The sequence below is a fragment of the Devosia sp. P1_H9 genome, assembly GCF_056405135.1.
The window spans coordinates 1-56,236 of record NZ_JBFUCQ010000013.1; the positions used below are offsets into that span (position 1 = coordinate 1).

Sequence of the window (56,236 nt, forward strand, 5' to 3'; positions counted from 1 at the left end):
CTACTATGCCACCAGTGCCGGGGCGCATCCCCTGCCGCATCGCGAGAACGATGGGAAACTCGGTCGGCGGCCGGAGTGCCAGCACCGCCTTCGTTGCTCCCGCCCAGCTCATGCGTGCCAGGCTTCGTCCCTTGGGCCACTCCGCATCGAGCTGCCCTCGCGTGATAGCGGCTTGACCGGCGAACCGGTCCTTGCCGTGATGGTTTCCGCCTGAACTGCAGCGACCCACAGCCCACCCGGTCTCCCCCGCACCAACCACTCGTCATGATCTCGCTTCGGTGCAGCGGACCAGCACAGAATCGCACGGGTGGGGAGGTGAGGGGATAGATCGGGGCAAGATTCTCGCAACGCCTTGCCCGGCCTCGCGATTGTGGCTCCACTCACCCCACCCATCCTCCCCCGCCAGAGGGGGAGGTGCCGCATCGAGTTTGGGGCACCATCGAGCCCACCCCCCGGGATGGCGGGGAGCTGCCAGTTGTTCGTCACACCGCCCGGCGGTTGCCCTCGTAGACCGCGACCAGCCGGTCGATGGTCATGTTCCAGCCGGCCACCATGCCGCAGTTCATCCACCAGTCCATCCGTTCCTCGGTGAAGTGGTCGGGGAACTGCACGTGGAAATCCATCACGGTTTGTGCGCCGTATGGGGTTAGTCGGATGGTAACCAGCGGGCTCTCGTCGAGGTTTTGGAGGTCGAGCTCCGGCCAGCCGCCGACGGCGCCCCAGTAGAACACCAGCTTTCGGCCTGGCACGATCTCGCGATAAACACCGCCGGTGAAGTAGCGCTTGTCGGCGCTCTCCACCATTTCCTGGCGCCACTGGCCGCCGACGCGGAGGTCGACCGTCACCGGGCGGTCGGTGGGGTTGCCAGGGTTGAAATACCAATCGAGATAGACCGGGTCGGTCCAGGCTTCAAACACGACGCTGGCCGGGGCCGCGAAGGTGCGCTGCAGCGTGAGGCCGCGGTCGAGGGTGTAGGTGGCGGGCATGTCACTGATCTCCCTTGGGGTTGTTTGCGGCATCGGCGCGGGCGCTCATCATGGCCTTGAGCTGTGTGTCGAGCCGGTCGAAGCGGGTGGTAAAGAACTCGCGGTACTGGGCCATCCACTCGTCGGCCGCGACGAGCGGAGCGATCTCCAGCGTACAGGGGCGGGACTGTGCTGAGCGCTGCTTGCTGATCAGCCCGGCCTGCTCGAGCACCTTCAGATGCCGCGAGACGGTAGGGAGGGTGAGCGCGAAGGGTTCGGCCAACTCGTTGACGGTCGCCGGGCCCTGGGTCAGCCGCGCCAGCATGGCGCGACGGGTGGGGTCGGCGAGAGCGGCGAAGGTGGCGGTGAGTGGATCTTGTGTTTGCATATGTATGTAATTACGTGAAGACGCAAATAATGTCAATGGCTGGACGCAAGGCACCTGTGACCCTGCGGCGCTTGTCTCGCCGTCACACAGATGCTTTAGGGACGCCCACTCGCACGCGGCCACGGATGGCCCGACATTTCCAGGGCCTCCACGCGCATGATCCGCCTCGAAAATATCAGCAAGCAGAACGGCAAGCAGATCGTCTTCATCGAGGCGTCGGCGGCGCTGCAGAAGGGCGAGAAGGTTGGGCTGGTGGGCCCTAATGGCGCGGGGAAGACCACCTTGTTCCGGATGATTACCGGCGAGGACCAGCCGGACGAGGGGCAGGTGGCGGTCGATCGCGGCATCACCATCGGCTATTTCAGCCAGGATGTCGGCGACATGGCCGGCCGCAGCGCCGTGGCCGAGGTGATGGAAGGCGCGGGCCCGGCCGGCGCGCTGATCGCCGAGATGAGCGAACTCGAGGCAGCGATGGGCGATCCCGATCGCGCCGACGAGATGGACGAGATCATCACCCGCTATGGCGAGGTTCAAGGGCAGTTCCAGGAGCTCGACGGCTACAGCCTCGATGCACGGGCGCGCGAAGTGCTCAACGGGCTCGGCTTCAGCCAGGAAATGATGGACGGCGACGTCGGAGCGCTCTCCGGCGGCTGGAAGATGCGCGTGGCGCTCGGCAAGATCCTCTTGATGCGGCCCGATGCGCTGCTGCTCGACGAGCCCTCCAACCACCTGGACATCGAGAGCCTGATCTGGCTCGAGGATTTCCTGAAGCGCTATGACGGCGGAGTGCTGATGACCTCGCACGATCGCGCGTTCATGAACCGGGTGGTCAACAAGATCGTCGAGATCGATGGCGGCTCGCTGACCGCATACTCGGGCGACTACGAGTTTTACCAGCAGCAGCGGGCACTTAGCGACAAGCAGATGCAGGCGCAGTTCGAGCGCCAGCAGGCGATGCTGGCCAAGGAGATCGCCTTCATCGAGCGGTTCAAGGCTCGCGCCAGCCATGCGGCACAGGTGCAGAGCCGGGTCAAAAAGCTGGACAAGATCGACAAGGTTGAGCCTCCCAAGCGTCGCCAGACCGTGAACTTCGAGTTCCGTCCGCCGTCCCGTTCCGGCGAGGACGTGGTGATGCTGAAGAGCGTCGACAAAGCGTATGGCAGCAGGACGATCTACGAGGGGCTGGATTTCCACGTCCGGCGCAAGGAACGCTGGTGCATCATGGGCATCAACGGCGCCGGCAAATCGACGCTCTTGAAGCTGGTGGCCGGCAGCACCGAGCCGGACAATGGCTCGATCAATGTCGGCCCGAGCGTAAAACTGGGCTACTTCGCGCAGCACGCCATGGACCTGCTCGATGGCGACCGGACGGTATTCCAGTCGCTCGAAGACAGCTTTCCGCAGGCGGGGCAGGCGGCGTTGCGGGCGCTGGCCGGGTGCTTCGGTTTCTCGGGTGACGAGATCGAGAAGAAGTGCCGGGTGCTGTCGGGCGGCGAGAAGGCACGGCTGGTGATGGCGAAGCTGCTGTTCGACTCGCCGAACTTCCTGGTGCTCGACGAGCCGACCAACCACCTGGACATCGCAACCAAGGAAATGCTGATCGAGGCGCTGTCGCAGTACGAGGGGACGATGCTGTTCGTCTCACACGACCGCCACTTCCTCGCAGCGCTCAGCAACCGGGTGCTGGAGCTGACGCCTGAGGGCGTGCACTCCTATGGCGGCGGCTACACCGAATACGTGGCGCGCACCGGGCAGGAGGCTCCGGGGCTCAGGGGGTAGGGCCAACCTCCGGCCTGCCTTCTCCCCTTGAGGGAGAAGGCCAAGGAGCCGTCGACCCGGCATACGGCTCAGGTCGCGATGCCGTGCACTGGCGCCAACGGGTGGGGCAGGTCGGTGTCGCCCAGGCGTCCCCGCAGTTCGATCTCCAACTCGCGGCAGATCTGTGAGATCGGCACGTCGTTGGCGTTGCCTTCGAACGGGTTGGAGGTGCTTTCGCCGACCAGGTCGAGCGCGAAGTACATCCAGCCGATGAGGACGCTGAACGGCACGCTCAGCCAGATCATCGCGCCGCCGGCACCGGCCACCGCGGCGAAGGCCGGCACCACGCCGAACGGGAGGAGGGTGCCGAAGATGACGACGAAGATGGTGCTGACCACGGCGTATTGGCGTGGGTAGGGCGTGTTCTTGATGCGGTCGCAGCGCGCCTGCTGGTCGTGGCAATCGCGCAGCAGCTTCATGAGCTCGGAATAGACCTGGGTGGGAATCGCATTCTGCTTGAGCAGGGCGTTGATCTCCTCCCCCTGGAGGTGAAGCAGCGCCAGCGCTGGCTGCGGCTGGGCGGCGATGGCGCTCGCCTCGGCTCCGAGCAGGGCCTGAAGCTCCTGCGGCAGCGAGGTGAGGTCTTCCTGGAGCTGATAGTAGCGGCGGCGGAAGGCGCGGTTCACTCCCTTGCCCGCGGTCTCCCAGGGCATCGGCCGGCGCAGCGAGAAGCGCAGCGCGGTGAGCCAGGCGAGATGGCGGCGGATCACGCGGCGGGCGGTGTCCTTGTCGAGGAAATCGCAGCTGAGGCTTGCCAGCAGCCGGCTGATCGCGGCGATCTGGGCGAAGGCCTGCAGCGCCTCTGAGCTCCGCTGCAGCACCTGGCCGTTCTTGAAGCCGGCGACGAGCGCGACGCTGGTTCCGAGCACCGCCACGATCGGCCAGGGGACCGAAAACCCGGCCAGTGGCGGCAGGCTGTACGCCGCCACCGCCACGAGGCTGACGACCAGCATGTAGAGCGCCCCGCGCCGCGACCAGACGGCAAAATCCAGCAACCGATATGAGCGTCCGACGTGCATTGAGGCGACTCCGAGATTCGACCTCGCCAGTATGGCACGCGCGGGGGAGAGTCACCGCCATTCGCGGCGACGGCGGTGTCTGCCAGAGGATCGAGGCTGGGTAGCCGGCCAAGGTCGCTAAATTGCGATCTTTCGCCAGAATGAGATGTTGATCGTCTTGATCTAGCGTTGCTTTCCGATGGCAGGGGGCCTGCCGCGGGGCGATTTTCAGATGTTTGGCTATTTCGACACGATGCTTCGGTATTTCGAATTCGCGGGTCGTTCGTCGCGTACCCAATATTGGGTGTTCACTTTGACGTCGTGGGTCCTGTTCGGCGTCGCGCTGTACGTGGATGTCTCGGTGCTAGGGTATTTTGGGCCGAGCGGGCGCGGTTTCGGGCCGCTGACGCTGTTCTGCATCTTCGTCCACATCATTCCAAACATCACGGCAACGGTGCGGCGGTTGCACGACAGCGGAAGATCGGGCTGGTGGTACTGGATCTCGTTGGTGCCGTTCGTGGGCGGCTTTTGGCTGCTGGTGCTGTTGTTCCTCGGGCCGGATACTTACGGCGCGAACGACTATGGCGACGATCCGCGCGAGGACGGGCCGGCCGTGGCGCCCCGAGGCAGGGCGCCAAAGCTCAGCCGGTCGCAGCTGTTCGTTGCCGAGATGGAGGCGCGCCGGCGGGCGCGGGGCTGACGGTCAGCCGATCACCTTCCACTGCTCGTCGCGCGGGCCGGTGGGGCGGAAATCGTAGCGGTCGACGCCAAGGCCGTGGAGCGTTGCCAGCTCGATCAGCGAGAAATCGGCCGGGTCGGGACGGTTGAAGTTCATCGGCTCCTTCAGCACCACCGGCGGGTTGGTCATGAAGCGCACGTTGGGCGAGTGGTTGTTCGACGAGGCGTGCAGCATGTAGGGGTGGAGGATGATGAAGTCGCCGACCTCGCCGGTGACCTCGACGAACTCCTCGCACTTGTCGATCAGGTGGCCGAAATCGAAGGAGGGATCGACGCCCTCCGGATGGTCGGCGAGGTAGCGCGCCACGTGCTTGATCGAGTCCGGCGCGATGAAGGTGCCGCCGCCCTTGTGCCCGACATTGGACCAGTAGACCACGGTCAGCAGGCCCTGCTCGCGGCTATCGAGGAAGTGGCGGAAGAAGCTGCCGTCCTTGTGCCAGCCGCCGGCCTCGGGCGAGGGCTTCATCCACGGCTTGTCGGCGCCGCGGCGGAAATTGACGATGAAGGCGTCCGACCATTCGGTTGAATCGATGGTGGTGAAGTGCTGCGACTCGATCTCCATGACCTTGTGATCGATGCGATCCTCGCCGCCGGTCACGTCGCAGAGGGCACCCCATGCCTTGGGCGAGATGTCCTTGATGGCGGCCACGTTGTTGCGGTCCATCCAGACGATGTCCTTGGTCCAGGTCGAGCGGTCGACGGGGTCGTAACCGAGCCGGGTGTAGGCCTCGGCGGTCCACTTCCGCGCCAGATCATGGTCGAGGCAGCCTTTGACGAGGACGTAGCCCTTTTCGACAAAGTGCTGCGCCTGCTCGGGAGTGAGCACCTGGAATTGCTGGGAAGTCATCGGGTGTTCCTACAGGTGGGATGGCTCTGACAGATCGATCCGCGGCGGCGGAGTGCTAGTATACAAGCACGGATTCTGTGGGGGTGGAACTCGACAAAGGGATGCCCGCGCGCGGCCGAGCACGGCAGGCAGACGGGCTAGGCGGCCTTGGCCGTGCGCGGCTGGAAGGTGGCGCGGGAGATCGAGATGCTCATCCCCGACGAGCTGTTCTCGGTTTCCATCTGGGCATCGAGCTGGCGCACCAGCGCCCGCACTATGGCGGTGCCGAGGCCACTGACAGGCTTGGCGTCGTCGGCCGATTTGCCCACGCCATTGTCGGCGACGGTGAGTTTCCAGTCGGTGCTGTTGATCTCGTAGATTACCCGGATGGCCGCGTCGTCCTTTGGCTCGGGGAAGGCGTACTTCACGGCATTGATCAGCAGTTCGGTGACGATGAGGCCGATGCTGACGGCGTGTGCCGAGGCGATCATGCCGCTGTCGGATCGGGTGACGATGGCGATGGGGCGGCCTTCGCCGGTCATCGAGGCGCCGAGGCTTTCGCAGAGCGTCGTCAGGTAGCCGCTGACTTCGATCTCGTCGATGCCCTCGGAGGCATGCAGATGCTGTTGCACCGCCGCGACCGACATCACCCGTTGATGGGCGTCCTGCAGATGGAGGCGAGTCTCCTCCGAGGTGACCGCCCGGGCTTTCAGCAGCAGGATGCTGGCGATGATCTGCAGGCTGTTGGCGACACGGTGCTGCATTTCCTGCAGAAGCACCTGCTTCTGGCGCAGCAGCTCCTCGGCCTGGGCGAGCAGCTCGGCCTTCTCCTGCTCGATGATGCGGCGCTCGGTGACATCGAGGAAGGCGAGCAGGATCGTCGAAGTATCGCTGTTGTCGTAGATCACCTTGCGGGCATTGAGCAGCATGGTGCGCCGGCCGACGAGCGGGAAATCGTGCTCGACCTCGAAGCCGTCCATGGCCACCTTTTCGGGGATGATGGTTTCGAGCAGGACGCGCAGCGCGGGGATATCCCACTGGCCGTCGCCTAGGTCGTAAAGCAGCCGCCCCTGCGTCTGCTCGGGGCTGACCTTGAACACGTCATAGAACGAGCGGCTGGCCGCCAGCACGCAAAACGCGTCGTCAAGCACGATGAACGGCTCGATGATGGTGTTGACGATGGCCTGGGCGAGTGTCTGGGCGTCGGCGATCTTGATGATCGGGGACATCATTGGGGCGACGGTCCGATCTGGATCAGCACTCCGGCGGCGGGGCAGCCGGCTGATATGCGGGGCAGTGTAGGGGGTATGGGGGTGGATGTCGCGGGGTATGTTGGGGTGGGGTAGGCGCGCTCTCAATTTCCGCGCCATCAAGGTTGATTGGAGCTCAAGAAACGGGAGGTAGCTGTGCGCGAACCACATCCGTTAGGTTGTCCCGCTCGGAGATTTCGAATGGGAACTTTGCAGACGCAAATAAGGGTGAGTTGATCGAAACGCGAAGTTGTCTGCGATCACTTGTAGACAGGTTCTCCAAGAGAAAAAGCGATGCGTCTGGACCTATGGCCGACGCGACCCGAGCATTGAGATCGTCGGTGGACATTGAACTGGTTGCCGTTTGAAACGCAGCACCGAGGGCCGCCGCCAGTCGTTCTCGCAGCAGCGCATTCTCGTCGACCTTATGAAGGGGGGGCGCGGCACGAACTGCTCTCAGAACGTCGTCGTAGTTCTCTGCCAATCCCGCTGAGCGGTCGAAGGTAGTGGCCTCTTCAGCGGCCGCCTCTGGCTTAGATTGCCCCGCGATTGGCCGGGTCAGAAAGTAATCCTCGATCGTACCCCTTCGGAGGACGAAACATCCCATCCGTTCGAGGGCACCCAGAATAGCTAACAGACGCGACCGAATATCACCAAGGTTGGCCGCCGCCGCAGACTTCATTAGCTCAGACGCGGAGGGGCCAAACAGGGAGGCTAGTGTGGCCCGGAAACGGGTATCGGCATTCCTCTCGTCAGCCGGAGTACCCGCCCAATATGGGTGAGCCGAGGCAACGGGTTCGATCTCATCCCAATGTCCTTCAACGGCCGCTCGAGCGTCGCTTCGAAACCTGGTATCCATAGCAGCGAGGCTATGGTGACCGAGTTCTGCGGCTATTTGGTTCGCATCCGGGTGAGTGTTGTAGAGGTTCACCAATTCGTTGCCGTCAGCGATGGCGTCAAGGTCGGCGAGTATGAACACCTTTTTCCCCATCAGGTGAAACAGGCCGTATACCGACGGGAACTCTCCCTTACCGGTAATTGGGATGACCTGTGTGTTGCTGACGAGCAATGGGTGACTCAATGCGCGCGCTAGTTGGTACACGATGGTTTCGTCACTTACCCCTTCAACGAGCAACACACTCTCAGCGAAGAATGCCAAGCGGTGGGTTGCTGTTAGTCTGGAGACCAGGCCGGCTAGTTTTCGACCTTTTAGCTCGGGAGCGGCTGGTTCGATTTGGACTGGCGGGGTCTTTTTGTCTCTAAAGAACACGACGTTTGGCAGGTCGGCAATCGAGTCTACGCCAAGCATGGTCGGTGAGTGCGTTGCGAACACGATGATCTTCTTGTGCTCAGGCGACGCAATCGGGTCTCCGGCAACACTCGCCAACTCCTGAAGTAAGAATGCTTGAAATTGCGGATGAAGGGATATCTCGGGCTCATCTATGATCAGCGCACCAACGCTGTCGTTGTAGAGAGCGGCCAGCAAAGGCACTAGCTGCAAGATGCCGCTTGCCTCATCATTCGCGCCGTACGCGTTGCCGCCCCCGATTGGCATAATTGAGATCTCGAGGCCATTCTGTGTCCATTGGAGACGGATGCTCCGAGAGAAGTAGCTTTGCAGGCGAGATTGTACTTTCAAGCGCAGATCCCCACGGTCGTGTAGGGCCAAGTAGTCGCCAGTAACGCTCTCGATCTCAGACCAATTTGGCGCATAACTAATATGCCCGACGGTGGCGCGCGCCATCTCGCGGCCTCCGGGGCTATCGATAGCCGCGCGGAATCGTTCCACAGGACTGCCACGGCCAGATGCGAGTAGCCTGACCTTCAGTGTACTGCCTCGACTGGCGAGAAGGGCCTGTAGCTGGCTCTTCAAGTTCCGGAGTACGGATGTCTTGCCAGCTCCATTGGGACCAACGAGTACCGTCGGGCGGGCGCTAAGCCGTATTGATACGGGCGTACCTTCGTACATGCCAGTAACTCCGCCTAGATTTAGGACATCTGGCAGCATCGGCGGTACCACATCATCGGACATTATCGTTCCCCCATGAGGAAACGTAGCGGCTCAGGTCTCAGGTTGCTACGCAGTCGAACTGGCTCGCCGTGCGTCCTCACCCCTTGACACCGCCGCCAACCTCCGCCCATAACTCCCCACCTAAATCTGGAGCACATCTCGTGCAGAAGCTTATCGTAGTAGCGGGGCGCATCGAGCACGTGGGGTAAATCCCTGCGAGGGTCGGTGCGCTTGTAAGGTCCCTAACGGGGCCTTTTTTGTTGCCGAATTTCCGCCGGTGACGGCGCGTTGCGAATAGAAGACCGGCTGAGCCCGGGTGGAGTGAGAGAAAAATGGCCGAGCAAATGACGGGCGCGGAGATGGTGATCCAGGCCCTGGTGGATAACGGGGTGGAGCACATCTTCGGCTATCCCGGCGGCGCCGCGTTGCCGATCTATGATGCGATGTTCCAGCAGGACAAGGTGCAGCACATCCTCGTCCGCCACGAGCAGGGCGCGACGCACATGGCCGAGGGCTATGCGCGCTCGACCGGCAAGGTCGGCGTGGTGCTGGTTACCTCGGGGCCGGGGGCGACCAATGCGGTCACCGGGCTGACCGACGCGCTGATGGACTCGATCCCGCTGGTCTGCATCACGGCGCAGGTGCCGACGACGCTGATCGGCTCGGACGCGTTCCAGGAATGCGACACGGTCGGCATCACCCGCTCGTGCACCAAGCACAATTACCTGGTGAAATCGGTGGCCGACCTGCCGCGGGTCATGCACGAGGCGTTCCACATCGCCAATTCGGGCCGTCCGGGTCCGGTGCTGGTCGATATTCCCAAGGACGTGCAGTTCGCGCTCGGCACGTATCTGGGCATCGACGAGATCGGGCCGAGCCGCCACAAGAGCTACCACCCGGCCGGCGCCGGCGACAGCAAGGCCATCGAGCAGGCCGTCGACATGATGCTGAAGGCCGAGCGGCCGATCTTCTATACCGGCGGCGGCATCATCAACTCGGGGCCGGAGGCCTCGGAGAAGCTGCGCGAGCTGGCGGAGCTGACCGGCTTCCCGGTGACCTCGACGCTGATGGGGCTGGGCGCCTTCCCGGGCTCCAACCCGCAGTGGATGGGGATGCTCGGCATGCACGGCACCTACGAAGCCAACATGGCGATGCACGACTGCGACCTGATGATCAACATCGGCGCGCGGTTCGATGACCGCATCACCGGCCGGATCGATGCGTTCTCGCCGGGCTCGACCCGCATCCATGTCGATATCGATCCGTCCTCGATCGGCAAGAACGTCCGCACCGATCTCGCCATTGTCGGCGACAGTGGGCTGGTGATGGAAGAGATGGTCCGCATCTGGCGCACCAAGACCAACCAGCCGCGCACTGAGGCGATCGCGCCGTGGTGGGAGCAGATCGAGGGCTGGCGCGCCAAGCACTCGCTGGGCTTCAAGAACTCGACCACGACGATCAAGCCGCAGCACGCGATCAAGCGGCTGTATGAGGCGACCAAGGGGCGGGATGTCTACATCACCACCGAGGTCGGCCAGCACCAGATGTGGGCGGCTCAGCATTTCCCGTTCGAGATGCCGAACCGCTGGATGACCTCGGGCGGGCTAGGCACGATGGGCTATGGCCTGCCGGCGGCGGTCGGCGTGCAGGTGGCGCATCCGGATGCACTGGTCATCGACATCGCCGGCGAGGCGAGCGTGCAGATGACGATGCAGGAGATGTCGACGGCGGTGCAGTACGGCCTGCCGATCAAGGTGTTCATCCTCAACAACGAGCGGATGGGCATGGTCCGGCAGTGGCAGGACCTGCTGCATGGCGGGCGCTACGCGCACAGCTATTCGGAGAGCCTGCCCGATTTCGTCAAGCTGGCGGAAGCCTATGGCGGCAAGGGCATCCGCTGCTCGGACCCGGCGCTGCTCGATGACGCCATCCAGGAGATGCTCGATTACGACGGCCCGGTGCTGTTCGACTGCATGGTCGAAAAGCACGAGAACTGCCTGCCGATGATCCCGTCGGGCAAGCCGCATAACGAGATGATCCTGCCCGATTTCGAGGACGATATCGGCGCGGTGATCGACGAAAAAGGCCGGCAGCTGGTTTGAGCCTGCGGCTCAACTTTTTTGATTGTCACATGTTCGAACCGGAAAAGCGCAAGCGACTTTTCCTGAACATGCTCCGAGGAGCTAGACCATGAACGCACATTTGCAGCCGAGCGGTTCGGCTTACTTCCTCGCCGCGGAAACGCAGAAGCCGGAGCGGCATACGCTGTCGGTGCTGGTCGACAACGAGCCGGGCATTCTCGCCCGGGTGGTCGGGCTGTTCTCGGCTCGCGGCTACAATATCGACAGTCTCACTGTCTCAGAGACCGAGCACGAGAAGGGGCTGAGCCGTATCACCGTGGTTACGGTTGCTACGCCCAAGGTGCTGACGCAGATCAAGCTGCAGCTCGAGCGGCTGATCCCGGTGCACCGGGTGCATGACCTGACCAGCGAGGGCAAGTCGCTGGAGCGCGAGCTGGCGCTGATCAAGGTCGGCGGCTCGGGCGAACCGCGGGCCGAGGCGCTGCGGCTGGCCGATGCGTTCCGCGCGCAGATCGTCGACGCGACGACCGAGAGCTTCGTGTTCGAGGTGACGGGGAAGCCGAGCAAGATCGACAGCTTCATCGCCCTGATGATGCCGCTCGGGCTGATCGAAGTGGTACGCACCGGGCTCGCGGCGATTTCGCGGGGTCCCGAAGGGATGTGATGTCGCGGGGGSGGGGACAACCCCCCCGGCTCTCCACGGCCCTTTGCAGCAGGCGCTGCATCGGCTCGACCAGGTCGGTCGAGAGGTTCCGGGCGCGCGTCGCGTCCAGCAGGTTGATGTAGGCGGCCGCCTGCATGGCAAGGTTGGAGCCGACCTCCCGGCCGTGATCGTCAGCATCGATCTGCCGTGCCATTTCGGGCAGGGCCGACTGCATCGCCGTGAGCCAGGGCTGGACCAGCTCGATGAAGCCCGCTGCCGGAACCCCGTCGGCGCGGAGCAGGGCGGTGCCGTGCAGGTAGCCGCCGAACATGCCGTACATCGCGGTCAGCAGCGCCAGGTCGTACAGCGCCGCGAGGCCGGGATCGCCGCCGAGGTAACGGCTCGAGCCGAAGCTTGCGACGGCGTCGGCTGCCTTTGCGCGGGCAGCTTCGGAGCCGCTCAGGAGGATCAGCGCCTCCGGCCGGCCGATCATCGGCGGGACGGCCATGATGCCCCCGTCGAGATAGGCGGCGCCTTCCGCTTCGGCCCAGGCTGCGAGGCCGCGGGCCTGCTCAGGGGTGCCGTTGGTGAGGTTGAGGATGGTCTTGCCGCGCAGCGGCATCGCCGTGTCGAGCACCGAGCGCACCGAGGGATAGTCGAGCAGGCAGATGACGACGAGGTCGGCGCCGGCGATGGCGGCGGTCGAACTTGTTGCCTTAGCGGCGCCGCGGGCCACGAGCGGGTCCGCCCGGCTGGCCGTGCGGTTCCATACGGTGACGTCGAGGCCGGCGTCGATGGCGGCGCCGGCGAGGGCCGTGCCCATGGCGCCGAGGCCGAGGAAGGTGATCTTGTGGGTCATCTGGTGCTCCGTTGTGGGTGGAGCAGAAGATGGGTCTCGCTTTCTTTCCCGCAAGAACCTACAATAAAGTCAGGTACTTACCGAAAAGTCAGTATGAGGATGCGCCATGCAACAGGTTCCCTACACGTGCGGGCTCGCGCCGGCGATCGACGTGATCAGCGGCAAGTGGAAGGCGCTGCTGCTGTGGGCAATCGCCGAGAAGCCGTGCCGGTTCGGCGAACTCAAGCGGGCGGTGCCGGGGATCACGGAGAAGATGCTGATCCAGCATCTGCGCGAACTCGAGGCCGACGGCATCGTGCATCGCGAGGCGTTCCACGAGGTGCCGCCCAAGGTGGTTTACTCGGTGACTGAACTCGGGGCGTCGCTGAACAAGGCGCTGGAGCCGCTTGGAGCGTGGGGTGATGCGCACATGACGGAGATCAGCGCGCGGCGGAACGCAAAGGTGGCGGTGCAGGAGGGGGTAGCGGGCGTGTGACGGTGCAGCTCGGGCTCGTCGAAGTGGTGCGAACCGGGCTTGCGGTGATATCGCGCGGGCCGGAAGGCATGTAAGGATAGCGGGCCGGGAGCGATCCCGGCTTTTCTTTGAGGGGACTTTCAGTGTCTTTCGCGTCGCACCCGTTCCGCGGGCCGTTGTTCATGGTCATCGCGACCTGCTCGTATGTGATCAACGACACGATGATGAAGCTCGCGACCGAGGGGCTGCCGCCTTACGAGGTGCTGATGCTGCGCGGCTGCGCGGGGCTCTTGTGGGGGCTGCCGCTGATGCTGCTGCTCGGCTATGGCAAGCAGTTGCCACTGGTGTTCGAGCGGCGGGTGCTGGCGCGTAACCTCGCCGAGATGGCGGCGATCCTCTGTTACGTGGTGGCGCTGGCCAACATGCCGATCGCCGACGCCTCGGCGCTGGGGCAGATCACGCCGCTGCTGGTGCTGCTGGGCGCCTCGATCCTGTTCCGGGAGCGGATCGGCGGCGTGCGGATGGCGCTGATCGGGGTTGGCTTCATCGGCGCGATTATGGTTGCTCAGCCAACCATGCAGGGGATCTCGATCTACGCCGCGCTGGCGCTGGCGAATGCGGTGCTCTGCGCGGTGCGCGATATCGCCGGGCGGCGGGTGGCTGCCGAGGTGCCGGGGATGATCGTTGCGATGTCGGCGATCATCGTGGTGTTGATCGGGGCGGGGGCGATGCATCTCGTCACGGAGCAATGGGTGACGCCGCAGACGCATCACCTGCTGCTGCTCGGCGGTGCCGGACTGTTCCTGATCTTCGGGCACTTCTTCATCTTCATGGCCTACCGCGTCGGGCCGACCGGCGTGGTGGCGCCGTTCTATTACTTCTTCACGTTCTGGGCGGTGCTCTCGGGGCTGGTGGTGTTCGGGCAGTTCCCGAACCTTCTGGCCATCAGCGGCATCGTGCTGGTGGTGGCGAGCGGGCTCGCTATCGTGCTTCTCGATGAGCGGAAGCGGCGGTTGGCGCCGGTGGCGTAGGACCATCTTCGGCGGTGATCGGGCTTATCAAAACGTTCGATTGGCTGGCCGGCGTCCGATGCGGTAAGCCTCGCGCCTGAACCTGCCGAGGCCCGCGATGACCCATCTCAGCGTCAATCTCAATGCCGTCGCCATGCTGCGCAACCGGCGATCGGTGCCGTGGCCGAGTGTCACCGGCATAGCGCGGATCGCGCTCGATGCCGGCGCGGACGGGATCACGGTGCATCCGCGGCCCGATGAACGGCATATTCGGCGGACCGATGTGTTCGAACTGGTGGCGCTGCTGCGGCAGGACTATGCGGGCCGCGAGTTCAACATCGAGGGCTATCCGACCGAGGATTTCCTGACGCTGGTCGAACGGGCGGCGCCGGAGCAGGTGACCTTCGTGCCGGACGATCCGCTGCAGGCGACGTCGGACCATGGCTGGCATATCGAGGCCAACCGGGCCGTGCTGGTGCCGGCGATCGAGCGGATGCGGAAGGCTGGTATTCGGGTATCGCTGTTCATCAATGCCGATCCGGCGGCGCCGGCGGCGGCGGCCAATGTCGGCGCGGACCGGGTGGAGCTCTATACGGGACCGTATGGCGGGTCGCTGAAGCCGGAGGTGCAGGCGGTGCATCTGGCGGCGCTGAAGGAGACAGCCGACGCTGCACGGGCCGCCGGCCACAACGCGCGGCCGGGGCAGGGTGGACTGATGGTCAACGCCGGGCACGACCTCAACCTCGTGAACCTGCCACCCCTGAAGCAGGCGATCCCCGATCTGGCGGAAGTGTCGATCGGCCATGCCATCACCGCTGACGCGCTGATCTACGGCATGGCTGAGACGGTTCGGCGCTACAAGGTGGCCTGCGCCTGACCGTTCAGGTGCGCCTGAGCTAAGTGCTTATGCTGGCTACGTGACCGCCATCGGTGCGCTTTCGCACATACGTTAACGGGCAACACGTGGTTGGCGGTCAAATCCGACTTAACTACCGCCGACGCCGCTCATTTCGCTTCAACCGTGGATGGACCAAGTTGGGGTCTTCCACGGATCGGGCGGGTTGCCATATGGCTTTGAGAGCAGTTGCGTACGAGCAGGCGATGAGCGACCCGATCAACGAAGCACTGGTGCTCTATACCGGGTTCGGCAGCTCGCCATTCCCGCGGGCCAAGACGCCGCATCTGGTGCAGCGCTTCGGCGAGGCCGAGGGCACGGAGCTGAAGCAGCGCATCCTCGGGCTGCTCGAAGAGCTGCAGCAGCCGGTCGATGGGCTCGAGAAGCGCTCGAAGAAGAGCCTGACCGAGCGGGCGATCGAGCAATTGCAGCCCAGGCACCCGGAGCTCGACGATTCCGGGTTGAAGGCGCTGGCCTGGACCTATTCCTTCGGGCTGCGCTGACACGCCTTCGTTACCAGTCGTTCGGTAATCGCGAACGGTGCATTTCGCATTCGGCGAGAATGATGCATCAGCTGGGCCGTTGCGCGATGGCGCGCTCGGTGAGGCCCGGAATAGCTTCACTCACAGTCCTGTAACCGCACGCACATGGCTGTGCCCGGGTTTGGATTCTGTGCCCCCGCTTCAAATTGGTGCCTGCTTGCACCGGGCCATGTGGGTCACTTATTTGCCGCTAGTCACATTTTGTTACTAGGAGTGCAGCAGCAAATGACCAAACCCAAGATCGCCGTCATCATCAGCTCGATCCGTCCGACCCGCTTCGGCGACAAGCCGGCGCAGTGGATCGCCGATCACACCGCCGCTCGCGGCGACGTCGATGTCGAAATCGTCGACCTGAAGGATTACCCGCTTCCGCTGTTCGACGCGGCCGCGTCCGACTTCTGGATGCCGACCCCGAACGAGGTTGCCGCCAAGTGGCAGGCCAAGCTCAACGAGTTCGACGGCTACATCATCGTCACCGCCGAGTATAACCGCTCGATCACCGGTGCGCTGAAGAACGCCATCGACTGGGCCTACAAGCCGTTCATCAAGAAGGCCGTGGCCTTTGTCGGCTACGGTTCGGTGGGCGGCGCCCGCGCCATCGAGCACCTGCGCAACATCATGGTCGAACTGCAGGCCGTGCCGGTCCGTCACGCCGTCCATATCGGTGGTTCGGACTTCATCCCGATCATGATGGGCCAGAAGAGCTGGGACGACACCAAGGGCAACTTCGACTTCTTCGTGCCCGAGATGCTCGACAACCTGGTGTGGTGGACCAATGCCACCCGCAACGCCCGCCAGGCCGACGCGGCTGCCGCGGCGACCAAGGCGGCCTAAACCCCGGCTAGCGTTTCCGGGGTCCTCCTCCTTTCGCACCCCGGTCGGGGACGGTGCTTCCCATGGCGCCGTCCCCTTTTTGTATTGTCACGTGGCCGATTGGGCGGCGGGTTGAGTGTGTAGGCCGTTGGGTGTAGACAACCGCCCTCGACAGGCGGAGCCCTTCATGGCACCCGAGAATACCGCTGCCCAGCCGGACAGCTCGACCACTCCCCTAAATGAAGAACTGAACCAGGGCCTCCCCGTGCTGATCATGGGGGCTATCGGTGTCGTCTACGGCGACATCGGAACGAGCCCGCTCTATGCGTTCCGAGAGGCGCTGCATGTCTCGACGGGGCATGGCGCGCGGATCGACCCGACGATCGTGCTGGGTCTGCTGTCGCTGATCGTCTGGACGCTGATCATTCTCGTCACGGGCAAGTACATCACCATCGTGCTCCGCGCCGACAACAAGGGCGAGGGCGGCACCCTGTCCCTCATGGCGCTTGCACAGGCGAGCTTCACCAATCGACCGGCCTGGGTGCTGGCGCTCGGCGTGCTCGGCGCCGCGCTGTTCTACGGCGACGCCATGATCACCCCGGCGATCTCCGTGCTATCGGCCATCGAGGGCATCCAGGTCGTGGCGCCCGCCTTCGACCGGTGGATCATCCCGATGACCATCGTCGTGATCATCGGCCTGTTCGCGGTGCAACGCTTCGGCACCAGCGGCGTCGCCGCGGTGTTCGGCCCGATCACGGTGGTCTGGTTCCTGGCGCTGGGCTATTTCGGGCTGACGCGCATCATCGAGGATCCTGCCGTCCTCTCCGCGCTGAACCCACTCTACGGGGTCAACTTCATCGCGACGCACACGGCGATCGCGGCGGCCACATTCGGCGCTGTGTTTCTCGCCGTCACCGGGGCCGAGGCGCTCTACGCCGATCTCGGTCATTTCGGCCGGAAGCCGATCATCATCGCCTGGATCGCGCTGGTGTTTCCCTGCCTCCTGCTCAACTATTTCGGGCAGGGCGCCTATGTGCTGGGCCACGGCGAGGCGGTCGCGAACCCGTTCTACCAGATGCTGCCGGACTGGTCGCAGGTGCCGATGGTCATCCTCGCGACAATGGCCACGGTCATTGCCAGCCAGGCTGTGATCACCGGCGCCTTCTCGCTCACCCGGCAGGCCGTGTCGCTGAATATCCTGCCGCGCATGACAGTGCTCCACACGTCCGCGACCCAGCACGGGCAGATCTACATGCCGCTGGTCAACGGCCTGCTGATGGTGGCCGTGGTGCTACTGGTGCTCGGCTTCGGCAGTTCGAGCCACCTGGGCGCCGCATACGGCATCGCTGTCACCGGCGAAATGATCGTGACGCTGGGATTGCTGGTGGTGGTCATGAGCCGCATCTGGCATTGGCAACCCTGGATGATCGCTGCGGTCGTCGTGCCCATCGGGATCATCGAGGTGATCTTCTTCTCCTCCAACGCCGCCAAGTTCTTCCAGGGCGGCTGGGTGCCGGTAATGGTGGCGCTGTCGATTGCGGCGACCATCGTGATCTGGATCTGGGGCCGCCGGCGGCTGACCGAGAAGACCCGCCGCGACGAGGTGCCGCTCGAGTTCCTGGTCGAGAACCTCGCCAAGAAGAAGCCGACCATTGTGCCCGGCACGGCGGTGTTCCTGACCTCCGACATCGAGGGCGCGCCGACGGCGCTGTTGCATAGCCTCAAGCACTACAAGGTGCTGCACGAGCACAATGTGATCCTCACGGTGATCACGTCCGACCGTCCGCGCGTGGCGGACGAGGACAAGATCAGGATCGATGCCTACAACGACCTGTTCTATCGGGTGGTGGTGACGTTCGGTTACATGGAGACGCCGAATATCCCGAAAGCACTGGCGCTGGCCCGCAAGCTCGGCTGGAAGTTCGACATCATGTCGACCTCGTTCTTCCTGTCGCGGCGGTCGCTGAAGCCATCGCCGAAAGGTGGGATGCCGCTGTTCCTCGACCGTATCTTCATCGCGCTGGCCCGTAACGCGACAGACGCAACGGAATACTTCCACATTCCTACCGGCCGCGTGGTTGAAATTGGCACGCAGGTGGTGATCTAGTCCGCTCGGGGAACCGAGGGACGCGAGCCTGCTGAAATCACTGGACATTGCGATCGCCGGGGCGGGACCCGGCGGGTTGGCGGCGGCGCTGATGCTCAGCCGTGCCGGCCATCGCGTGCGGCTGTTCGAGCGGTTCGAGACGCCGAGGCCGGTGGGCTCGGGGTTGATGCTGCAGCCGACCGGGCTGGCCGTGCTGGAGGCGCTCGGCCTTTACGACGAGATCGCAGCGCTCGGGGCGCGGATCGGACGGCTGATCGGCACGGATGCTCGCAGCGGCCGCGTGGTGCTCGACGTGGGCTACCAGCCGCTGGGGCCGGAGGCGCATGCGATCGGCGTCCATCGGGCGACGCTGTTCAACGTACTGCACGATGCTGTGGTGGCCGACGGGTTGTCGATCCGCACCGGGTTCGTGGTGGAACGGCTGGAGCGGTCGGGCGGCGGCCAATGGCTGCTGGGGCCCAATGGGCGCGAGGGCCCGTTCGACCTGGTGGTCGACGCGCTGGGCTCGGCTTCGCCGCTGAAGGTCGAGGCGCAGGTGCCGAGCCGGGCGCGACCGCTGAGCTTCGGCGCGATCTGGGGCACGGTCCCCTGGGTGGACGCGGGCTTTCGGCGCGACGCGCTGATGCAGCGCTATCGCCAGGCCAGCGTGATGATCGGGGTGTTGCCGGTCGGCCGGCCGAGGCGTGACGCGCCAGAGCAGGCGGCGCTGTTCTGGAGCCTGAAGCCCGAGGCCTACGAGGCGGTGCGCTCTGCCGGGATCGATGGGTGGCGCGAACAGGTGATTGGCCATTGGCCCGAGACCGCGCCGCATCTCGAGGCGATCGCCGATTTCGACCAGATGACCTTGGCGCGCTATGCGCACCATACCCTGCGGGTGCCGGCCGGTGACGGGATCGCCTTTATCGGCGACAGTGCCCACGCGACCAGCCCGCAGCTCGGGCAGGGTGCCAACATGGCGCTGCTGGATGCAGCGGCGCTGAGCAGTGCGTTGGCGAGTTCCGGATCGATCGGGGATGCACTCGACAGCTATGCGCGGCTGCGGCGCTGGCATGTGCGGCTCTACCAGATGCTGTCGCTGACACTGACGCCGTTCTACCAGTCCGACGGCGTTGTCCTGCCCTTGGCGCGTGACGTGCTGGTATCGGCGATGGCCAGGCTGCCGCCGGTTCAGTGGATACTAGCGGGCATGGTCTCGGGGCAATTGCTGAGTCCGCTGAAGGCGATCGGCCTCACAGCGAAAGCGTTACGCGAGGTGCCGGCATGAGCCGGCCGCACGTCCTGATCGTCGGCGGCGCCGGCGTGTTCGGCTCGCGGCTGGCCCGGCTGCTGGCGCGGCGAAAGGGATTCCGGGTTAGCCTTGGCGGGCGCACCGAGAGCCGGGCCCTGACGTTGCAGCGCGAGCTGCGGCTGATCGACGAGCAGGGCGAGTTCGGCTTCGTGATGATCGACCGCGACAGGATCGGGGCCGAGCGCCTCAAGGAAATCGACTGCGACGTGGTGGTGGATTGTTCGGGGCCGTTCCAGCTCAGCGGCACGCAACTGATCGAGGCCGCCATCGGGGCGCGGTGCCACTATGTCGATATCGCCGACTCGCGGGCGTTCGTTACCGGCGTCAGCAAGTTCGACAGCGCGGCGCGGGCGGTGGCGATTTCGGTGATCTCGGGGGCGAGCTCGACGCCGGGCCTGACCCATGCCGTGCTCGACAGCGTGACGAGCGCCTGGCTTTCCGTCGACAGCATCGATATCGCCATCGTGCCCGGGAACCGGACGCCGAAGGGCCGCTCGGTGATCGAGGGGATCCTCAGCTGGGTCGGGCAGCGGGTGCGGGTGTTCCGCGAGGCCGGGTGGGAGCAGGGGCGCGGCTGGAGCGGCGCCCGATGGGTGACCATCGAGGGGCTGCCGCGAAGGCGTGCGATGCTGGCGGACGTCCCGGATCTCGATCTGGTGCCGGCGCGATTTGCGCCGCGGGTGCGGGCCGGGTTTGACGCCGGGATGGAACTGCCGGTGCTGAACTGGCTGATCGGCGTGGTGGCGGTGCCGGTGCGCTGGGGGCTGGTGAAGTCGGCGCGCGTCTTTGCGGGGCTGGGCACGCAGATTGCCATGTGGCTCGACCGGTTCGGGACCACCGATGGCGGCATGCTGGTCGAGGCGGCCGGGCAGGATGCGCGGGGCGATACCCGGGTGGTCCGGTGGTGGCTAAGGGCGGCGAACGGTGATGGTCCCTATGTGCCGGTGGCGCCCGCCGCAGCGGTGATCGAAATGCTGACCCTTGGTGGCCGGTTGCGCGGCGGGGCCCGCTCGGCCGCGGGGATTGTCACGCTCGAGCAGATCAGGCCGTGGTTCGATGGGCTCGCCATCGAGACCAAGCAGATGGCGTTTCGCGGCGAGAAGCCCCTGTACCGGCGGGTGATGGGCGATGGGTTCGACCGGCTGCCGGAGGTGACCCGGCGGGTGCATCGCGGCCGGCCTGCTGTGATTGCCGAGGGCGAGGCCGTGGTGGCGCCGCCGGAGAATTTCGTCACCCGGTTCCTGGCGCGGCGCTTCGGGCTGCCGCTCGACGAGGGGCGGATACCCGTGCGGGTGGTGATCGAAAGCCGCGACGGGCGCGAGCATTGGACGCGGTTCTTCGCCGACAGGCCGATGCGGTCGGTGATGAGTCTGGCGTCGGAGGGCCTGATCGAGGAGCGGTTCGGGCCGGTGGCCATCCGGATGCGGCTGGTGCCGCGCGGCGACGGGCTGGATATGCAGCGGGTCTCGGGCCGACTCTGGGGCGTCCCGATTCCCGGCTTCCTGCTGCCGGTGATCAAGGCCGAGGAGCGGGTGGACGAGGGTGGCCGCCATCGCTTCGAGGTCGAGATCGCGCTGCCGCTGCTTGGCCGGCTGATCGCCTATCGCGGCTATCTGGTGGTCTGACGCCTAGATCGCGAGGGCCGCGTCGCGCTTGCCGTAGGCGCGCAGGAACGTCTTCACGCCGTTGCGGGCGGCTTTTTCCAGCTGTGCGTCGCTGACGGTTTCGCCCGGTTCGTTGGGAAGATCGGCGCCGATCAGTGCCATGAACTGGCGGGCGGCGAGATCAGGATCGTCGAGTTCGATGTCGCCGGCGCGCGCCAAGCGGGCAAACCGAGCTGAGATGGCCGGCCAGTTCTTGCCGGGGCCGTAGTCCTTCCAGGTCTCAAAGAGCTCCGGGTAACGCCGGCCTTCGTTCTCGATCAGCTTGCGGAGTGCACGGGAATTGGCGTCGCAGAGGCAGTTGCGGGTGAGCCGAATGGCGAAGGCGACGAGCTCGCGGCCGATGTCCTGTGGCTGATCGGGGAAGGTGGCGAGGGTTGCGACCATGCGGGTGCTGCCCTGCTCGGTGATGTCGCGCACCACCTCGGCGAACAGTTTCTCCTTGTCGCCGATCTGATTGTAGATCGTCTGCCGCGAGACGCTCGCCTCCTCGGCGATGGCGTCGATGCTGGCGCCGGTGAAGCCATCGCGCACGAACACCGCGGTGGCGGCAGCGATGATGGCGCATCGCTTGTTGTAGTTGCCCCGCTGCATGGCTGGGCTGCGAACAAGGTCGTGGCTGATCTCCATGCAGAGGAGGATAATGGGACTTGACGAATTGGACAAGAGTGTCCAAAAGTCATTTTGACACATGTGTCCATTTTTATGGACGGCATCGTCACATTAGCGGCAGCAGAGCCGGGTAGAACCCGGTGGATATGAGACGACGCGCGGGGGTGAAACGCGCGCGCTTGATCGCCGCCCGGTTGATGGATATTCAACTGGTACGTTATATACTGATTGGTTAAATACGAGCAGGTTGGGAATCACTGCTATGAACATGAACATCTTGAAGTCGGCCCTCGTGCTTGGGCTGCTGTCGGTGATCGGCCCCGTCGCCATCGACATGTATCTGCCGGCGCTGCCGGAAATTGGCGGACAGCTGGGGGCGAGCACTGCATCGGTGCAGCTCAGCCTGATGTCCTTCATGGCCGCATTCGCCGTCGGTCAGCTGATCTACGGTCCGATCAGCGACATGGTGGGGCGCAAGCCGCCGCTGTATTTCGGCATCGCGCTGTTCATCATTGGCTCGATCGGCTGTGCGGTTTCGCCTTCGGTGGAGTGGCTGATCGTCAGCCGATTCATCCAGGGTATCGGCGGGTGTGCGGCGATGTCGCTGCCGCGGGCCATCGTGCGTGACGAATATACCGGTGCCGAGGCGGCGCAGCTGTTCAGCCTCATCATGCTGGTGTTCTCGATCTCGCCGATCCTTGCACCGCTCTCGGGGAGCATCGTCATCGCCTTCGGCGATTGGCGGCTGTTGTTCTGGGTGATGGGCGCGGTGGGTGTGCTCGGGCTGATCCTGTCGGTCGTCGCGCTCAAGGAGACGCGGCCGAAGCACCTGCGAACCGAGTCGAGCCTCGGTGGCGCGATCCGTGGCTACGGCTCGTTGCTCGTCGACTGGAACTTCATGGGCCTGACCTTCATCGGCGCCTTCGGCATGTCGGCCTTCATGGCCTTCATCGGCAACTCGAGCTTCGTGTTCATCGAGCACTATGGGCTGACGCCGACCGAGTACAGCCTAGCGTTCTCGGTCAACGCGATCTCGTTCTTCGCGGTGTCGCAGTCGACCGGCTTCATGGTGAAGCGCTTCGGGCTGCAGCGGGTGGTTCGCTGGGCGGTGACCGGGTTCGCAGTGTCGATGGCGCTGCTGGCTGGGATCTTCGTCGCCGGCATCGACAGCATGTGGATCCTCAGCGGCCTGATGTTCGTGGCGTTCGGCTTCCTCGGCCTCGTGCTGCCGACGACCGGCGTGCTGGCGATGGAAGAGCACGGCGAGTTCGCCGGTACCGCATCGGCGCTGATGGGGACGCTGCAGATGGTGCTCGGCGCGGTGGTGATGGGCATCGTGGGTGCGTTCCACGACGGCACGGCCATTCCGATGGTGCTCGGCTTTGCGGTCTGTGCGGTGCTGGCGTTCCTGCTGACGCAGGTGACGATCCGCACGACGACGACGCCGGTGGTCGGTGCGCCCGCCGAATAACTGGCCTAACCCATGCGGGCCGGTCGGGCGCGAGGGAAACCTCGCGCCCTTTTCTTAAGGGCGGGCGGCCCTAGATGCTGGCCTGCACACTTTGCAGCGCGGCATAGACCCCGCTCATTGCCATCAGCTCGTCGTGCGTGCCCTGTTCGGCGATGCCGTCGCGGCCGAGTACGAGGATGCGGTCGGCGTGCCGGACGGTCGAGAGGCGGTGGGCGATGACGATGGTCGTCCTGCCCCGCGCCAAAGTTAGCAGGGCCTGCTGGACCGCCCGCTCACTTTCGTTGTCGAGGGCGCTGGTCGCCTCGTCGAAAATGAGGATGGCGGGATCCTTGAGGAAGGCGCGAGCAATGGTCAGACGTTGTTTCTGCCCGCCGGAGAGCTTCACCCCGCGCTGCCCGACATCCGTGTCGTAGCCGTGGGGCAGGGCCATGATGAACTCGTGCGCGTTGGCGGCTCGCGCCGCGGCCTCGACCTCCGCGTCGGTTGCGCCGGGGCGACCGTAGCGAAGGTTGTCGGCCACCGAGCCGGCGAACAGGTAGACGTCCTGCTGAACGACAGCGATATGGCGGCGGAGCGTCTCCAGCGTCACGTCGCGTACGTCTCGCCCATCGATCCGGATTGCCCCAGCATCCACATCATAGAAGCGCGGGATAAGCGCGCAGAGCGTGCTCTTGCCGACGCCGGACGGGCCGACCAGGGCGACGAACTCGCCGGAAGCGATATCGAGCGACAGGTTGCGCAGCACATGTGGCCCCTCCGCCTCGTAGCGGAAGGTGACATCGTCGAAGCCGACCGCGCCGGCGGGCGTGGGCATCGGAGCGGCCGTCGGCCGATCGGCGATGTCGGGGGCGACCTCCAGGATCTCCATGGCGCGGGTGAACCCGGTATACCCCTCCTGCAGCAGCCGGGCGAAGTTGGCGAGGCGCTGGATCGGATCGACCAGTACGGCCACGCAGAGGAGGAAGGTCAGCATCTCGGCGACGGTGAGTTCGCCCGACAGGATGCGAAGCGCGCCCACCACCACGACCAGGATCATCACCAGCTGGGCGAAGCTCTCGACGCCGATGGAGAACCAGGCCTCGGACTTGTAGCCATCGGCGCGGCTCATGACGAACCGCTGGTTCTGCTCGGCAAATCGCTGCGTTTCCAGCGTCTCGTTGGTGAAGGACTGGACCACGCGAATGCCGCCCAAGGCATCCTCGACCCGCTCGTTGACGGCGGCGATCTGCTGCTTGCTGCGCTCGAGCGCCCGGTTCATGCGCCGGTTGAAACAGAGGGCATAAGCGAGCGCCAGCGGGGTCAGCGCCAGGATGAGGCCGGCCAGCAGCGGATCGATGAAGAACAGCACCAGCACCGCCCCGCCGAACTTGAGCACGGCAATGGCGAGGTCTTCCGGACCGTGGTGGAACAGCTCGCCCACCCAGAGGGAGTCGCTGGTGATGCGGCTCATCAACTGGCCGGTGCGCTGCCGGTCATAGAAGCTGAAGGACAGCTTCTGGCAGTGCTCGAAGAGCTCCTGGCGCATTGCCGCTTCGATGCGGGCGCCCATCACGTGGCCCTGATAGTCGACGAAGAAGACCGCCGCCATCTGGATGGCGAGGATAGCCAGCATGCCGCCGCCCATGGCGAGGATCTGCCAGATGACTCCGGGCGCATGGGGCAGGGCCAACAGCCGCGTGGTGATGAAGTTGGCGCCGAGCGGCAGGGCGATCGCGGTGCTCGCAACCAGCACGGCACAGATCAGGTCGGCCGCGAGCAGCGGCAGATGTGGGCGATAGTAGGAGAAGAACTTCCGTGCCCGCGCCGAGCGCCGCTGACGGGCAGCGGGGTCGGACGAGTCGGCGATGCGATGGTGGAGCGGCTTATGGCGCGGCGGGTTTTTCCTCGCGCGCGGGAAGGTGGAAGGCATGAAGCGTGATGTCCTTGCTGAGATGGGCTCCTTTCCGAGTGGACAGCGTCGCTTTCATCGTGATCTCCCGAGGGCATGAATTGAGGGCGAACCATAGGCGAGGTGGGATGCCCCGACAACCGGGAGTGCCGGTTGTCGGGTGGCGGTGTGGTTGACGGGCAACAGGTGTAGCGGACGCTCGCGGCAACGTGCCGGGGTTCAGCTCTTGGGCATGTCCGGGCAGACGTAGGGCACGGTGGCCGTCACGTACTTCTCCTCGACCGCGTCGCTGCCGAGCTTGAGGCTCAGCACCAGTTCGGCGTCGGTGAGCGAGACGATGTCGGCGTTGATGTCCATGCCGTCCTCGTTCCACTTCAGCGCGGTGTCCGAGGTGAGCTCCCATGCCGACAGGCGGTGGGTTTCCCAGCAGGAATCCTGCACGAGGGTGCCGTCGGAGAGGAAGATCTTCATTACGCCGGGCAGGTCGCCATCGGCCTTGGTCCAGACCCGATCGACGAGCCCGGCCTTGCTGGTCTTGGCATCGGTGGCGGATTCGGTTGCCGTATCCTCGGCGAAGGCGGGAAGGCAGGCAGTGGAGCCAACGCCCCACATGGCGAGCAAGGCGAAAAGGGCGGCTTTGCTGGTCATTCGGCGTCAATCTCCAGTGGCAATCCGAACATGGGTGCGTGGCAATCGCCATACAAGGTGGCATGGCGATTACGACGGAAATCGGATCATCGGGGAGTGAAAATGAACGGCCGATGAGCGTGGGCTCAGCGGCCGCCCAAATGCCTGGCTACTGCCGGATGCCCAGCGCGCGGTCGCGGTCGCGGATGCGGTTGCGGGCCTGCTTGGGCCAGAGCTGGTAGGCATCGCCGCCGCCTTCGAGGGCATGGCGCGCGTGCACGGCCCAGTTCGGGTCTTCGAGCGCCGTACGGGCAAAGGCCACGAGGTCGGCCTCGCCTTCCTCGAGGATACGCTCTGCGTCGTGCGGATCGTCGATGAGACCGACGGCGATGGTCGGAATGCCGGCTGCCCGCACTGCCTTGGACAACTCCACCTGATAGAGGGGCGCCGCCTTGAGCGAATAGCCGTCGAAGCCGCCCGATGAGCAGTGGATCATATCCACGCCGAGCGACTGGAGTTCACGCGAGAGGACGATGGAATCCTCGACGCCCCAGCCACCCGGGCTGCCGTCGGTCACCGACAGGCGCATGATCAGCGGCTTGTCGGCCGGCCAGGCGGCGCGGACGGCTTCGGTGACCTCGAGCGCGAAGCGCATGCGGTTCTCGCGGCTGCCGCCGTACTCGTCGGTGCGATGGTTGGCGAGCGGGGAGAGGAACTGGCTGATCAGGTAGCCATGCGCGCCGTGGATCTCGACGGTGTCAAAGCCCGCCTGGTCGGCGCGGCGCGCGGCGTCGGCGAAGCTCTGCACGATGCGCTGGATGCCCGGCTTATCCAGCGCGACCGGCATCTGGAAGTTAGGGTTGTCGGCGTGGCGCTCGGCGCTGGGGGCCTCGGGAACCCAGGTCTCGTAGGCGTATTCGGCCTTGTCTGCCTCGGTCTCGTTGAAGCCGCCGCGCCACCAGATCGGCGTCGCCGCCTTGCGCCCGGCATGGCCGAGCTGGATGCCCGTCGCAGCGCCCTCGGACTTCAGGAACTTCACGATATGGGCCAGCGGCGCGATCTGTTCGTCGTTCCAGAGCCCGAGGTCGCCGTAGGAGATGCGCCCTTCGGGCGTGACACCGGTTGCTTCGAGGATGACGAGGCCAAAGCCGCCGAGGGCGAAACGGCCGAGGTGCACGAAGTGCCAGTCGTTGGCGAAGCCGTGCTGCGCCGAATACTGGCACATGGGCGCGATGACCGTGCGATTGCGCATGGTTAGCCCGCGCAAGGTGAACGGGGAAAATAGCTGGGACATAAATCGGCTGCTGCTGCAGGTGGAGGGAGCGGGGACCTTGCACCGCGAGCACTCCATCGGCAAGTACCGATGGAGCAGGTCTCACTTGCACTCAACATGCCGTGTTCGCCGGAACCGCCGCAGTGGGGGCGAGTTGCGCGTGCGAGGGTTGAGGAGAAAAGTGATGAAAGTTCTTGCTGCTGCGACCCTCTCCGCGGTCGCCTTGTTTGCCTCCGGTGTCCTGGCACAGGATACCAAGGTGCTGACGGGCAAGGCCGCCTTCGGCGATTTCACGCAGGATGCACCGGGTGTGAGGCGCCTGATCAAGGCGACGGACCTCGACCCGCCGAATGTCACCGAGTCCGCGTCGAATGCGCCGGGGACGGTGCCGATGCCCGAGGGCGCGCTGCCCAAGGTGCCCGATGGTTTCAAGGTGGAACTGGTCGCCTCGGGGATCACCAATCCGCGCGCCATACGCTTCGCGCCGAACGGCGACCTGTTTGTCGCCAACTCGGAGGACGGCGAGGTCCTGGTGTTCGATTTCGACGAAGCGGGCGGGATGAAGGAGGTGAAGCCGGCGGTCTACGCCGACAAGCTCAACCAGCCCTATGGGATCAGCTTCTACCCCAAGGACAATCCCGAATGGATCTACATCGCCGAGAGCGACGGGCTGAAGCGGTTCCACTACAAGGCCGGCGACCTGAAGGTCGAGGAGGGCGAGGATGGTCCGGACCAGGGTGAAGCGATCCTCACCGGCATCCCGGCAGAGCATCACTGGACGCGCGACGTCGCGTTCTCCACGGACGGACAGACCATGTACTACTCGGTCGGCTCGGGCTCCAATGTCGGGCTCGACATGACCATGGATCCGACGCCTGAGGGTGGCCTCGAAGCGTGGATCAAGGATCATCCGCTTGGCGTTGCCTGGGGTGGCGAGGAGCGCCGCGCGGCGGTGCTGGCCTTCGATCCCGAGGGCAAGAACGAGAAGTATTTCGGCACGGGCCTGCGCAATTGCGCCGGCATGACGGTACAACCGGCCACCGGAGATGTCTGGTGCGTAGTCAACGAGCGCGACGAGCTCGGCGACAACGTGCCGTTCGACTATGTGACGTCGGTGAAGGACGGGGCGTTCTACGGCTGGCCCTGGTACTATATCGGCGACAATCCCGACCCGCGCTGGACTGCGACGCCGCGCGAGGACCTCAAGGGCCACGTCACCGTTCCGGACGTGCTGTTCCAGACCCACTCGGCGCCGCTGAACATCGTCTTCGACGAGTCGGATGCCTGGGGCGCAGAGTACAAGGGTGACGCGTTCGTCGCCATGCACGGCTCGTGGAACCGCGGCAAGCGCACCGGCTACAAGGTGGTGCGGCTCGACTTCGACGACGCCGGCAAGCCGACCGGCGAGTACGAGGACTTCATGACCGGGTTCGTCATGGACGCCGACAACGTCTGGGGCCGGCCGGTTGGCGTGGCAGTGGCGCCCGACGGCGCGCTGTTTGTCTCCGAAGACGGCGCCGGCACCATCTGGCGCGTCAGCAAAGCGGAATAGGCGGAGGTCAGACCGCCTCAGGGACGTCCTCGTGGGGAACCGCGAGGGCGTCCTTCTTTTTGTCAGTCCGTCACCGTGTATTCGGTGATGCCGTTGGCGGCGACGCTGAGGCGTTGGCGGGCTTCGCCGACGCCGAATGCACCCGCGTCGACGTCCCAGCAGCCGGCCGAAACGGCGAAGCTGTAGGACTGCCCTGGGCCGATCGAGACGTTGTCGGGCAGGCGGTCGAAGCCGTAGGTCGAGGCATTGCAGTCTGAGATGGAGACCACGTCGATGTTGCCGCCGGTGCCATTGATGACAGTCAGCGTGCCAGTCGGCTCGCCGGGGCGAATGAGTTCGCCGCCGGTGATCATGGAGCTCGGGTCGCAGGCCGCGAGCACGAACAGACAAACGGCGACAGCGCCGCCACGAAATACTGAATTCATGACATCCCCCAATGACGATGCATACGTGACGCCGCGTCTGCCCAGTCAATTGCTAGCAGAGGGCCGCGCTGGCCTCAATCATCGGGCGAAGGCGAGCGGCTTATCCTTGGAGGGCTGTGAAGAAGTCTGGCTCAGGCGGCCTGGGGGCGGCGGTGACCGGAGACTTCCGCGCCGGCGTTTCGGTGCAGCGTCAGCAATTGCAGCGAGCAGGCGATGATGATCAGGCCCATCAACAGGTAAGCGATCTGGAAATCGATCACCCCCAGAGCGGGGGCGCCGCGCCACATCTGACTGAGGTTGAGGCAGCCAGCGGCGACGGCCACGCCGAACACCATCGACAGCTGCTGCGACATGCTGGAGATCGTCGTGGCCGAGCTGCGCTGGGCGGCGTCGACATCGGCAAAGGCCAGGGTGGCGAGGGCGGTGAACTGCATGGAGCGGGTCGCTCCGGCGATGAACAGGACCGCGGCGGTGATCGGGTAGGCGGTATCGGGACCGAGCAGGCCGCAGGCGGCGACCGAGATGCCGGCGAGGACGCCGTTGACGGTGAGGATGGTGCGGAAGCCGAAGCGGCGCAGCGTCGGCGTGGTGACCGCCTTGATGGCGAGGTTGCCGAAGAAATAGATCACCACCAGGGCGCCGGAACTCAGCGCGTCCATGCCATAGGCGACCTGGAACATCAGCGGCAGCATGAACGGGGTAGCGTTGATCGCGGTGCGCATGATGGCGCCGGCCTTGGCGTCGGTGGCGGCGAAGGTGTTGATGCGCAGGGTTCGGAGGTCGATCAGCGGGTGATCTACCCGCAGCAGCCAGAGGACCGCCGCGGCGCCCACCGCGAGGCCGAACGCGATCAGCAGCGTGGCGATCCAGGCGGGCAGCCCGCCCTGCGCCAGTGCGTCGAAGCCGTAGAGCAGGCAGCCCAGCGTGATGCCGGTCAGCATGAAGCCGGGGGCGTCGAAGGGGCGATCGGCGAACTCGGTGTCCTTGGGGACGATGGCCAGTACGAGCGCCATGCCGATGAGGCCGAGTGGGATGTTGATCCAGAAATTCCACTGCCAGGAGATGTATTCGGTGATGAAGCCGCCCAGTGCCGGCCCGAGCACGGGGGCAAACAGGGCCGGCCAGATGGTGAGGCCGATGGCGGCGACGATCTCGGACTTCTGCGCGGTGCGCAGCACGATGATGCGGCCCACCGGGAACAGTACAGAGCTGCTGGCGCCCTGCAGCGCACGGGCGAAGGCGAACTGGCCGAGATCCTGCGCGAGGCCGCAGGCGATGGAGGTAAGCGTGAACAGGGCGATCGCCACAACGAAGACGCGGCGGGCGCCGAAGCGATCGGAGAGCCACGCCGCGGCGGGAATGCAGACGGCCACCGCCAGCATGTAGATGGTGACGCCGAGGCTCATCTCGAGCGTGCCGACGCCGAAATCCCGCGCCATGCGGGGCAGGGCGGTGACGATGATCACGCCGTCGAGGAACTGCATGAACAGCGTGGCGGCAACCACGAGGGCGACGTTGCGGGCGTGTGGGGTGAGGCGCGTGGACATGATGAGGATGCGAATGACTAGTATGGTACCAGTACAGGCAAAGCGGGGCGGCGCATATCAGGCAATGGGATGACGCCGATGATTTCGCGCGAGTGTGTCCAGCGCGCTTGCAAAGGAGTGCGGGGCGCCGAAGCGCCTCGCTAGCCTTTCACTGCCCCCGCAGTCATCCCCGCCACGATCTGGCGGTTGAAGAACAGGTAGACGATCAGCGGCGGGATGGTGATCAGCAGGATGTTCATGAACAAGAGGTGAAGCGAGGTGTTGAACTGCCCCTGGAAGTTGAACAGCGTCAGCTGCACCGTGACGTTCTGCTTGCCCGGCAGGTAGTAGAGCGGGTTGGTAAAGTCGTTGAAGATGGCGACCGACTGCACGACGATCACCGTCACCACCACCGGCTTTAGCAGGGGAAGCACGACCTGGAAGAATAGCCGCAGCGGTCCGGCGCCATCGATGATCGCCGCTTCGTCGAGCTCGCGCGGTATGGTTGCGACGAAGGCGCGGAACAGCAGGATCGTGAAGCTCAGTCCGTAGGCGACTTCGATCAGGATCATGCCGTGCATGGTCTTGAACAAGCCGAACGACTGCAGCACCCAGATCGTCGGCACCACCGCCGGCGGGATGATCAGCCCGGCAAGCACCAGGAAGTTGACGATCGCGGTCCAGCGGGACGGCCGACGCTGCAGCACGAAGCCGACCATGGCGCCGAGCACCACCAGCAGCGTCACGCTGGCGACGGTGAGGATGATCGAATTGATGAACGCGGTGACCAGCATGTAATCCTGCGTCCGCAGCACCTCCATCAGGTTGTCCCAGAAGTGCCAGCTGGTCGGCCAATCGAACGAGCGGGTCGCCGCCTGCCGCCGGTCCTTGACCGCGGTGAGGATGATGAAGGCGAACGGCACGAGGAAGACGACGATCGACGCCGCAATCGCGATGCCGCCGAGAATGTAGCGTTGGGCGTGCCTCACCGGTCGGTCTCCTGGCGATTGAGCAGCATCGAAAGTGGCACGATGATCAGGGCCACCATCGCAAACAGCACGACGTTGCCAGCGGTCGAGAGACCGTAGAAGCCGGCCTGGTACTGCTTGTAGATCACCGACGCGATGACGTCGGAGGTGAAGCCGGGGCCGCCCTTGGTCATGGCCCAGATCATGTCGAATGAGCGGAGGCCGCCGATGAAGCTGAGGATGATCACTGTGGCCGTGGCCGGGTGGACCAGCGGTAGGGTGACGGTCCAGAAGCGCTGCCATGCCGTGGCGCCGTCGATCCTCGCGGCCTCATAGTACTCGAGCGGGATCGAGACGATGCCGGCGATGTAGATCACGGTGGCGAGGCCAACACCCTTCCACACGTCGACGAGCGCGACGGAATAGAGCGCGAAGCGCGGGTCGGTGAGCCAACCCGGCCCCTTGATGCCGATGGCGGCGAGGGACTCGTTGAGCAGGCCCTGGGTGGGATGCATCATCGCGGTGAAGGTGATGCCGACACCGACTGTCGATACTAGCACCGGGAAGAAGATAACGGCGCGCAGATATCCTCGCCCGAAGATATCGGAGGTGAGCAGCAGCGCCAGCAGCAGCCCGAGCACGACCTTCAGGCCCGAGGTGACGACGCCGTAGATCAGCGTGTTGATGAGGCCCTGGAACAGGAAGGGCTCGCGGAAGAACTGGGCGAAGTTCTCGAGGCCGATGAAGTCGGCCTTCTGCAGCGTCCAGCGCGTCAAGCTGAAGAATAGCGACGCGAAGGTCGGGAGCATGAACAGCACGGCGAAGATGATGGCCGCGGGCAGGTAGAACCAGCTCGGATAGAGCCCGGCGGTGCGCGACTTGCGGCGCGGATTTGTGATGGGCACTGAGCCTTCTGCGACCGCAACTGCCATACCCGTCATCCTCCTCGACGAATTGGCGCCCGACCCTTTCGGCCGGGCGCCGATTTTCACACGCAGATCGCGCGATTACCAGCCGGGCAGGCCGAGCTGCTGGGCCTGCTTCTTGACGTCTTCGTCATAGAGCGCGGCGCCATCGGCGGCCGGACGAATGCCGGAACCGACTTCGACCGTGATCTGCTCGAGCGCCGGCCCCTTGATGGGCGAGAGGAACTCGAGGGCAGGGGCCGAATGGCCGCCTTCCTGGAAGTAGGGCAGCAGGTCGGCGACGACCGGCGGCACGTCGGACGGCAGGGTGCAGTCCTTCACCAGGTACGGGCCGGTAGCGCCTGCCGACTGGGTCTGGATATCGCAGCCTTCGACGCTGGCGACGAAGGCGACGAATTCCTTGGCTTCGGCTTCGTGCTTGGTCGTCTTGGGGATGTAGAGGCCGGCCGGCATCCAGGTGGTGAGGCCGTTATTGGCGGCGTCGTCGCCCGGGATGGCGAAGAAGCCGACGTCGTTGACGTTCTCGGGCGCCAGTTCCTTGATGTTGGCGACTGCGAACGACAGCATCGGGTAATGTGCGCCTTCGCCGGTCGCGACCTTGGTCACGCCGTCCTCGAAGGTTGCCGCGGCGAAGTCCTCGTTGAGCAAGCCGGCCTTGAACACTTCTTCCTGCCGCTCGAAGCCCTTCATCGCTGCCGGCGTCGACGCGTACTTGGCCTTGCCGGCGGTATAGTCGGTGGCAAAGTTCGGATCGGCGGCGAGCACGTTGTAGAAGTCGCCGAGCACGAACAGCTGGCTGGTCCAGGTGGCACCGAACGTCTGGATCACCGCGGTCTTGCCGGCCGCCTTGATCTTCTCGTTGTTGGCCATGAACTCGGCCCACGACTTCGGCGGGGTCAGCCCGAGTTCCTTGTAGATCGGGATGTTGTAGAGGATGCCACCGCCCATGGCGGTGCCGATCGGCGCGCCGTAGACTTTGCCGTCAGTACCGGTGACGACGGTCTTGAAGCTGTCGATGACATTGGCCTGGAACGGCTCGGCGGTCAGGTCGACGAGGTTCTGCGTCGGGTTGATCGCCTGGAACAGCGAACCCGAATTGTAGAGGAACACGTCGGCCATCTCGCCGGTGGCGAGGCGGGTCTTGATCAGGTTGTCGCCATCGGCGCCGCCCGGGCGGCTTTCGGTTTCGATGTCGATGTTCGGGTGCTTGGCTTCGAAGGCCGCAGCCAGGGCCTCGGACATGGCGACCGTCGAGGGCGCATTGTCGAACAGGAAGGTCAGCTTGACCTTGTCCTGGGCCATGGCGGTGCCAGCCAGGATCGCGAGAGCGCCGGTGGTGGCCAGCGCCGCACGCGTCAGTTTGCGCATCAGCATTGATAGTTCCTCCCTTGCGGCCGCCACGGGTCCTCCGGCGGCCTGTTGCAGTTTCCTTGTCCGTCCGGCTCCTCTTGCCGTCAGGGCTTGCTGATCCGGAACGTCACCTTGTGCTTTCCGGGCGCCAGCAGGCTGCGCGCTTTTCCATCCGTGCCACGCTCGCTGACGGCGATGCCGTCGACGCTGGCGTCGGTGTAGCCGGCGGCGAGGACGAGCGTGCCGCTCGCGCCCTCGGGCACCGTGATGTTGTAGGTCACCTTGTCGCCATCGACCTTCCAGCCTGCCTCGATGCGACCGGCGGCGGAGTCATGGTTGGCCGCAACCGGCGAAAGGGCCGGGACGATCGTGGGCTCGAAGAAGATGTGCTTGAAGCCGGGCAAAGCCGGGTCGGGGCGGAAGCCCGCAACGCCCTCGAGCAGCCACTGGCAGACGGCGCCATAGGCGTAGTGGTTGTAGCTGTTCATCTGCGGATCGAACGCCACGCCGTCCTCGTTGAGGGCGTTCCAGCGTTCCCAGATCGTGGTGGCGCCCATCTTCACCTGGAACAGCCAGCCGGGCAGGCCCTCCTGGAGGAAGACCGAGGCCGCGAGATCGGCTTCGCCGATCTTAACCAGGGCTGGCAGCAGTGCCGGTGTGCCGATGAAGCCAGTGCCGATCCGCCCCTGGGAGCGGGCGACGGTTTCCTTGAAGTAGCCCTTGGCGGCGGCGTAGTGCTCGGCCGGGATCAGGTCCCAGAGAAAGCCCAGCGCGTAGGAGGTCTGGTCGTTGTAGCCGATACGGCCGGCGGCGGTCATGAACTCGCGCTGGAAGGCCTTCTTCACCTCTGCGGCGCGCTCATTGAGCCGCTTGGCCTGCGCCTGATCGCCGATAGCCTCGGCGGCTTTGGCGGTGAGGTGCGACGAGATGTAGAGGTAGATCGTGGCGGCGGCGTCGTCGCCGATGGTGGGGTAGGGCTTAGCAAAATCGCCCTGCGGCTGCAGCCAGTCACCGAAAGTGAAACCGCGTCCGCCCCAGCCCGATGGCGGGCGGACGATCGGGCCGTCGCTGATCGACCAGACGAAGTCGTTCCACTTGATCATGGCCGGCAGCGCTTCCTCGAGGATGCCGCGATCGCCGTAGTGGGTGTAGAGCGTCCACGGGATGACGCATATCGCATCGCCCCAGCCGGTCGAGCCGTAAAAGCCCGGGATCTCGTCCTCATGGTTGCGCGTCGGGTCGGGCACCACGTGGGGGATGGCGCCATCGGGCCGCTGGTCGGCAATGAGGTCGCGCACATACTTGGTCAGCATGCCGTGGCTCTCATGCAGATAGCAGGCGGTGGGCGCGAAAACCTGCGCGTCGCCGGTCCAGCCCAGCCGCTCGTCGCGCTGCGGGCAGTCGGTCGGCACCTCGATGAAGTTGGACCGCTGCGACCACACCGTGTTCTCGACCAGCCGGTTGACCAGCGCATTGGCCGAGCTGAAGTTCGCCGTGCGGGTGACCGCCGAGCTGATCGGGATCATCTCGATCCTGGTGATCGTCGCCTTGCCCTCGATGGCGACGCGCGCAAAGCGGAAGCCGAAGAAGGTAAAGGTGGGACGGTAGCTTTCCGGCGCGCCGCCCTTGAGCACGTATTCGACGCGGGCTTCGGCCGACCGCATGCTCTCGCGGTCGAAATTGCCGAGGTGGTTGACGATCTCGGCGTGCTCGATGGCGACTTTGGCGCCGGCTTCGCCCTCGACGGTGAAGGCGACATAGCCGCCGGCGTTCTGGCCGAAATCGTAGACCGTGCGGCCCTCTGCATCGGCGAAGGACTTGACCACGGGCAGGGCGGGTAGTTCGTGCACGCCGCCGGTTTCGGCCGGCAGCAGCGTCGACTTGTCGAAGCCGCCGAGCACGGTGGCGCCACCGCTCACCGGCGCGTTCTCGGCGCGGGCGTCATAGTTCTCGCCGTAGTAGATGCCGGATTTCTGCACCGGCGCGAGGCCGCTCTGCCAGGTGGCGTCGGTGCCGACGATGAGCTCGCCATTGGCGCCGCGCAGCTCGGCAATGGCGCCGATCTTGTCGCCCCAGGTGTTCAGGATCTGGTTGCGCGGCCACATCATCCGCGAGCGGTACCAGCCGTCGCCCAGCCAGATGTCGATGGTGTTGTCGCCGTCCCTGAGCAGGGCGCTGACGTCGTAGGTCTGGAAGCTAAGGCGGTCCCAATAGCTGGTCCAGCCGGGCGTCAGCAGATCCTCGCCGACGCGCTTGCCGTTGATGAACGCACGATAGAGGCCGAGAGCACTGATCCGTAGTGTCCCGGCCCCACCGCGGGAGGAGAGGTTGAAGGTCTTGCGGAGGAAGGACGACTGCGTGCCGACGCCCTGATCGACGCTGGGGTGGATCATTTCAGCGACCCAGGCGCCATGGCCGGATACGGCTTCACCTGCCCGGATGAGCATCGTCTCGTTCACTTTTGCATCCTCCAAGGGACCTGTTGCGGTCCGTCCGGCGCCTTTGGCTGCCGATCAACGTGTGACGTTCTACGTATACCGTTCTACACGATCAGTTCAAGCAGGATTCGCGCATGAACCGCCAAATTGGCGCATGAACCGCCAAATGCCCTCAACAACCGCCAAAATCGCTCACGTTGTGTTGTGGAAAGCGGGTTGCTAGAAGGAGGGCGGTTCGGGGGGAACTGTGGCGCCAATCACCAAGACCGGCCGGGTTACCATCAAGACGGTTGCTGCCGACGCAGGGGTGTCGGTGGCGGCGGTCTCGAAGGTGCTGCGCGATGCCTATGGCGTCAGCGACGCGCTTCGCGCCAAGGTTCAGGCCTCTATGGAGAAGCTGAACTACCGGCCGCATGCCGGGGCGCGGGCGATGCGCGGGCGCACCTACACGCTTGGCGTGCTGCTGCCGGATATGCGCAACCCGTTCTTCGCCGACATCCTCGCCGGGGTGAACGACGCGCTCGAGCGCACGCAGTATCAGACCATGCTGGGTGTGAGCCGATCGGCTGAGCCGATCGAGATGTCGCTCATCGACTCGATGATCGACCGGCAGATGGACGGGCTGATCATGATCGGACCGCGCATGCCGCCTGAGACGGCCGAGTCTGTTTCTGCACGGATCCCCACCGCGATCGTCGGCTATCACGTCCCGCAGATCGCCACGCTGGATACTGCCAACAACGACGACATCGCCGGCGCTGGTCTCGTGGTGCGCCATCTCGCCGCCAACGGCTATCGCCGCATCACTATGGTGACACTCGCAGTCCCCGCCAAGAACGTGGTGGTGACCGTGCAGCGCGAGCGCGGCTATCGCGAGGCGATGAAGGAGTGCGGGCTGAGCCAGTACATCAACATCGTGCCGGCCGACCAGTCGGCGCGCGAGACGCAGACGGCAGTCCGGCATCTGCTGGAGGCCCGGCACCGGCCCGAGGCGCTGTTCTGCTGGACCGACATGGTGGCGCTGCATGCGCTCAGCGTCGCCAAGGATCTTGGTCTGTCGGTGCCGGGCGATCTCGCCATCGTTGGCTACGACAACACGATCTACTGCGACCTCGCGCAGAACAGCCTGACCAGCGTCGATCAATCCGGCCAGGTGCTGGGCCTCCAGGCAGCCCGGTTGTTGATCGAGCGGATCGATGGCCGGCTGCAGGGCGAGCACTTCGTCGTAACGCCGCGGCTGGTCGTTCGCGGAAGTTCGCGTCCCCGCCCTTCGTAGTGCTTTCCGCCGAGCCGATTTTCACCCACCATCGCAATTCAACCCAATCAAGATTGTCGCCATGCCCTTTTTCGACCTGCCGCAAGCCCAGCTCGACAGCTACCGCTCTAGCGCCGTCGCTCCCGCCGATTTCGACAGCTTTTGGGCGACAACGCTCGCCGAGTCACGCGCCAAGCCGCTCGAAGCGGTGTTCGAGGCCGTCGACACGGGCCTGAGGCTGTTCGACGTGTTCGACGTGACCTTTTCCGGCTTCGGCGGCGACAAGGTGCGCGGTTGGTACATCAAGCCGGCGGGCGTTGCGCCGCGCGGCACGGTTGTGAAGTTCATCGGTTATGGCGGCGGTCGCGGTTTGCCGCAGGAGCATCTGCTGTGGCCGGCGACGGGTCGCGCCGTGCTGGTGATGGATACGCGCGGGCAGGGGAGCAGCTGGTCGCGCGGCGATACGCCGGATCCGGCCGGCTCGTTCCCGGCGCATCCCGGTTTCATGACCCGCGGTCTCAATGACCCGAAGGATTACTACTACCGCCGCGTCTACACCGACGGTGTGCGGGCGGTGGAGGCGGCGTTGGGCCGAGCTGAAACCGATCCCACCAAGCTCGCGGTGGTCGGCGGCAGCCAGGGCGGCGGTATTTCGATCGCCGTGGCCGGGCTCGAGTCGCGGGTGAAGGCGGCGATGCCGGACGTGCCGTTCCTCTGCGATTTTCCGCGTGCGGTGGGGCTCACGAGCCGCGACCCCTATGGCGAGATCGTGCGCTTCCTCGCGACGCATCGCGAGAAGGCGGCGGCGGCCTATAAGACTATCAACTACTTCGATGGCGTGCATTTCTCGGCGCGCTCCAAGGCAGCGGCGCTGTTCTCGGTGGCATTGATGGACGACGTCTGCCCGCCCTCGACCGTCTACGGCGCCTACAATGCCTGGGCCGGCCCCAAGACCATCGAGAGCTACACGTTCAACAACCACGAGGGTGGCGGCACCTGGCAGGAGCGGCGGCAGGTCGCCTGGCTCGACGAGACCCTGCCGTGACCGCACTGACGCTCGACTACGCCGACCGCGACGGGGTTGCTGCCCGTCGTCGGTGGGCGGTGTCTCGCGTTCTGATCTACGTCGTGCTGACGCTGTTCGCGCTCGTCTACGCGGTGCCTGCGCTGCTGGTGTTCTTCAACTCGTTCCGCGACGGGGAGGAGGTCTTTCGCAACGGCGTCATCGCCGTGCCGGAGAGCTTCTCGTTCGACAACTACCTGCGGGCCTGGAACGACGCCTGCGTCAGTGGCATGTGCCGGGGGCTGGGGCCGAACTTTCTCAACTCGCTGATCATCACCGTGCCGGCGACGATCGCCACGGCGATCATCGGGGCGCTCAACGGCTATGTGCTGAGCAAGTGGAAGTTTCCGGGCTCGGAGTTCGTCTTCGTGATGATCTTCCTCGGTATATTTCTGCCCAGCCAGATCGAGCTGCTGCCCTGGGCCTGGATCATCGGCCAGCTCGGGCTGCAGAACAACGTGCTCGGCTTGCTGCTGATCCACACCGTGATGGGCATCTCGTTCGCGACGTTGTTCTTCCGCAACTTCTACGCGGGGGTGCCGACAGAGATCGTAAAGGCGGCGCAGGTCGATGGCGCCGGGTTCTGGCGCATCTTCATCCGCGTGATGTTGCCGCTGTCGGGCCCGATCATCGCGGTGACGGTGATCTGGCAGTTTACCTCGATCTGGAACGAATACCTCTACGGCATGGTGTTCACCTCGGGCGACCAGCAGCCGATCACCGTGGCGATCATGGGCGTGCGCGCCGGCGGCTCCGCGGCGACGGTGATGATGGCGATCGTGCCGCCGCTGCTGGTGTATCTGATCGGCGGCAAGTATTTTGTGCGCGGACTCACCCAAGGGGCTCTGAAGTAGGCATGACGGCGAAGAACTACGTGATCGACGAGATGATTTCGGCCAAGGCGATCGCGGCGCGGGTGGAGGCACTCGCCAAGGAAATCTCGGAGTTTTACGCGGGCACCGAGAAGCTGGTGGTGGTGGGGCTGCTGCGCGGCTCTTTCGTGTTCATCGCCGACCTGGTGCGCGAGCTCGACCTGCCGGTGGAGGTCGATTTCCTCGAGGTGTCGAGCTACGGCAATTCCACCGAATCCAGCCGCGAAGTCCGGATCCTCAAGGACCTGCGCGGCGAGATCGAGGGGCGCGACGTGCTGCTGGTCGAGGACATCGTCGACACCGGCTACACGCTGAAGCACGTGCTCGAAATTCTCGGCACGCGCCACCCCAAGCGCATCGAGGTCTGCGCGCTGCTCGACAAGCCGTCGCGGCGCGAGACCAGCGTGAAGGCGCGCTGGATCGGCTTCGAGATCCCCGACAAGTTCGTCGTCGGTTACGGGATCGACTACGCCCAGCGCAACCGCAACCTGCCCCACATCGGGGCGGTGCGTTTCACCGCCTGACCGGGCCGACGCGCAATCATCTGCTGACGCGGCCTGTCCGATTGGCCGAGGACCGCTCCGGATCGTCCCCGGACCGGTAGAAATGGGTGCCCTACCGGCACCGGTAGCGCTCTCCATTGCTGGCGCGGCAATAACGAGGCCGCAGCCCAGCTGACAGGTGGTCATCGGGCAGTTGATGGTTGTGCCGGTGTGTGCCTGCACAACGCTGATGGACGGGTCACTGGTGACCGCATCGACCATTTTGACTGTCGGGATTGCGAGAGCATTGCGCGGCTACTATCGAGATCGAAGGCGAGACAGGCGTTTGCCTTCTTAACTGCGCGGAGACTCTGCTAGTATCGGTGCGGGGCTCTCGGAGGTTCCGGGAGCTTTTCCGCAACCAGTGGAGAAGCACGATGGCCGAGACGCAGTCTTCCGTACCTTCCGATCTTCCTCCCGGCCTGCGCCGCATGCTCGGCGACAGCTGGTGGCTGCTCCTGCTGCGCGGCATCGCCGCGATCGCCTTCGGCGTGCTGGCGATCTTCTGGCCCGCCATCACGCTGATCTCGCTCACCCTGCTATGGGGTGCCTACACCCTGGTCGACGGCGTCTTTGCGCTGTGGGCGGCGATCTCGGGCCGGACGATCGGTGGGATGGGCGCGCGCTGGTGGCTCGCCATCAGCGGGGTGGTGAGCGTTCTCGCCGGCCTCGCGGCGTTCTTCTGGCCGGGCATGACGACATTCGTGCTGCTGTTGTTCATCGGCATCTGGGCAGTGATCATCGGCGTGTTGACGATCTGGGGCGCCATCCAGGCGCGCAAGGAGATCGAGGGCGAGTGGGTGCTGGGGCTGTTCGGCCTGCTCACTATCGTCTTTGGCCTGCTGCTGCTGTTCCAGCCAGGCGCCGGCGCGCTGTCGCTGATCTGGATGATCGCCGGCTATTCGATCTTCGGCGGCGTGCTGCTGATCATGCTGGCGTTCCGGGCGCGGACGTTCAAGCAGGCGGCCTAGCGCCGACTGCCCGTCGCTAGAACCGTCCCATCATGCTGGCACGGATCGATGCCGCCACAAGGCCGGTGGTGTCGATCCCATAGTCGGCCAGCGCCCGCAGCGACCAATCCGGCCCGGCCAGCGTCACGCCACCGGTGAGCCCGGCAAAGGTGTTGTCGATCGCAAGCGCAGAGCCCGTGCCGCCCAGGCCGGCGCGGACGCCGATGGTCGGGGTCAGGTCGAGCTCGTCGCTGAATGCAAAGGTTCGCGCCAGCGTGAGGCCGCCGCCGAGTTCCAGCGTCGACGTCGAGAAGCCGTCGACGTTCACGACGTCTCCCGATGGGTTGGTCACGGTGTAATCGCCGACGTCCTCGTTGGCGAAGTACAGCCTGGCGCTGGGCCGGATTGTGAACGCGTCGGCGCTCCACTCGCCCTCGACCTCCACCTTGGTGATGAAGCGGTCAGTCTCGAAAGTGCCGGTGAAGGTCTGGCCGAAGAGAGTGGCGTTCGCGTCGTTCCACGAGTGGCCGAAGAATACGCTGGCATCGAGGGTGACGTTATCGAGGATCTCCAGCGACACATAGGGGCCGATAAGGGCGCCGGTGCCGGTGATGCCGCCGATGTCGGTCACGTCGCGCATGTTGTCGAGATAGAGCGCGACGCCGGCGAGGAACCGATCGTTCACCAGGTAGTCGGCGCCCGCGCCCACCACACTGAGCCTGCCGTCGGCATCGTCCCGCGTGTGGAAAGTGAGCGAGCCGTCGATCCAGAAGCTGAACGGAGCGGCGGTGTCCTCGGCCAGCAGGGCCGCGCCGGGACCGAGGTCCCAGGCGTCGCCGGTACGGGCAGAGAAGTTGAGCACGGCATCGCCGTTTGCCTCGGATAGCGAGACGTTGGGGCCGCCACCTCGGCGATCGCCGAGGCTGGGGGTGTCAATGGCGTTGCCGATGAGCTTCTGCCGGGTTTCGACGAAGCCGCGCGTCATCTCCTCGAAGGCTTGGGACACGGTGTCGGTGACCGCCGTCGTCGCAGAGCTTGAGTTGTTCGTCGTGTTGATATCGCGGTCGCTGCTGGCGATGCTTGCGACGTTGGTGATCGAGCCGTCCAGCACGGCCGTTGCGCCGATAGTGAAGGTTGCGGGGGTCGCAGGCGCGAATTCGCTGCGGCTGCAGGTAATGGTGCCGCCGCTGTCGACCGCCGGGGTGGCGCAGCTCCAGCCTGAGGGAAAGGCGATGCTCATGAACCTCAGGCCGGCGGGCAGCGCGTCTGTCATCACGGTATTGGTGGCAAAGCTCGGACCGGAGTTGTTCACCGTGACGGTATAGCTGAGCACTTCGAACCGCTCGGCGCTGGCGGGGCCGGTCTTGCTGATGCTGAGATCGGCTTCGCCCTCGACGGTCGTACCGACGGTCGAGCTGTCGTTCTCGCTGTTGATGTCATTGCTGGTCGTGCTGACCGAGGCGAAGTTCTGGATGAACGTGCCTTCCGGTGTGCCGTCCGGCACATGCGTCGTCAGCGTGAAGGCGGCGGAGCTGGCAGAAGGGTTCGTGGCGGAACAGCTGACAGTGCCGTTGCTGCCCACGGCCGGCGTCGAGCAGTTCCAATCGGATGGGGCCGCGAGCGATACAAAGGTCAGTGGGGCTGGCAGGGCGTCGGTCAGAGTGATCGTCGCGGGGCTGCCGCTGGCGGTGACGGTCAAGGTGTAGACGAGGTCGGTATCGTCCGTGACGTTCCCTGCCGCCAGCTTCTGTACGCCGACATCGACCCAGGGTGCCGGAATCTGTGCCGTCGCGGTGTAGCTGTTGTTCTCTTCGCTGGGATCGTCGGGGGATGAAACGGTCGCGATGTTGGTGAAGAACGCCCCGGGCGGAGTACCCGCGTCGATATGGGCGGTGATCGTGAAGACCTGGGACCCTGCCGCCACCGACAGCGGGTTGATCTTGCAGACGACGGTTCCATTAGTGCCAACGGCGGGCAGGGGATCAAATGCGGTGTTGCAGTCCCAACCAGACGGCGCGGCGACCGCTTGGAACGTCGTGCCCGGCGGCAACGGATCTGACATCACCACGTTCGAGGCGTCGTCGGCGCCAGGGTTACCCGCGTCCCCCACGTTAGTGACGGTGATGGTGTAGGTGATGTCGGTGTCGGCCGCTGGAGTCTCGTTACTCACGGTGTTGGTGAGCATCAAGTCGGGATAGGGCTGCGCCTGTGCAGCACCCACCGCCATCGCCGACACCAGCGCGAGGATGCAAATCCTCAGCGCTGCGAACCCAATCGCAGACCACCACGCACGCATAGACGATAGCCCCACCGCCGCAATATTTGCCTCAGCAACGTCGCGAAGCTGGAGGCTGCTGTAAATCGTCTTGATGGAGGGGAAAGCACGGGATTCGTGCTTTCCCAATGGGTTGCGGCGTCCGCGCCACACCGAGCCGGATAAGGTTACGGCCGTAGCGGGCCTTGGCCGGCGCCGGTCGCGGCGATGGTTTTGGCGATGGCGTCTAGGTCGGCTGCGTCGAGCTCGATGCTCGCGGCGTCGATCCAGCCGTCGACCTGGGCGGGTGAGCGGGCGCCGACGATCGTGGCGGTGAGGCCCGGCCAGGCGAGGGCCCAGGTGAGGGCGACGGTGGAAATCGACGTGCCGTGCTTGTCGGCAACCGGCTTCAGGCCCGCCGCCAGGGCGAGGTTGCGGTCGAGGCGGTCGCTGGTGAACTCGGGGTTGGTCTTGCGCCAGTCGTTGTCGGCGAGGGTCGCGACGCGTTCCCTAGTGAAGCTGCCGGTAAGCAGGCCCGCCTGCATCGGGCTGTAGCAGATGACGCCAGTGCCGTGCGCCGCGCACCAGGGGAGGATCTCCTCGGCCGTTTCGCGCTTGATCATCGAGAAGGGTGGCTGCAGCGTTTCGACGTGGCCCATCGCCTCCGCGCGCGCCAGCTGCTCGGCATTGTGGTTCGAGAGGCCGATGTGCTTGACCTTGCCCTCGGATTTCAGCTCCAGCATCGTCGCCCAATAGTCCTCGAGCGGCACGTCGTCGGCCGGCCAGTGCACCTGGTAGAGGTCGATCGCCTCGACCTGCAGGCGGCGGAGCGAATTCTCGAGCTCGTTGCGCAGGCTCTCGCGATTGGCGAGCCGGCGCGGGTTCTGCCCGTTGGCGTCGCGGATCACACCGCCCTTGGTGAAGACGTAAGGGTGCCGGTCGGCGGGCAGGGCCTTCAGCGTCTGGCCGATCACCTCTTCGGAGTGACCGACGCCGTAGGCTGCGGCGGTGTCGATCCAGTTGATGCCGAGATCGATGGCGTGGCGGATGGCCGCGTCGGAATCAGCGTCGTCCTGCGGGCCCCACATGTTGCCGCCCATGGCCCAGGCGCCGACGCCGAGGCGGGTGATCGCCATGCCGGTTTTGCCGAAGGCCCGGGTTGGCAGCGACGTCTTCATGCTCATCCTCCAAATGTTCTGAACTGCCATACCAGCATCCCATGTCAGATCGGACAACCCAGCCTTGCGGCTTATGGCGACGCCGGTGATCGTGGCGTTCAGGGGCGCCGGGAGGTATGACGGCCGCAGCCGACTGTCCGCCGCCGTCAAGCCATACTTCTCCTCTTGCGCCGAACCGTAACGTACGGTACGGTTCGTGACGTGGAGAATGAGCGGTCGGTTCGCGGATGCGGACCTGAACCGCGGGGGCCTTGGGTGTCGTCGTGGCGGTTGTCGTTGCCAACAGCGAAGAGGTGTTCACGCCGCGTCAGCAGCAAGTGCTGACGGCGGCGCTCGATCTGCTCGTCGAGCAGGGCGACCGGCTGACCATGACCTCGGTGGCGCGCCGCGCCTCGTGCTCGAAGGAAACGCTCTACAAGTGGTTCGGCGACCGTGACGGGCTGCTGACCGCAACGGTGCAGTGGCAGGCGGCCAAGGTGAAGGCGCCGCAGGTCGATCGTTGGCGGCTCGACGCCGCGTCGCTGCGCCAGAGCATCGAACAGTTTGCTCGGGACCTCCTGGGCACCATAGTCGGCGAGGTCTCGGTGACCCTGAACCGGCTTGCCATCGGCCATGCCGGTGCTGAGAAGCACGGGCTCGGCGCGATCGTGCTCGAGAACGGGCCGCTCGCTATCCGCAAACGGCTGAAGCCGGTGCTGGAAGCCGGACGGGAGGCGCGGCTGCTGCGCTTCGAGAGTTCGGAGGAGGCTTATCGCAGCTTCTTCGGGCTCGTCGTGCGCGACGCGCAGATCCGGCTGCTGCTTGGCGAAACCTTTGCCACCTCCGAAGCCGAGATCGCGCGGGACGCGGCTCGGGCGACGGAACAGTTTCTTGCCATCTACGCGGTCCACCACCAGCCCGCGTGATTTTTCAAATCGGCCGTGACGGCCCAACGCACAAAAGGGAGATTTCCATGCGCGTCTATTATGATCGTGATGCCGATCTGAACATCATCAAGTCCAAGAAGGTCGCAATCGTCGGCTACGGCTCGCAGGGCCATGCGCATACGCTGAACCTGCGCGACTCGGGCGTGAAGGATGTCGTCGTGGCGCTCCGCCCGAACTCCCCGTCGGCCAAGAAGGCCGAGGGCGAGGGCCTGAAGGTCATGTCGGTTGCCGACGCTGCGAAGTGGGCCGACGTCATCATGATGCTGACCCCGGACGAGCTGCAGGCCGACATCTACAAGAAGGACATCGAGCCCAACATCCGTGACGGCGCCGCGATCGCCTTCGCGCACGGCCTCAACGTGCACTTCAACCTGATCGAGCCCAAGGCCACCGTCGACGTGATCATGATCGCGCCGAAGGGCCCGGGCCACACCGTCCGTGGCGAGTACCAGAAGGGTGGCGGCGTGCCGTGCCTGATCGCGGTGCACCAGGACGCGTCGGGCAATGCCCATGACATCGCGCTGGCCTATGCCTCGGGCGTCGGCGGCGGCCGTTCGGGCGTCATCGAGACCAACTTCCGCGAGGAATGCGAGACCGACCTGTTCGGTGAGCAGGTCGTGCTCTGCGGTGGCCTGGTCGAGCTGATCCGCGCCGGCTTCGAGACGCTGGTGGAAGCCGGCTACGCTCCGGAAATGGCCTACTTCGAGTGCCTGCACGAGGTGAAGCTGATCGTCGACCTGATCTACCAGGGCGGCATCGCCAACATGAACTACTCGATCTCGAACACCGCCGAGTGGGGCGAGTACGTGTCGGGCCCGCGCATCATCACCTCGGAGACCAAGGCCGAGATGAAGCGCGTGCTGCACGACATCCAGTCGGGCAAGTTCACCTCAGAGTGGATGCAGGAATACAAGGGCGGTTCGTCGCGCTTCAAGGCGACCCGTCGCCTGGCCGACGAGCATCCGATCGAAGTCGTGGGCGAGAAGCTCCGTGGCATGATGCCGTGGATCAAGGCCGGCGCCCTCGTCGACAAGGCCAAGAACTGAGCGGGGCCTTGCTCCACGCCTGGTTTAATGCGCGCTGGCGCGCCACTGTGATCAAGGCTGGCGCCCTCGTGGGCAAGGCCAAGAACTGAGGCCGCGCTGCATCAGTCCAACGTTCGAAGGGGCCCTCGGGCCCCTTCTGCTTTTGTGCGTTACATAGACCTGCTACCGGTGGGCTTCTCCCGTATCCGACGTGGAGTTTGCCGTGCCCACGACGACCCGCAAACGGTTCGCATTGGTGCTGATCAAGCCGTCGCACTACGACGACGACGGCTACGTGATCCAGTGGTGGCGCTCGCCCATTCCGTCCAATTCACTCGCCGCCATGTACGGCCTGGTGCAGGACAGCATCAGCCGGCAGGTGCTCGGGCCGAACGTCGACTGGGACGTCGAGCCGATGGACGAAACCAACAGCCGCGTGCACATCAAGGACATCGCGGCCCGCATCAAGGCAGCCGATGCCGGCATGGTGATGCTGGTGGGCGTGCAATCGAACCAGTTTCCGCGCGCCCTCGACATCGCTCAGCCATTGCGCGCTCTCGGCATTCCGGTCGGGATTGGCGGCTTTCACGTGTCCGGCACGATCAGCATGCTGGCGGGAGACGACGATGGGCTGCGTGAGGCGCAGGCGCTGGGTATCTCGCTCTATGCCGGCGAGGCTGAAGGTCGTCTCGACGAGGTGCTGGTCGACGCCTGGGCCGGCACGTTGAAGCCTGTCTACAACTTCATGAACGACCTGCCTGGTATCGAGCACGCGCCGACCCCGTTCATGCCGGCCGGCCATGTGCAGCGCACCGCAACGCAGATCACCAGTTTCGATGCCGGCCGCGGCTGCCCCTATCAATGCTCGTTCTGCACCATCATCAACGTGCAGGGGCGCAAGTCGCGGCGGCGCTCGCCCGACGACGTCGAGCGCATCATCCGCGACAACCACGCCCAAGGGATCCACGCCTACTTCATCACCGACGACAACTTCGCCCGCAACAAGGACTGGGAGCCGATCCTCGACCGGCTGATCCACCTGCGCGAGGTGGAGAAGATCCCGATGAAGTTCGTCATCCAGGTCGATACGCTCTGCCACAAGCTCGATGGCTTCGTCGAAAAGTGCGCCCGCGCCGGAGTGAAGCGGGTGTTCATCGGGCTCGAGAACATCAACCCGGCCAACCTTGCCGGAGCCAAGAAGAAGCAGAACAAGATCACCGAGTACCGCAAGATGCTGCTGGCCTGGCGGGCGAAGCGCATCATCACCTATGCCGGCTACATCCTCGGCTTCCCCGGCGATACGGTCGACTCGATCATGCACGACATCGACGTGATCAAGCGCGAGCTGCCGGTCGATATGCTGGAGTTCTTCTACCTGACGCCGCTGCCGGGGTCGGAGGATCACCAGAAGCTTCATCGCGCCGCCGTGCCGATGGACAAGGACCTCAACAAATACGACCTCAACCACGCGACCACAGCGCATGGGCACATGAGCAAGGCCGATTGGGAACGGTGCTACGCCATGGCTTGGGATCGTTACTACACGACCGGGCACGTGACGACGATGATGCGCCGCGCCGCCGCGAGCGGCATCTCGGCACCCAACATCCTGTTCCTCTCCACCTGGTTCATGGGCTCGATCAAGATCGAGAAGGTGCATCCGCTCGAGGGCGGTGCGCTCCGGCAGAAGCACCGGCTGTCGCGCCGGCCAGAACGTGGCATCGAGTCAGCGTTCGTGTTCTACCCTCGATACTGGGCGGAAACGGCGGTGAAGCTGGCACGCTGGGGCCTGCTCTACGCGCGCTACGGGCGGCACTGGCTGAAGATCAAGAACGATCCCAACCGCAAGGCCTATACCGACCTCGCGATGACGCCGGTCTCGGAGCATGACGACGAACTCGAGATGTTCCAGTCGGAAGATGCACTCGCCTATATCAATCAGGAGAAGCGGCTCGAGCGGGCGCGGCACGGCGGCCTGGGAACGCCGGCCGAGTAGCACGGGCGCGGCTAGGCCTTGCCGCCGTCCTTGCCGATCCGCTCCTTGGTCAGCACCTCCAGCAGGCCAACGAGCCGGGTGATGTCTTCCTGGCGCAGCAGATCGATCTTTTCGTGCAAGGCTTCGATGTCGAGTTCGGCGCGCAGGTTCACGTCGTAGTCGAGCTGTGCCTTCTGGCGGTCGATGGTGGATTGCCGATTCTGCGCCATCATCAGGATCGGCGCCGTGAAGGCGGCCTGGAACGACAGGACGAGATTGAGCAGGATGAAGGGGTAGGGGTCCCAGTGCTGCATCCAGGCGACGACGTTCAGCATGATCCAGGACACCAGCAACACCGATTGGACGATGATGAAGCGCCATGAGCCGACGACAGCGGCTATGCGGTCGGCGAGATACTCGCCGTAAGTACGCGGCAGAACGATCGGCTGCCGGTGCCTGAGGCTGAAGCGCCGGGCGGCTTCATGGGCCGCAAGATTGGGTTGAGAGTCGCTCATCTGTAGCCGCCTCCGGGCAGTCGGTGTGGCGCAGTTCTAGCAGTTGTCGGCCCTTGAAAACACAAAGGGCCCCGATGATCTCGGAGCCCTTCTAGTTTGCTATGTCGGACACCCGGCGGCTATTCATGGCCGCGGGTCGGCGAAGCGTGGTGCCGGCCGGAACGCATGACCGCGAGGTCGGTGCGGGTGAGGCCAATATCGCGCAACAGGTGGTCGTCGAACTTCATCAGGTCGGTGAGGACCCGCTTCCGCTGCGAGCGGCGGAACATGGACGTCAGGCTGAAAGCCATTTGATCATCTCGTCAGTTTGGATGGTGCCGGGATCGGCGGGGGGCTTATGCCCATAAGGCGATGAACGCCTGATGAACTGTTGGCGGCTTAGCGGGCCTTGCGGCGGAACCAGCTATTCTGCTTGTTGAGCTCGGCGCGGGTGACACCGATATCGGCGAGCAGGCGGTCTTCGATCTGCTGGTTGGGCGTGCGGGCACGCAGGTGGTCCGCGAGGAGTAGAAGTTCGGGGATCATTGGTCGGTTTCCGTGTTGTGAACCGGTTCATTCCGGCGATGGCGCTGAATGAGCTACGCCGGTTGAACCGGTTCTGAACGATGCCTTCAGGGAGGATTGGATGAGCGAGATCGAGCTGCCGGCGTTTCCGGTCGAGGGCGGGTGCCAGTGCGGGGCGGTGCGCTACCGGATCACCGGAGCTCCGCTGGCGGTCTACAACTGCCACTGCCGGGATTGCCAACGTTCGAGCGGGGCGACCCACTCGATGTCGATGCCGATCAAGCGGGAGCTGCTGGAGCATCTGGGCGGCGAGCTGGTTGCCTATGACAAGGCGGCCGACAGCGGCCGCACGGTGCGGATGCTCGGCTGTGCCAGCTGTGGCACCAAGCTCTGGAACGAACCGCTGGCCTCACCGGCGATGTTCGTGGTGAAACCCGGGACGCTGGACGATCCGAGCTGGGCGGTGCCGATCGGCAATATCTGGACCGACAGCCGGCTGCCCTGGGCTGTGATCGATCGGACGCAGGTCAACTTCCCCGGCCAACCGCCAGACCGTCAGCCGCTCTATGACGCTTGGAGTGCGGCGACGGCCTGACCGGCAATCCCAATTTGCCGGAAGGATTCGCGGCGTCGGCGGAGGGCGTGGCGCCGGTTTCCCATGCTACGAGGGCGGCCGGAGTCTGAGGAGTGTTCGATGAGTTTCGACAGCGATATCGCGCTGGTCGCCGAGCAGGAGAAGCGGTTGGTGTTCAGCCGGTTCGACGAGGCGACGGCGCTGCAACTGGGCGAGGACATCCGCCGGCTGGCCGAGGCGGCAAAGGCGGCGCTGGTGATCGATATCCGGTTCTGGAACCGGCCGCTCTACTACTATGCGATGCCCGGCACCGGCCCGGACAATTTCGAGTGGGTGCGGCGGAAGAGCAATTGCGTCAGGCGCTTCAACCGCGCGTCCTACGCCATGACGCTGCGCCAGCAGCGCGACAAGCGGGGCTTCGCGCCGGACGACAATGTCGATCCAACCGAGATCGCGGCGCATGGTGGCTCGTTCCCGATCCGCATCGAAGGGGTGAGCGTGGTCGGCTCAGTCACCGTGTCCGGGGTGCCCGGGCGTCACGACCATGGCTTCGTGGTCACAGCCGTCGCCAACCATCTGGGCATCGATCCGGCACCGCTGATGCTGCCGCACGAGGAGCCGAAGTCCGACTGAAGGCTTGCTTGCTGTCACATCTCCCGGCTGGCTATATCCCGCCGCACACGAGGAGAGCGGACGGCATGGCCACGGCAGACGATATCGCCAAGATCATCGAGCAGGAGCAGGGGCTCGAATTCACCCGGTTCGACGAGCACATCGCGTTCTCCATCGGCGCGCGGGTGCGCGAGCGGGCGGTGCGCGAGAAGCTGGGACTGGTGGTCGATGTGCGCACCTGGGACCGGCAGATGTTCTACGCGGCGATGCCGGGGACGACCGCCGACAATCCCAACTGGGTGCGCCGCAAGGTCAACACGGTGCAGCGGCTGCTCAAATCGAGCTATCGCGCGGCGCTGGAGCAGGCGCGCGAGGATCGGCTGTTTGCCCCGAATCGTGCGCTCGACGGCGCCGACTTCGTGCTGGCGGGCGGGGGCTTCCCCATCCGCCTAAAGGGCTTTGGGCCGATCGGTTGCATCACCATTTCGGGGCTGCACGAGCGCGACGACCATCAGGTCGGAGTCGATGCGGTGGCCGACGAACTCGGGCTCGACAAGTTGGCGTTCGCGCTGGCCAAGATTTAGCGCTGGGGCGTGCTTGACAGTCCGGGCACGGCTGCCGCAACTGCTGCCGGTCGCGGAGCCCGGAAATGAAACTCAACTACCTGCTGCTGGACGTTTTCACCACCGAACGTCTCAAGGGGAACCCCCTTGCCGTAGTGCTCAAGGCGGATGGCTTGCTCGATGACCAGATGCAGGCCATCGCCGCCGAGTTCAACCTCTCCGAGACGGTGTTCATCCAGAAAGCGCAGTCCGAGCGGCATGCCGCGGCGGTGCGGATTTTCACGCCGTCGTCAGAACTGATCTTCGCCGGACATCCGACGGTCGGGGCGGCCGTGGTGCTGGGGCTGCAGAATCGCAGCACGGCGGTGCGGCTGGAGGAAAAGGTCGGGGTGATCACCTGCGTGATCGAGCGCATTGAGAAGGATATCGGGCTCGCCCGCTTCGCCCTGCCGCGGTTGCCCGAAGAAATCGGGAAAGCGCCGAGCGTGATGACCATTGCCACGACGCTGGGGCTCGAGCCCGAGGAGATCGGCTGCGGACCGTACGAGCCGGCGCTGTTTTCCGCAGGTGCGCCGTTCTACCTGCTGCCGGTGAAGGACGCCGAGGCGCTGAAGCGCATCCGCCTGGAGCGGCGCGGCTGGGACGAGATCTACCCCGTCGGTCGCGGCTCGATCTATGTCTTCACCCAGACGCCTGAAGAGCGGGACAACGATTTTGCAGCGCGCATGTTCGAACCCGGCATGAGCGGAGGCGAGGATCCGGCAACCGGTTCGGCTGCCGCGGCGCTGATCGGACTTCTGGTCCGTCACGCCGACAACGGGCAGCATGAGTTCCGCTTGCGGCAAGGCCACGAGATGGGGCGTCCGAGCCTGATCACGCTGCAGATGCGCAAGGAAAACGACCAGCTCACCCATGGCGGCATCGGCGGGCACGCAGTGATCGTGGGCGAGGGGACGCTCAACCTCGGCGACTAGCGAAAGGCGGTTTCGCCAACCCGACGGCTAGGGCCGCTTGTGCCACGGGCTAAGACTGCCCGGGCCGAGGCCGGTCGCGGGTTTGGCACCAACCCAGAACTCCTTGATGTAGGACGGCAGGCCGGCAGCATCGAGATAGGTGAGGGGGCTGAGCGCCAGCCCATCGCGGCGCCTCAGATCAACCGTCCAGAGACCGTCGTGCGGCGGCACGAAGCTGCCGCTTCCATCGAACGCCGACGGCAGGGCGTATGGACGATCGAGCCACAGCACGGCGCCGTGGCAGGCTGGGCCGACATGCACCTGGTAGGCAACGGCATCGCCCGGAGCGTATCGCGGCAGCGGATCGTAGGAATGGCGGGCAGTGCTGATGGTAAGCGTTGGCGGATCGTGCTCTGCGGCCGCGAGCCAGCGGCTTACCACCGCGTCGAACGCCGCGAGATAGCTTGATGTGGCTTGAGGCGTGAAAGGCTCGGTTCCGGTCCCGGCCGCGGCCGCGGGCAGGGTCGTGCAAGGCTGGTCGCAAAAAGCGGTGTCGTAGATTGCGGCGTCGAGCAGGCTGCGGGTCTCCGCGATCAGGTCCCGGTCGGCGGCTGCTGGAGCGTTGGCACCGGCGAGATAGTGCGCGGTCGTTTCGATCAGCGGGCGGAGTTCGACGCCGGCGCAATAGTTGCCGGCAGCAAGTGCTACGCCGATGCGGGCTGTCGCCTGCAGCATCAGCAGATCCATGCTGACCCCTTCGGCGCGCGATGGTGTCGCCGCCGAAATCACTGCTGCCAGGGCGACAAAGGCAAAGCCGAGAGACCGCACCATCGCATCCTCCCCAAGGCGAGGGTGAGCCAGGGTCGTCCCGCACCGTGTCGGCAGCAAGGCGGACGCGCATAACCCGAGTCGACAAAAATCAACTGACAGACTTGCATTTTTGTCAGTCGTCATCCATTTGCACGGTCTCACCACAAGGAGACTGGTCATGGATCATCGCACATTGGGAACATCGGGCCCCGTCGTTTCCGCCCTCGGGTTGGGCGCCATGGGTATGTCGGGCGCTTATGGGCCGTCCGATCGCAGCGAGAGCATCGCGACGTTGCATGCGGCGCTCGAGGCCGGCGTCACGCTGATCGACACCGGCGATTTCTACGGCATGGGCCACAACGAGATGCTGATCGGCGAGGCGCTGAAGGGCCGCCGCGACGATGCCGTGCTCAGCGTCAAGTTCGGCGCGCAGCGCGGGCCGGATGGGCAGTGGTTCGGCTTCGATGGTCGGCCAGCGGCGGTGAAGACCGCGCTCGCTTACACACTCGAACGCCTCGGCGTTGACCACATCGACATCTACCGGCCGGCGCGGCTCGATCCGAACGTGCCGATCGAGGACACCGTCGGCGCCATCAAGGACCTGATCGCTGCCGGCTACGTCCGCCATCTCGGCCTGTCCGAGGTCGGGCCGGAGACCATCCGCCGTGCCAACGCAGTACACCAGGTGGCGGACTTGCAGATCGAGTATTCGCTGATTTCGCGTAGCGTCGAGCGGGCGATCCTGCCGGTTACGCGCGAGCTGGGCATCGGCATCACCGCCTACGGCGTGCTGTCGCGCGGCCTGATCAGCGGGCACTGGAGCAAGGACGGGCTCGTCGCCGGCGACTTCCGCGGCCACAGCCCACGCTTCAGCGGCGAGAATGTCGATCACAACCTGCAACTGGTTGAAAGGCTGCGCGAGATCGCGGCCGGCAAGGGCGTCAGCGTCGCTCAACTGGCGATCGCCTGGGTGCTGGCGCAGGGCAGGGACATCGTGCCGGTGATCGGGGCGCGCCGCCGCGATCGTCTCACTGAGGCACTCGGTGCGCTCGATGTGGTGTTGACGGGGGCCGATCTGTCGGCCATCGAAGAGGCTGTGCCGCCGAATGCCGCGCGCGGCGAGCGCTACATGCCGGCGCAGATGGCGATGCTCGACAGCGAGCGAACTGGAGCCTGATGAACGAGGTCTTGACCCGCGAACGGATCCTCGAGGCGGCGGAGCAGGTGTTCCGCCGCTTTGGCCCGCAGAAGACCACCGTGGTCGACGTCGCGCGGCTGCTCGGTGTCAGCCATGGCAGTGTCTACCGGCATTTCCAGAGCAAGGCTGCGCTGCGCGACGCGGTGGTCGAGGGCTGGCTGAGGCGGACGTCCGATCGGCTCGAGCCAATCGCCTATTCCGACGTCCAGCCGAGCCTGCGCCTGCGGCAGTGGTTCGATGGATTGAGGACCACCAAGCGCAAGTATGCGTCGAGCGATCCCGAACTGTTCTCGATCGCCCGCGCGATCTTCAGCGAGGCGCCCGTCGTGATTTCCGGCCATGTTCAACTCCTCGTCGCCCAGATCGAGAAGATCGTCGCGGACGGTATCGCCGCCGGCGAGTTCCGCGAGGCCGATCCCAAATCGACCGCTCAGGCCATTTTCGACGCCATGGCGCGCTTCCACGATCCGGCACATGCCCTGGACTGGAACGACCCCGAGAACGACGCCGCTTTCGATCGGGTCTACGCGCTGGTAACCGCCGCTATCGCTGCGTAGTGGCGGTGGCGGGACGGCCCACCGCGTCGCTCAGGATGTGACTCCCAACGACTCTCGCACAAGTGTACGGTGACGTACCGTTGCTTGCTTGCTTGGGGGAGGCGTGCGTGGATGTAATCAATACAATTCTGTTGTGGCTGCACTTCATGGGCCTGGCGCTTGGTGGCGCCGCTGCCTTCGGCATTCCTGTGGTCGGAAGCCGAATGCAGAGCGCGGCGCCCGAGACCCGGCCGCTGCTGATGAACATCATGAAGGGGCTGGCGCAAGTAGGGCGCGCCGGGATCGGCTTGTTGATCATCACCGGACCGCTGATGATCTGGCTCAAATATGGCGGCGTCGGCGGCATCAGCGTCTGGTTCTGGATCAAGATGGTGCTGGTGCTTCTGCTGATCGCCGGCGTGATCTATAGCGGCATGCTGGGCAAGCGGATCGAGGGCGGCGACATGTCCGCCGCCAAGCTCGCGCCGAGGGTCGGCATGGCCAACGCCACGCTGCTCATTCTCATCGTGCTGTCGGCGGCGATCACCTTCGGCTGACGGCTCGCAGACGCCCGGTTGGCACATTGCCGGCCGGGCGCTAGTCTTGCGGCATGAGCGAACAAGCTGCCGGCACGGGTGCGATCGTCAAAACCGGGCGCGCCGGGTGGATACGCCGCGCGCCCGATGAGCCGGGTTGCGAGCGGATCGAGGCCTATTTCGCCGGCCGTGCCTACGAGCCGCACCGGCACGATACCTACGCGATCGGGCTGACGCTCTCGGGCGTGCAGAGCTTCAACTATCGCGGGGCGCGGCGCGACAGCGTGCCCGGCGGCACCATGGTGCTGCATCCGGACGAACTGCATGACGGGCAGGCAGGAGCAGAGGGCGGCTTTCGCTATCGCATGCTCTACATCGAGCCGGCGATGCTGCAGAAGGCGCTGGGTGGCCGGCCGCTGCCCTATGTGGCTGGCGGGATTTCGCACGATCCGCAACTGCGCGATGCCACGGCGGCATTGCTTGAGCATCTCGATGGACCGCTCGAAGGCCTCGAATACGACGATGCGGTTTACGACCTGGCCTGGGCACTGGACCGGGCCGGCGACAGCCGCGAAGGGCGACACACCGGGCTGAGCGACTATCGAGCAGCCGAGCGGGCGCGAGAGTTCCTCGATGGAGCGCTGGACGCGCCCGTGACGCTGGCGGAGCTCGAGGCGATCGGCGGGCGAGACCGTTGGCAGCTGTCACGCGACTTCAGGCAGCTCTATGGGACCAGTCCGCACCGCTATCTGGTGATGCGCCGGTTGGGCCAGGCGCGCAGCGCGATGCGCGAGGGCGCCTCGCTGGCGGCGGCCGCGATTGGTGCCGGGTTCGCCGACCAGAGCCACATGAGCCGGCATTTCAAGCGAACCTACGGGATGACGCCGGCAGCGTGGGTGCGGCTGCTCGCAGCCTGAGATCGCGCACGAACGTTCAAGACCAGCCGGCTAGCAGCGCGCCAATCTCGGCTCCCTAAAGGAGACCGGAATGGC

General features: G+C 65.1%; 54 protein-coding genes (1 of these 54 cut by a window edge). 31 read left to right on the top strand and 23 right to left on the bottom strand.

The window, feature by feature from the left end:
• Positions 1-482: 482 nt before the first annotated feature.
• Positions 483-986: an SRPBCC family protein gene (locus AC1DYL_RS19905; RefSeq protein ID WP_477174505.1), complete on the bottom strand. Its 504-nt coding sequence runs from the start codon at positions 984-986 to the stop codon at positions 483-485.
• Position 987: 1 nt separating this feature from the next.
• Positions 988-1,353, bottom strand: a complete 366-nt coding sequence (locus AC1DYL_RS19910) for an ArsR/SmtB family transcription factor (RefSeq protein WP_477158564.1) — start codon at positions 1,351-1,353, stop codon at positions 988-990.
• A gap of 156 nt (positions 1,354-1,509) precedes the next feature.
• Between AC1DYL_RS19910 and AC1DYL_RS19915 the strand changes: the two genes are divergently transcribed.
• Positions 1,510-3,132: an ABC-F family ATP-binding cassette domain-containing protein gene (locus tag AC1DYL_RS19915; RefSeq protein WP_477174506.1), complete on the top strand. Its 1,623-nt coding sequence runs from the start codon at positions 1,510-1,512 to the stop codon at positions 3,130-3,132.
• Positions 3,133-3,200: 68 nt separating this feature from the next.
• On the opposite strand, the gene AC1DYL_RS19920 is transcribed toward AC1DYL_RS19915, so the two are convergent.
• Complete coding sequence (locus tag AC1DYL_RS19920; protein WP_477174507.1) at positions 3,201-4,190, bottom strand: bestrophin family protein; 990 nt, start codon at positions 4,188-4,190, stop codon at positions 3,201-3,203.
• A 232-nt stretch (positions 4,191-4,422) separates the two neighbouring features.
• On the opposite strand from AC1DYL_RS19920, the gene AC1DYL_RS19925 reads away from it, so the two are divergent.
• A complete protein-coding gene (locus tag AC1DYL_RS19925; protein WP_477158630.1) occupies positions 4,423-4,869 on the top strand; it encodes a DUF805 domain-containing protein in 447 nt (148 codons plus the stop codon).
• Positions 4,870-4,872: 3 nt separating this feature from the next.
• Here AC1DYL_RS19925 and AC1DYL_RS19930 read toward each other — a convergent pair whose 3' ends face one another.
• The 3 genes from AC1DYL_RS19930 to AC1DYL_RS19940 form a co-directional block, all read right to left on the bottom strand.
• Positions 4,873-5,754, bottom strand: a complete 882-nt coding sequence (locus tag AC1DYL_RS19930; RefSeq protein WP_477174508.1) for a phytanoyl-CoA dioxygenase family protein — start codon at positions 5,752-5,754, stop codon at positions 4,873-4,875.
• A gap of 137 nt (positions 5,755-5,891) precedes the next feature.
• Positions 5,892-6,965, bottom strand: a complete 1,074-nt coding sequence (locus AC1DYL_RS19935; RefSeq protein ID WP_477174509.1) for a sensor histidine kinase — start codon at positions 6,963-6,965, stop codon at positions 5,892-5,894.
• A gap of 154 nt (positions 6,966-7,119) precedes the next feature.
• Positions 7,120-8,727 (bottom strand): TOPRIM nucleotidyl transferase/hydrolase domain-containing protein, encoded by a 1,608-nt coding sequence (locus AC1DYL_RS19940; protein ID WP_477174510.1) that lies wholly within the window; start codon positions 8,725-8,727, stop codon positions 7,120-7,122.
• Between the two features lie 599 nt (positions 8,728-9,326).
• Here AC1DYL_RS19940 and AC1DYL_RS19945 point away from each other — a divergent pair.
• Both AC1DYL_RS19945 and ilvN read left to right on the top strand, forming a co-directional pair.
• Positions 9,327-11,096, top strand: a complete 1,770-nt coding sequence (locus AC1DYL_RS19945) for an acetolactate synthase 3 large subunit (RefSeq protein WP_477174511.1) — start codon at positions 9,327-9,329, stop codon at positions 11,094-11,096.
• Positions 11,097-11,184: 88 nt separating this feature from the next.
• On the top strand, positions 11,185-11,739 hold the full coding sequence (ilvN, locus tag AC1DYL_RS19950; RefSeq protein ID WP_055045130.1) for an acetolactate synthase small subunit: 555 nt from the start codon (positions 11,185-11,187) through the stop codon (positions 11,737-11,739).
• Here the strand turns inward: ilvN and AC1DYL_RS19955 are convergent.
• Positions 11,654-12,577 carry an NAD(P)-dependent oxidoreductase gene (locus AC1DYL_RS19955; RefSeq protein ID WP_477174512.1) on the bottom strand — a complete coding sequence of 308 codons (924 nt, stop codon included), beginning with the start codon at positions 12,575-12,577 and terminating at the stop codon, positions 11,654-11,656. The genes ilvN and AC1DYL_RS19955 overlap by 86 nt on opposite strands.
• 106 nt (positions 12,578-12,683) lie before the next feature.
• Between AC1DYL_RS19955 and AC1DYL_RS19960 the strand changes: the two genes are divergently transcribed.
• The 8 genes from AC1DYL_RS19960 (at position 12,684) to AC1DYL_RS19995 (ending at position 21,311) form a co-directional block, all read left to right on the top strand.
• Positions 12,684-13,052, top strand: coding sequence for a winged helix-turn-helix transcriptional regulator (locus tag AC1DYL_RS19960; RefSeq protein WP_477174513.1), 369 nt, complete (start codon positions 12,684-12,686; stop codon positions 13,050-13,052).
• Between the two features lie 122 nt (positions 13,053-13,174).
• Entirely contained in the window at positions 13,175-14,062 is an 888-nt protein-coding gene (locus tag AC1DYL_RS19965; protein WP_477174514.1) for a DMT family transporter, read from the top strand.
• 97 nt (positions 14,063-14,159) lie between these two features.
• Positions 14,160-14,918: a pyridoxine 5'-phosphate synthase gene (locus tag AC1DYL_RS19970; RefSeq protein WP_477174515.1), complete on the top strand. Its 759-nt coding sequence runs from the start codon at positions 14,160-14,162 to the stop codon at positions 14,916-14,918.
• Positions 14,919-15,142: 224 nt separating this feature from the next.
• Positions 15,143-15,439: a hypothetical protein gene (locus AC1DYL_RS19975; RefSeq protein ID WP_477158572.1), complete on the top strand. Its 297-nt coding sequence runs from the start codon at positions 15,143-15,145 to the stop codon at positions 15,437-15,439.
• 264 nt (positions 15,440-15,703) lie between these two features.
• Positions 15,704-16,312 carry an NADPH-dependent FMN reductase gene (locus AC1DYL_RS19980; protein WP_477149726.1) on the top strand — a complete coding sequence of 203 codons (609 nt, stop codon included), beginning with the start codon at positions 15,704-15,706 and terminating at the stop codon, positions 16,310-16,312.
• 166 nt (positions 16,313-16,478) lie between these two features.
• The gene (locus tag AC1DYL_RS19985) at positions 16,479-18,398 is read left to right on the top strand and encodes a potassium transporter Kup (RefSeq protein WP_477174516.1); all 1,920 of its coding nucleotides are present in this window, start codon (positions 16,479-16,481) and stop codon (positions 18,396-18,398) included.
• A gap of 52 nt (positions 18,399-18,450) precedes the next feature.
• Positions 18,451-19,662 (top strand): FAD-dependent oxidoreductase, encoded by a 1,212-nt coding sequence (locus tag AC1DYL_RS19990; protein ID WP_477174580.1) that lies wholly within the window; start codon positions 18,451-18,453, stop codon positions 19,660-19,662.
• A complete protein-coding gene (locus AC1DYL_RS19995) occupies positions 19,659-21,311 on the top strand; it encodes an SDR family oxidoreductase (RefSeq protein WP_477174517.1) in 1,653 nt (550 codons plus the stop codon). Before AC1DYL_RS19990 ends, AC1DYL_RS19995 begins: the two co-directional genes overlap by 4 nt.
• Before the next feature lie 3 nt (positions 21,312-21,314).
• Here AC1DYL_RS19995 and AC1DYL_RS20000 read toward each other — a convergent pair whose 3' ends face one another.
• Positions 21,315-21,941, bottom strand: a complete 627-nt coding sequence (locus AC1DYL_RS20000; protein WP_477149722.1) for a TetR/AcrR family transcriptional regulator — start codon at positions 21,939-21,941, stop codon at positions 21,315-21,317.
• A gap of 280 nt (positions 21,942-22,221) precedes the next feature.
• On the opposite strand from AC1DYL_RS20000, the gene AC1DYL_RS20005 reads away from it, so the two are divergent.
• Complete coding sequence (locus AC1DYL_RS20005) at positions 22,222-23,430, top strand: multidrug effflux MFS transporter (protein WP_477158574.1); 1,209 nt, start codon at positions 22,222-22,224, stop codon at positions 23,428-23,430.
• 70 nt (positions 23,431-23,500) lie between these two features.
• Here AC1DYL_RS20005 and AC1DYL_RS20010 read toward each other — a convergent pair whose 3' ends face one another.
• The 3 genes from AC1DYL_RS20010 to AC1DYL_RS20020 all read right to left on the bottom strand — a co-directional run bounded on the left by AC1DYL_RS20010 (position 23,501) and on the right by AC1DYL_RS20020 (position 27,296).
• Complete coding sequence (locus tag AC1DYL_RS20010) at positions 23,501-25,339, bottom strand: ABC transporter ATP-binding protein (protein WP_477174518.1); 1,839 nt, start codon at positions 25,337-25,339, stop codon at positions 23,501-23,503.
• Positions 25,340-25,537: 198 nt separating this feature from the next.
• Entirely contained in the window at positions 25,538-25,966 is a 429-nt protein-coding gene (locus AC1DYL_RS20015; protein ID WP_477158576.1) for a hypothetical protein, read from the bottom strand.
• Between the two features lie 148 nt (positions 25,967-26,114).
• Positions 26,115-27,296, bottom strand: coding sequence for an NADH:flavin oxidoreductase/NADH oxidase (locus tag AC1DYL_RS20020; protein ID WP_477174519.1), 1,182 nt, complete (start codon positions 27,294-27,296; stop codon positions 26,115-26,117).
• A gap of 106 nt (positions 27,297-27,402) precedes the next feature.
• On the opposite strand from AC1DYL_RS20020, the gene AC1DYL_RS20025 reads away from it, so the two are divergent.
• Positions 27,403-28,770: a PQQ-dependent sugar dehydrogenase gene (locus AC1DYL_RS20025; RefSeq protein WP_477174520.1), complete on the top strand. Its 1,368-nt coding sequence runs from the start codon at positions 27,403-27,405 to the stop codon at positions 28,768-28,770.
• A gap of 62 nt (positions 28,771-28,832) precedes the next feature.
• Here the strand turns inward: AC1DYL_RS20025 and AC1DYL_RS20030 are convergent, their stop codons facing one another.
• The 6 genes from AC1DYL_RS20030 to AC1DYL_RS20055 all read right to left on the bottom strand — a co-directional run bounded on the left by AC1DYL_RS20030 (position 28,833) and on the right by AC1DYL_RS20055 (position 36,412).
• Positions 28,833-29,195 carry a hypothetical protein gene (locus tag AC1DYL_RS20030; protein WP_477174521.1) on the bottom strand — a complete coding sequence of 121 codons (363 nt, stop codon included), beginning with the start codon at positions 29,193-29,195 and terminating at the stop codon, positions 28,833-28,835.
• Positions 29,196-29,326: 131 nt separating this feature from the next.
• Positions 29,327-30,742 carry an MFS transporter gene (locus tag AC1DYL_RS20035; protein ID WP_477174522.1) on the bottom strand — a complete coding sequence of 472 codons (1,416 nt, stop codon included), beginning with the start codon at positions 30,740-30,742 and terminating at the stop codon, positions 29,327-29,329.
• A 140-nt stretch (positions 30,743-30,882) separates the two neighbouring features.
• Positions 30,883-31,710: a carbohydrate ABC transporter permease gene (locus tag AC1DYL_RS20040; protein WP_477158580.1), complete on the bottom strand. Its 828-nt coding sequence runs from the start codon at positions 31,708-31,710 to the stop codon at positions 30,883-30,885.
• The gene (locus AC1DYL_RS20045; RefSeq protein WP_477174581.1) at positions 31,707-32,588 is read right to left on the bottom strand and encodes a carbohydrate ABC transporter permease; all 882 of its coding nucleotides are present in this window, start codon (positions 32,586-32,588) and stop codon (positions 31,707-31,709) included. The genes AC1DYL_RS20040 and AC1DYL_RS20045 overlap by 4 nt, the downstream gene beginning before the upstream one ends.
• 108 nt (positions 32,589-32,696) lie before the next feature.
• Complete coding sequence (locus tag AC1DYL_RS20050; protein WP_477158633.1) at positions 32,697-33,983, bottom strand: ABC transporter substrate-binding protein; 1,287 nt, start codon at positions 33,981-33,983, stop codon at positions 32,697-32,699.
• Positions 33,984-34,069: 86 nt separating this feature from the next.
• On the bottom strand, positions 34,070-36,412 hold the full coding sequence (locus AC1DYL_RS20055; RefSeq protein ID WP_477174582.1) for a family 78 glycoside hydrolase catalytic domain: 2,343 nt from the start codon (positions 36,410-36,412) through the stop codon (positions 34,070-34,072).
• A gap of 238 nt (positions 36,413-36,650) precedes the next feature.
• On the opposite strand from AC1DYL_RS20055, the gene AC1DYL_RS20060 reads away from it, so the two are divergent.
• From AC1DYL_RS20060 to AC1DYL_RS20080, 5 genes are all read left to right on the top strand, one after another.
• On the top strand, positions 36,651-37,679 hold the full coding sequence (locus AC1DYL_RS20060) for a LacI family DNA-binding transcriptional regulator (RefSeq protein ID WP_477174523.1): 1,029 nt from the start codon (positions 36,651-36,653) through the stop codon (positions 37,677-37,679).
• Between the two features lie 61 nt (positions 37,680-37,740).
• Positions 37,741-38,703 carry an acetylxylan esterase gene (locus AC1DYL_RS20065; RefSeq protein WP_477174524.1) on the top strand — a complete coding sequence of 321 codons (963 nt, stop codon included), beginning with the start codon at positions 37,741-37,743 and terminating at the stop codon, positions 38,701-38,703.
• Positions 38,700-39,575 carry a carbohydrate ABC transporter permease gene (locus AC1DYL_RS20070; protein WP_477174525.1) on the top strand — a complete coding sequence of 292 codons (876 nt, stop codon included), beginning with the start codon at positions 38,700-38,702 and terminating at the stop codon, positions 39,573-39,575. Before AC1DYL_RS20065 ends, AC1DYL_RS20070 begins: the two co-directional genes overlap by 4 nt.
• 2 nt (positions 39,576-39,577) lie before the next feature.
• Positions 39,578-40,117: a hypoxanthine phosphoribosyltransferase gene (hpt, locus tag AC1DYL_RS20075; protein ID WP_477149710.1), complete on the top strand. Its 540-nt coding sequence runs from the start codon at positions 39,578-39,580 to the stop codon at positions 40,115-40,117.
• A 395-nt stretch (positions 40,118-40,512) separates the two neighbouring features.
• Entirely contained in the window at positions 40,513-41,106 is a 594-nt protein-coding gene (locus AC1DYL_RS20080; protein ID WP_477174526.1) for an HdeD family acid-resistance protein, read from the top strand.
• 16 nt (positions 41,107-41,122) lie between these two features.
• On the opposite strand, the gene AC1DYL_RS20085 is transcribed toward AC1DYL_RS20080, so the two are convergent.
• Complete coding sequence (locus tag AC1DYL_RS20085) at positions 41,123-43,381, bottom strand: hypothetical protein (protein ID WP_477174527.1); 2,259 nt, start codon at positions 43,379-43,381, stop codon at positions 41,123-41,125.
• Positions 43,382-43,527: 146 nt separating this feature from the next.
• A complete protein-coding gene (locus AC1DYL_RS20090; protein ID WP_477174528.1) occupies positions 43,528-44,517 on the bottom strand; it encodes an aldo/keto reductase in 990 nt (329 codons plus the stop codon).
• A gap of 263 nt (positions 44,518-44,780) precedes the next feature.
• On the opposite strand from AC1DYL_RS20090, the gene AC1DYL_RS20095 reads away from it, so the two are divergent.
• From AC1DYL_RS20095 to AC1DYL_RS20105, 3 genes are all read left to right on the top strand, one after another.
• On the top strand, positions 44,781-45,422 hold the full coding sequence (locus AC1DYL_RS20095) for a TetR/AcrR family transcriptional regulator (protein WP_477174529.1): 642 nt from the start codon (positions 44,781-44,783) through the stop codon (positions 45,420-45,422).
• Between the two features lie 47 nt (positions 45,423-45,469).
• Complete coding sequence (gene ilvC, locus AC1DYL_RS20100) at positions 45,470-46,489, top strand: ketol-acid reductoisomerase (RefSeq protein WP_477149705.1); 1,020 nt, start codon at positions 45,470-45,472, stop codon at positions 46,487-46,489.
• A gap of 202 nt (positions 46,490-46,691) precedes the next feature.
• The gene (locus AC1DYL_RS20105; protein WP_477174530.1) at positions 46,692-48,464 is read left to right on the top strand and encodes a B12-binding domain-containing radical SAM protein; all 1,773 of its coding nucleotides are present in this window, start codon (positions 46,692-46,694) and stop codon (positions 48,462-48,464) included.
• Positions 48,465-48,475: 11 nt separating this feature from the next.
• Here the strand turns inward: AC1DYL_RS20105 and AC1DYL_RS20110 are convergent, their stop codons facing one another.
• The 3 genes from AC1DYL_RS20110 to AC1DYL_RS20120 form a co-directional block, all read right to left on the bottom strand.
• The gene (locus AC1DYL_RS20110; RefSeq protein ID WP_477174531.1) at positions 48,476-48,958 is read right to left on the bottom strand and encodes a DUF1003 domain-containing protein; all 483 of its coding nucleotides are present in this window, start codon (positions 48,956-48,958) and stop codon (positions 48,476-48,478) included.
• Positions 48,959-49,077: 119 nt separating this feature from the next.
• Positions 49,078-49,248 (bottom strand): YjiS-like domain-containing protein, encoded by a 171-nt coding sequence (locus AC1DYL_RS20115; protein ID WP_477149703.1) that lies wholly within the window; start codon positions 49,246-49,248, stop codon positions 49,078-49,080.
• Positions 49,249-49,336: 88 nt separating this feature from the next.
• On the bottom strand, positions 49,337-49,483 hold the full coding sequence (locus AC1DYL_RS20120) for a hypothetical protein (RefSeq protein WP_477149702.1): 147 nt from the start codon (positions 49,481-49,483) through the stop codon (positions 49,337-49,339).
• Positions 49,484-49,583: 100 nt separating this feature from the next.
• Here AC1DYL_RS20120 and AC1DYL_RS20125 point away from each other — a divergent pair, with 100 nt between their 5' ends.
• The 4 genes from AC1DYL_RS20125 (at position 49,584) to AC1DYL_RS20140 (ending at position 52,185) form a co-directional block, all read left to right on the top strand.
• Positions 49,584-50,057, top strand: coding sequence for a GFA family protein (locus tag AC1DYL_RS20125; RefSeq protein WP_477174532.1), 474 nt, complete (start codon positions 49,584-49,586; stop codon positions 50,055-50,057).
• A 99-nt stretch (positions 50,058-50,156) separates the two neighbouring features.
• Positions 50,157-50,669, top strand: coding sequence for a heme-degrading domain-containing protein (locus AC1DYL_RS20130; RefSeq protein ID WP_477174533.1), 513 nt, complete (start codon positions 50,157-50,159; stop codon positions 50,667-50,669).
• Between the two features lie 65 nt (positions 50,670-50,734).
• Complete coding sequence (locus AC1DYL_RS20135; protein WP_477174534.1) at positions 50,735-51,232, top strand: heme-degrading domain-containing protein; 498 nt, start codon at positions 50,735-50,737, stop codon at positions 51,230-51,232.
• Positions 51,233-51,297: 65 nt separating this feature from the next.
• Positions 51,298-52,185, top strand: a complete 888-nt coding sequence (locus AC1DYL_RS20140) for a PhzF family phenazine biosynthesis protein (protein WP_477158586.1) — start codon at positions 51,298-51,300, stop codon at positions 52,183-52,185.
• 27 nt (positions 52,186-52,212) lie between these two features.
• On the opposite strand, the gene AC1DYL_RS20145 is transcribed toward AC1DYL_RS20140, so the two are convergent.
• Positions 52,213-52,995: a hypothetical protein gene (locus AC1DYL_RS20145; protein ID WP_477174535.1), complete on the bottom strand. Its 783-nt coding sequence runs from the start codon at positions 52,993-52,995 to the stop codon at positions 52,213-52,215.
• A gap of 157 nt (positions 52,996-53,152) precedes the next feature.
• Here AC1DYL_RS20145 and AC1DYL_RS20150 point away from each other — a divergent pair, with 157 nt between their 5' ends.
• From AC1DYL_RS20150 to AC1DYL_RS20170, 5 genes are all read left to right on the top strand, one after another.
• Positions 53,153-54,151 (top strand): aldo/keto reductase, encoded by a 999-nt coding sequence (locus AC1DYL_RS20150; protein ID WP_477174536.1) that lies wholly within the window; start codon positions 53,153-53,155, stop codon positions 54,149-54,151.
• Positions 54,151-54,729, top strand: a complete 579-nt coding sequence (locus AC1DYL_RS20155) for a TetR/AcrR family transcriptional regulator (protein WP_477174537.1) — start codon at positions 54,151-54,153, stop codon at positions 54,727-54,729. Before AC1DYL_RS20150 ends, AC1DYL_RS20155 begins: the two co-directional genes overlap by 1 nt.
• 107 nt (positions 54,730-54,836) lie before the next feature.
• Positions 54,837-55,265, top strand: a complete 429-nt coding sequence (locus AC1DYL_RS20160) for a hypothetical protein (RefSeq protein ID WP_477174538.1) — start codon at positions 54,837-54,839, stop codon at positions 55,263-55,265.
• 53 nt (positions 55,266-55,318) lie between these two features.
• Positions 55,319-56,161 (top strand): AraC family transcriptional regulator, encoded by an 843-nt coding sequence (locus AC1DYL_RS20165; protein ID WP_477174539.1) that lies wholly within the window; start codon positions 55,319-55,321, stop codon positions 56,159-56,161.
• Between the two features lie 70 nt (positions 56,162-56,231).
• A protein-coding gene (locus tag AC1DYL_RS20170) for a cupin domain-containing protein (protein WP_477174540.1) crosses the window boundary here: on the top strand, positions 56,232-56,236 show its 5' portion. 364 nt of this gene lie beyond the right edge of the window; only the first 5 of its 369 coding nucleotides appear in the window; its start codon is at positions 56,232-56,234; its stop codon lies beyond the right edge, outside the window.

Bases quoted from the DNA above. Each gene is read 5' to 3' on its own strand.
- AC1DYL_RS19905 (WP_477174505.1), bottom strand. From the start codon at position 986: ATGCCCGCCACCTACACCCTCGACCGCGGCCTCACGCTGCAGCGCACC.
- AC1DYL_RS19910 (WP_477158564.1), bottom strand. From the start codon at position 1,353: ATGCAAACACAAGATCCACTCACCGCCACCTTCGCCGCTCTCGCCGAC.
- AC1DYL_RS19915 (WP_477174506.1), top strand. From the start codon at position 1,510: ATGATCCGCCTCGAAAATATCAGCAAGCAGAACGGCAAGCAGATCGTC.
- AC1DYL_RS19920 (WP_477174507.1), bottom strand. From the start codon at position 4,190: ATGCACGTCGGACGCTCATATCGGTTGCTGGATTTTGCCGTCTGGTCG.
- AC1DYL_RS19925 (WP_477158630.1), top strand. From the start codon at position 4,423: ATGCTTCGGTATTTCGAATTCGCGGGTCGTTCGTCGCGTACCCAATAT.
- AC1DYL_RS19930 (WP_477174508.1), bottom strand. From the start codon at position 5,754: ATGACTTCCCAGCAATTCCAGGTGCTCACTCCCGAGCAGGCGCAGCAC.
- AC1DYL_RS19935 (WP_477174509.1), bottom strand. From the start codon at position 6,965: ATGATGTCCCCGATCATCAAGATCGCCGACGCCCAGACACTCGCCCAG.
- AC1DYL_RS19940 (WP_477174510.1), bottom strand. From the start codon at position 8,727: ATGGCGCGCGCCACCGTCGGGCATATTAGTTATGCGCCAAATTGGTCT.
- AC1DYL_RS19945 (WP_477174511.1), top strand. From the start codon at position 9,327: ATGGCCGAGCAAATGACGGGCGCGGAGATGGTGATCCAGGCCCTGGTG.
- ilvN (WP_055045130.1), top strand. From the start codon at position 11,185: ATGAACGCACATTTGCAGCCGAGCGGTTCGGCTTACTTCCTCGCCGCG.
- AC1DYL_RS19960 (WP_477174513.1), top strand. From the start codon at position 12,684: ATGCAACAGGTTCCCTACACGTGCGGGCTCGCGCCGGCGATCGACGTG.
- AC1DYL_RS19970 (WP_477174515.1), top strand. From the start codon at position 14,160: ATGACCCATCTCAGCGTCAATCTCAATGCCGTCGCCATGCTGCGCAAC.
- AC1DYL_RS19975 (WP_477158572.1), top strand. From the start codon at position 15,143: ATGAGCGACCCGATCAACGAAGCACTGGTGCTCTATACCGGGTTCGGC.
- AC1DYL_RS19980 (WP_477149726.1), top strand. From the start codon at position 15,704: ATGACCAAACCCAAGATCGCCGTCATCATCAGCTCGATCCGTCCGACC.
- AC1DYL_RS19985 (WP_477174516.1), top strand. From the start codon at position 16,479: ATGGCACCCGAGAATACCGCTGCCCAGCCGGACAGCTCGACCACTCCC.
- AC1DYL_RS19995 (WP_477174517.1), top strand. From the start codon at position 19,659: ATGAGCCGGCCGCACGTCCTGATCGTCGGCGGCGCCGGCGTGTTCGGC.
- AC1DYL_RS20000 (WP_477149722.1), bottom strand. From the start codon at position 21,941: ATGCAGCGGGGCAACTACAACAAGCGATGCGCCATCATCGCTGCCGCC.
- AC1DYL_RS20005 (WP_477158574.1), top strand. From the start codon at position 22,222: ATGAACATGAACATCTTGAAGTCGGCCCTCGTGCTTGGGCTGCTGTCG.
- AC1DYL_RS20010 (WP_477174518.1), bottom strand. From the start codon at position 25,339: ATGCCTTCCACCTTCCCGCGCGCGAGGAAAAACCCGCCGCGCCATAAG.
- AC1DYL_RS20015 (WP_477158576.1), bottom strand. From the start codon at position 25,966: ATGACCAGCAAAGCCGCCCTTTTCGCCTTGCTCGCCATGTGGGGCGTT.
- AC1DYL_RS20020 (WP_477174519.1), bottom strand. From the start codon at position 27,296: ATGGAGTGCTCGCGGTGCAAGGTCCCCGCTCCCTCCACCTGCAGCAGC.
- AC1DYL_RS20025 (WP_477174520.1), top strand. From the start codon at position 27,403: ATGAAAGTTCTTGCTGCTGCGACCCTCTCCGCGGTCGCCTTGTTTGCC.
- AC1DYL_RS20030 (WP_477174521.1), bottom strand. From the start codon at position 29,195: ATGAATTCAGTATTTCGTGGCGGCGCTGTCGCCGTTTGTCTGTTCGTG.
- AC1DYL_RS20035 (WP_477174522.1), bottom strand. From the start codon at position 30,742: ATGTCCACGCGCCTCACCCCACACGCCCGCAACGTCGCCCTCGTGGTT.
- AC1DYL_RS20050 (WP_477158633.1), bottom strand. From the start codon at position 33,983: ATGCGCAAACTGACGCGTGCGGCGCTGGCCACCACCGGCGCTCTCGCG.
- AC1DYL_RS20055 (WP_477174582.1), bottom strand. From the start codon at position 36,412: ATGCTCATCCGGGCAGGTGAAGCCGTATCCGGCCATGGCGCCTGGGTC.
- AC1DYL_RS20065 (WP_477174524.1), top strand. From the start codon at position 37,741: ATGCCCTTTTTCGACCTGCCGCAAGCCCAGCTCGACAGCTACCGCTCT.
- hpt (WP_477149710.1), top strand. From the start codon at position 39,578: ATGACGGCGAAGAACTACGTGATCGACGAGATGATTTCGGCCAAGGCG.
- AC1DYL_RS20080 (WP_477174526.1), top strand. From the start codon at position 40,513: ATGGCCGAGACGCAGTCTTCCGTACCTTCCGATCTTCCTCCCGGCCTG.
- AC1DYL_RS20085 (WP_477174527.1), bottom strand. From the start codon at position 43,381: ATGCGTGCGTGGTGGTCTGCGATTGGGTTCGCAGCGCTGAGGATTTGC.
- AC1DYL_RS20090 (WP_477174528.1), bottom strand. From the start codon at position 44,517: ATGAAGACGTCGCTGCCAACCCGGGCCTTCGGCAAAACCGGCATGGCG.
- ilvC (WP_477149705.1), top strand. From the start codon at position 45,470: ATGCGCGTCTATTATGATCGTGATGCCGATCTGAACATCATCAAGTCC.
- AC1DYL_RS20110 (WP_477174531.1), bottom strand. From the start codon at position 48,958: ATGAGCGACTCTCAACCCAATCTTGCGGCCCATGAAGCCGCCCGGCGC.
- AC1DYL_RS20115 (WP_477149703.1), bottom strand. From the start codon at position 49,248: ATGGCTTTCAGCCTGACGTCCATGTTCCGCCGCTCGCAGCGGAAGCGG.
- AC1DYL_RS20120 (WP_477149702.1), bottom strand. From the start codon at position 49,483: ATGATCCCCGAACTTCTACTCCTCGCGGACCACCTGCGTGCCCGCACG.
- AC1DYL_RS20125 (WP_477174532.1), top strand. From the start codon at position 49,584: ATGAGCGAGATCGAGCTGCCGGCGTTTCCGGTCGAGGGCGGGTGCCAG.
- AC1DYL_RS20130 (WP_477174533.1), top strand. From the start codon at position 50,157: ATGAGTTTCGACAGCGATATCGCGCTGGTCGCCGAGCAGGAGAAGCGG.
- AC1DYL_RS20135 (WP_477174534.1), top strand. From the start codon at position 50,735: ATGGCCACGGCAGACGATATCGCCAAGATCATCGAGCAGGAGCAGGGG.
- AC1DYL_RS20140 (WP_477158586.1), top strand. From the start codon at position 51,298: ATGAAACTCAACTACCTGCTGCTGGACGTTTTCACCACCGAACGTCTC.
- AC1DYL_RS20145 (WP_477174535.1), bottom strand. From the start codon at position 52,995: ATGGTGCGGTCTCTCGGCTTTGCCTTTGTCGCCCTGGCAGCAGTGATT.
- AC1DYL_RS20150 (WP_477174536.1), top strand. From the start codon at position 53,153: ATGGATCATCGCACATTGGGAACATCGGGCCCCGTCGTTTCCGCCCTC.
- AC1DYL_RS20155 (WP_477174537.1), top strand. From the start codon at position 54,151: ATGAACGAGGTCTTGACCCGCGAACGGATCCTCGAGGCGGCGGAGCAG.
- AC1DYL_RS20165 (WP_477174539.1), top strand. From the start codon at position 55,319: ATGAGCGAACAAGCTGCCGGCACGGGTGCGATCGTCAAAACCGGGCGC.